We start from the raw sequence: 57,671 nt of genomic DNA, 5'->3' as shown, positions 1-57,671 counted from the left end.
TCAGGCCGCGGGGATCACCGAAGGCGCCGAGGTAGCGCGCACTGAGGCTCTCGACGGTGACCAGCACCACGTTGTGGCGCTGCTCCGGGCCCGGATTGTCGACTACCCGGCGGATATCCTCGGGGTCGTCGTTGACGAAGCGCGTGTTGCTTTCGGCCACTTCCTGGCGCAGCAGCGAGCCAACCTGCTCAGCGGGCAAGGTGGCGTAGAACTTCATATAGTCCAGCTCGTTGTTGCGAAACGCCGCGAAGAACTGGAACGGGCCATTGCTGGCCAGCTCGTTCTGGTAGGCATTACCGCCCAACCCGCGAGGGAAGTTCTGGTTGACCGCCAGAGTTCCCAGCAGTGCGCCGGCAAACAGCAGGCCCCAGGCGCCCAGGGCGGTCTTGTGCGGCATCAGCGGTGCACTCAGCGCTTTGCTGACCGGTTTCCTCAAGGCCACAGCCAGGAACACCGCGGCAAGCGCCAGTGCGGCGATCAGCGGATACACCGGGTACGACTCGAGGATGTTGTTGATCACCTCCTCCGAGTACACCAGGTAATCCACGGCGATGAAGTTGAAGCGCACGCCGAACTCGTCCCAGAACAACCATTCGGCGGTTGCGGTGAACAGCATCACGAACAGGCTGATGCCGAGCAGCAGGTGCAGAAACACGCGGTGGCCGCGGCGCTTCCACAACCGATGCGGGCAGATGAGCAGGTAGAGCGCCAGCGGCAGCGTGGCATACAGCAAAAAGGTCGCATCGTAGGCCAGCCCCACCGCGAAGATGCGCACGATCTCGACGCCGCTAGCGCCTGCATCACCCCAGTGAGCAATCAGCAGCGCGCCGCGGGTGAGCAGAAAGACGCTCGCCCAGGAGAGCAGGACAATCGACAAGTAACGTAGTTGGGCGTATCGAAGCTGTGGCATCGTATGATCCTGGCTGGATGAACGAGCTCAGTCTCGCGATGGCCCCGTGAGGGCTTCGTCATGGCCATGTGAAAAAAACGTCAATCCCCGTGAAGAGAGCGTTGCATGCGCATTCTGGTAATCGAAGACAACCGCGACATCCTGGCCAATATCCTCGATTACCTGCAGCTCAAGGGGTACACGGCCGATTGTGCCCAGGACGGCCTCAGCGGCCTGCACTTAGCAACGCAGGGGCACTACGACCTGATCGTGCTGGACATCATGTTGCCCGGCCTGGACGGCTACCAGCTATGCCGCCGCCTGCGCGAAGAGGCGCGCAGCAGCATCCCGATCCTCATGCTCACCGCACGCGATGCCCTGGAGGACCGCCTGCAGGGCCTGAGCGCCGGCGCCGACGACTACCTGGTCAAACCTTTCGCGCTGTCCGAGCTGGTTGCACGGATCGAAGCCATTTTGCGCCGTTCTCAGGGCAATCGCCGGCGTTTGCTGGAAGTCGCCGACTTGGCCTATGACCTCGACATGCTCAGCGTGACCCGCGCCGGCGTGCCGATCAGACTCAACCCGCTGGGCATGAAGCTGCTTATGATCCTGATGCAGCGCTCGCCCGCCGTGGTGCGCCGCGAGGCGCTGGAAGAAGCCCTGTGGGGTGACGACTGCCCGGACAGCGACAGCCTGCGCAGCCATATCCATCAGTTGCGTCAGGCCATCGACAAACCTTTCGCCACGGCGCTGCTGCACACTGTGCACGGCGTGGGCTACCGCCTGGCGGCCAACCCCGATGCAAAATAAGCAACCGTTTCGCCGACGCATCCTGATCGCCTTCGCGACCATGACCATCCTGGTCAGCGGGGTGTTTTCCCTGAGCATCGTGGCCATCGTGCACCTGATCGAGGAGCATCTGGTGTCCGAAGAACTCGCCCTCGAACTGGGCGTGGTGGTGCAACAGGATTTGAAGAGCGGCCAGGCGCCACGCCTGGATTCGCGCACGCGCTTCTTCGCCTCGAACTACCCGCAGTACGCCATTCCGCAGCGTTATGCCGACCTGCCGGAAGGCTTCAGCGAGCAGTTGGAGGGCGAACGGGCGTTCTACATCTTCACCGAAATCATCAACGGCGACCGCTACCTGCTGGTGCAGGAGCAGAGCGACTTCGAGAAACGCGAGCAGGTGCTGTTCAACGTCGTGCTGGCGGGCTTTCTGCTGTCGGTGCTCGGCGCCCTGGTGCTGGGCTGGCTGATGTCCGAGCGGGTGATGCGCCCGGTCAGCAAACTGGCCAATCAGGTGCGCCACCGCGACCAGCTGCTGCCCTTGGCGCCGGCCCTGGCACCGGAGTACCCGGACGATGAAGTGGGCCAGTTGGCCGCTGCGTTCGACAGCACCCTGGGCCGCCTGCGCCAGTCGCTGGAGCGCGAGCGACTGTTCACCAGTGACGTCAGCCACGAGCTGCGCACGCCGCTGATGGTCATCGCCAGCTCCTGCGAGCTGCTTTCCCAGGTTGATCTGGAACCAACGCAGCGCAAGCAGGTGCAGCGCATCGAACGTGCCAGCGCGGAAATGCAGGATCTGGTGCAGACCTTCCTGCAGTTGGCCCGCGTGAAAGGCAACGAAACCCTGTTCGCCGGCAGCGCCAGCCTGCAGCAGATCGCCGACGAGCAGGTGGAGACCTGGGCCCCGCTGATGCGCGAAAAGGGCCTGGACTTCCAGGTCGACGTACAGGCGCTGCATGAGGGTGTCTACAACCCGACCCTGCTGCGCACGGTGATGGCCAACCTGCTACGCAACGCCCTGCACTACACCGAAAGCGGTTTCGTGAAACTGACCCTGCAGCAGAACGGCTTTCGAGTCGAGGACAGCGGCGTGGGCATACCCGAGCAGCACCACGAGCATATTTTCGACCCCTTCGTGCGTGGCGAGCAGGCCCGTGGTGAGGGCCTGGGGCTGGGTCTGTCGCTGGTCAAGCGGATCTGCGCCCATCAGGGCTGGCAAATCAGCGTGCACAGCCTGCCGGTGGCGGGCAGTTGCTTTGAAGTGACCTTCCAGGCCGCCAGCTGACGTTTTTTTCACGTTTGTTTGACGGGTTCATCAGAACCCGCCTCCTAACATCGAGGCACTCTCCCAGAGGTGCCTCGTCATGTCCAAACCCCGCTCCATCGAACTGGCCTTCTCCGGCAAATACGACCGGCAACATGCCCAGAGTTACCTGCACAAGCACCAGGACGGCCTGGCCAGGCGCCTTTCGCACTGGCGCGACGTCCAGGTCGGGCGCAGTGCCCTGCGTCTCGCGGGGGACCCCAATCTGGTACTCGACCTGCCCTGCGGCGCGGGCCGCTTCTGGCCGATGCTCGCCGAACACCCGAATCGGGTGATCCTGGCCGCCGACAACTCCGCGGATATGCTCGCCACCGCCCTCGCCGCCCAGCCGCCCGAGGTCGTCAACCGAGTAAAAACCTTCAAGACCTCAGCCTTCGATATCGCCCTAGGCGATAACTCGGTGGACTGCATGTTCTGCATTCGCCTGCTGCATCACTTCCAATCGGCAGAGCACCGTCTGGCGGCGCTACGCGAATTCCACCGGGTTACCCGCGATACCGTGATCGTCTCGCTGTGGGTCGATGGCAACTACAAGGCCTGGCGTCGCAACCGCCTGGAGAAGCGCCGCGGCAGTGGTGAAAATCGCTTCGTGGTGCGCCGTGAGGAGATCGAGTCCGAGTTTCTCGATGCAGGTTTTCAGGTGCTCGGCCACCGCGACTTCTTACCCGGCTATGCCATGTGGCGCACCTATGTACTGCGCAAATGTGAGGTGCGGTGATGGCGACGGTGATCGGCTATCGATCGGCAGTGCAGGCCAGTCCCTTCGAGCGCTGGTGGCAATGCCGAGGCGCCTGGGTGGAACCGCTCAACAAGCGCCGCGATGGTGAAAGCGGCGTGCAACTGTTGCTGCCACGCAACCCTTCGCACCCGGCGCTGTACAGCAAACGCCAAACCGGCCACCTGTATCGCAGCCTGCGCCACCCCCTGGGCCGCCCGACCATCCTGCGCGAGCTACATGCCTATCAGGCATTCGCTAAATTGGGCGTCAGCGTGCCAAAGCTCGTTTATGGCTCGGCCAGAAAGCATGAAGGCCAGTGGCAGGCGCTGCTGATTACCCAGGCGCTGACGGGTTTTATCAGCCTGGAGCAGTGGTACGAAGCAGAGCGGAGCCCCGAACATTCAGCCTGCATGCTGAATGCGTTGGCCGGTGCCCTGGCACGCATGCACAAGGGCCGCTGGCAGCATGGCTGCTGCTATGCCAAGCATGTCTTCATCAGAATCAACGAAGTTGACGGCAGTTCACCCAGCGCCGAAATCACCCTGCTCGACCTGGAGAAAAGCCGCCGCCGCTGGCGCACCGCCGATGCCTCCCGGCATGACATGCGCCAGTTGAAACGTCATTGCGGGGCGATGCCTGAGGGGGATTGGCAGCTGCTGATGCAGGCCTACACGGCGGCGTTAGCCGCTTAGAACCTGTTCACGATCTTTCGACTCGACCTCAGCGCGTTGACTGCAAAGTGGCATAAGCGAACGCGGGCCCCTAACTGTGGGAGCGGGCCATGCCCGCGAAAAATCACGGGCATGGCCTAGGCGTCCCTGCCCGCTCCCATAGGTAAAGCACTAATGGCCGCTTCTGCCTTGTAGCAACCTCTTTCAATGTCGCCTAAAAAGATCGTGAACAGACTCTCAGGGCGAACACGAGCTCAGCCGAGCGCTTCACGGGCAAGCTCGCGCCTGCCCGGCTGTGCCTCGTGCAGATACCGGGTAAAGGTATCCTTCGGCCGTTCGAGCCCATGAATCGCTAACGTTCTCGATGCCATGCCACGGTGATTGCTGCCGTGGGTGAGCAGGTGCAGCAACACCTCTTCGACCGACAACTGGCCAAGGTCGCCATCGGTGAAGCGAAAGGCGATAACGCGCTGCAGTTCTTCGGCTGTGGCGCGTTCTGCGAAGGCGACGAGCCAGGCATCGTTGTGCGCGATGCGCGCCTTGAGCTCGTCGAATGAGGGAGTCTCACGGGTATTGTCGCCGCTGTAGTGCTCCGCCTCACCGGACAGGCGGCTGATAAACAGGCTGTCGACGACCGTGATGTGGTTGAGGATGCGCACGAAGAACTCCGCATCGTTCTGGGGAAGCAGATGCTGTTGGCGCTCGCCCAACGCGAGCAGCTCGGCATTCGCCCATAGTTTGTATTTGAAGGCATCGGCGAACAGCATCTTGCGACTCCTTGGCATCGGTATCGGTTGAAGAGGAAGCGGTCCAGCTTACGCCGCCGCGGATCTATAGCTGTTCTGCATATGTTCTGAGGGCCAAGGCCGCCTCAACCGGCGCAGCCTGAAGCAAGCAGTGCGGAGCAGCGACCGAGACAACGCGAATAGCGGGGAGCTCGCGTTGTATAAGAGCGCAAGAAGATGACGGAACGAGCCTGTCTTCCGTCGCTTGAAGATAGAGCACTGGTGTTGAAATGGATTTCAGTTTCGGCAGCACATTGACGGTATGGATGGCCCTCATCCTGGCGGAAAAAGCAGCGGGCGATAATTGGCTGACTGCCGATGCCAAGGCTGAACAGAGCGCCTTGCTTGAATAGCGACCAAGCAACAAGTAATCGAGAACTGCAATTGGCGCTCGTCTGGGTGACACGGTCTTGGCCAGCCGCCAAAGTGCGGTGATAGCCGGGCGCGGGCTTACGGCAAAGGTGCTGCAAAGAATCAAGCCAGTCAGGCCAGGTGGCTGCGCGGCCGCAATCGATATGGCGATAGGCCCGGAGAACGATTCCCCAAGAAGCATGAATGCCTCGCCCTTGGGCAACGATGAGATAACCAGGCGCTCCAACGCCTCGTAACCCAAGGCTTCGGTAGCGGGATAGCGAACCACTCGGATATCGAAAGTGAGGCCGAGTTGATCGATGAGCGGTAGGAACAGCGAACCGGTTCCATCCATACCGGGAAGCAGCACCAGTATCGGAGCACAACCGTTGCGCCTCACATCACCCAATCCTTGACCACCATATGGGTCTTCACCTTGAACACGCCCGGCAGGTTTTCGATTTCGCCGCGCACTTCGGCAAGGCGCTCCATGGACGCCGCCTCGATGTAGATCAGCATATCCGTCTCGCCGCTGATGCCCGAGCAGCGCCGTACTTCCGGGAAGGCGCGCATGCGCTCGACGTAGTGCTCGCAGCGCCCGCCTTTGTAGAACAGCTCCAGATAGGCCTTGACCACCACCGCATCAGGCTCAGCGATGCGGGCGTGGTAACCCTGGATGACGCCGCTGGCTTCCAACTGGCGGATGCGCTCGCTCACGGCCGAGCGTGACAGGTTGACCTGGCGGGCCACCTCGGTGACGGTCAGGCGCGCGTCGGCGCACAGCAGGGCGATGATGCGTTGATCGAACTTATCCACTGAAGCTCTCTGCAAACAGGATGACGGCCATTGCCGCCGTTTCGTCGGTGATCGGCGACGCTTCGCCAGCAGCCGCCAAAGCGAAGCGGCCTTACCATGGCGATACGGCCGGCAGGCGCTCTGCCAGGGGCCGCGTCAGGAGCGAGAGCATACAACATGAGCCGATTGAACAAGGAACTGGGGCTGCTGCAGGGTGTGGGTTTGCTGAGCACTTCGCTGCTCGGCACCGGGGTCTTCGTGATTCCCGCGCTGGCCGCTACGGCCGCTGGCGAGATTTCGCTATGGGCCTGGCTGCTGCTGATCGTGCTGATTCTGCCGATGGCCTTCACCTTCGCCCAGCTCGGCCGCCATTACCCCCATGCCGGCGGCGCGCCGCACCTGATCGGCCGTGCATTCGGCGCGCCCATGGAGCGCACCAGCGCCTGGCTGTTTCTGGCGGTGATTCCGGTGGGCCTGCCGGCGGCGTTGAATATCGCCAGCGGCTTCTGGCATGCGCTGTTCGCGCTGAGCGACCTGGCGATCCTCGCCATCCAGCTGGCAACCCTGGGCATCATTCTGCTACTCGGCCAGCGCCCCGCCCGCACCTCCGGCAGCGTGCAGATCGTCATCGCCCTGGCCATCGTCGCCACCATCGCGCTGATCTGGTTCAAGGGCGACCTGCCCCACGCCGAGCAACCGCTGCTGCCGCCGTTGGCCGGCAACTGGCAATTACTGCCCGTGGCCTTGGGGGTGATGTTCTGGTGCTTCGTCGGCATCGAGGCCTTCACCCACCTGGGCGAGGAATTCAAGAATCCGCAGCGCGACTTCCCTCTGGCGCTGGTGCTCGGTGTGCTGCTCGCCGGGCTGGTGTACTGGGCCTGTTCGGTGGCGGTGCTGAGCTTCCATGCCTACGGCGACGCGCGCACCGATGCCGCCTCGCTGCCGCTGATGCTCGACGTGCTGCTCGGCGATCAGGCCCGCTGGCTCAGTGCGAGCATCGGTTACCTGGCCTGTTTCGCCTCGATGAACGTGTACATCCAGGGCTTCTCGCGGCTGATCTGGAGCCTGGCCGATGAAGGCAAGCTGCCGCGCGCCCTGGCCGTTCGCAATGCCAATGGCGTACCGGCCAGGGCGTTGCTTCTGGTAGTGCTCAGCTGCGCCCTCAGCGCCACCCTGATCTGGGCCCTGGCCCTGCCGCTGGACCAGTTGATCCGCTACGCCAACGGCAACTTCATCGTCATCTACCTGCTCAGCATGGCAGCCGGCTGGCTGTTGCTGCAGGGCCTGTGGCGTTGGCTGGCAGGCCTCAGCACGCTGCTGTGCCTGGGCCTGCTGCTGACCCTGGGGCTCGATGCGCTGTACGCCATCGGTTTACTGGCCGGCCTGCTGCTCATTGATCGCCTGCAGCTGTCGCGCCGCGCTGGCCTGTCAGCGCTGCCACCAGCGCAGTAACTGCCAGCGCCAGCGCGCCGGCGGAAACTCACCGTGCCAGCCCAGGCGTACGCCGAGACGCTGGCGCAAGCGCCAGAACGGCAGATGTTTGGCACCGGCCATCTCCTCGGCCTGGCGCAGGCTCTCACGGGCCTGGGCCGGATCGCTGGTCGCAGCGGCCTGCGCCAGCTTGAACAGCGCCCGGTAATAGTCGCGCATGGAGGCGTCCTGCAGGCTCTCGATCAGGGCATTCAGCTCGGCCTGGTCGCCCGCCAGCGCGGCATCGACCGCCAGCCAGACGCGCCCATCGGTACCTGACGGATAACGCTCCAGCGACAGACGCGACACCTCGGCCGCCAGTGCATCCATGCCGCGCAAACGATAGGCCAGCGCCAGGTTGTCCAGGGCCCAGGCGGGCGTGTCCGGCCGGCGCCAGTCGTTCAGGGTGTCGAACATCAGGCGATAGCGCTTGCTCTCGATCAGCGCATAACTGGCAGCGCCCCATACATCGGCGCTTTCCGCCAACGCCTGGCGGCAGCGCTTGAGGGTGGAGCCCAGCAGGATGCGGTTGGCGTGCCGGTGACCGCCCAGCAAGCGGAACATGGCGCACTTGGCGGCATGTTTGGGATCGTTGCGCAGTGCCTTGTTGAAGGCGGCCGACAGGGTCAGGTTGCTGAGCATGTCGTGGGTACGCCAGCCCAGCCAGGTTTCCACGGCAGCGCTGTGCAGTTCGCCCGCCGCCACGCCGGCATCCAGCACTTGGCGCAGCACCGGTTCGCGCACGGCGAAGCCGGCGACATCCTGCTCCCAATTGGTCTCGCCCGCCGGGTCGCTGGCCAGTACTGTCAGCGCGCGCTGCAGCAGCGCCTTGTCGCCGTTGCCCCTGGCCAGGGGCAGCACACGCCGCCAGGCAGCGACCGTATCGCCCGTCTCGAGCAGGGCATCCAGGCGTTCCAGGGCAGTATCCGCACCCTGCAATTCGCGCAGCAGGTCGAAGGTATTGAACGCCGCAAAGCCGTAGCGCGCATCCAGTGCCCAGGCCTGCTCGAAGGCCGGCAGCGCGTCGGCCTTGTCGCCGTTGAGCAATAGCGCGTGGCCAAGGAAACCATGGGCCATGGCCAGCCGCGGCTCCAGGCGCACCATCTCGCGAGCCGCCGCGATGTAGGCCGGATACTGGCCATCCTCGTCGTGCCAGTCGGCCAGCTGCCGCCAGCCATCGTAGTAGTCCGGATGTTGTACCAGCAGCGCGCGCAGCGCCTCGATGGCCCCGGCATCCCCTTCGGCGCGCAAGGCTCGCGGGCCATACAGGGCCATTTCCACGGGTGGCTTGCCTTCCCAGCAGGGTGCGGCGAGCAGTTCGCGAACCTCGGCGAAGCGTTCGCCTTCCATCAGCAGTTGCAGCAGACGGTCGTTGATCGCGCGGCTGCGCGGGCTGTAAGCCAGCGCCGCACGCAGGGCGTTCTCCCGCGTCTCGCGGTCGGTCTCCAGATCGGCCAGGGCCAACCAGGCGTCGACATCGCCAGGACGGTTTTCCACCAGTTGCCTGGTCAGTTGCAGCGGCCGCTCTGCGGCCTGCAATTGCTCGGCGTAGTACTTGAGCTGATTCCACGCCCATTCGTGGCCGGGCTCGGCTCGCAGTACTCGTTCGGCCTGGTCGGCGGCCTCCGCGAACGCATCGCGCCGCCCCAGCACATAGGCCAGGTAGGCGCGCAGCTCGGTGTCCTCGGGCACTTGCGCGACCACCCGGCGCAACTGCTGCTCGGCCTCGTCGAGGCGCTCGCCCTGCTCCAGCAGGCAGTCGACGTGCAGGCTTACCGTGGGCGTCCACAGCGGGTTGATACGGAAGCTGTCCTGCAGAGCCTGGCAGCAGGCATCCAGGTCGCCCTGTTGCTTGTGCAGACGGGCCAGCTCCAGCGACAGCCGTGGCAGCAGCGGGAAGCGCTCGATGGCCCGGCCGAGGGTGTCGGCTGCCGCCGGGTACTGCTCCATGCGCGCCTGCTGACGGGCGACCACCACCCACAGGTGCCAAAGATCCTCGCGCTGGCCGAGGGCCTCGCGCAACTGATCGAGCAGCACCTGGGGCTCGAGCAGGCGCTGGGCCTGCTGTTCATAGGCCAGCCAGCCATCACCGAAGGTCACCTGGCGGGTCAGCTCGGCATGGATAGCCGCCAGCGTGTCGACGGCCTGCTGATGGCTTTCGCAAGTATCGAGCAGCATGTTGCTGGCGTATTCGTTGTCGACGAACAGGCCCAGGGCCCTCTGGAACGCGTCGCGGGCGGCCTCGCGCTGGCCGTCCTGCAGCAGCACGAAACCATGGGTAGAGTGGAAATAGGTGTTCTGCGCATCGACCAGCCCGGCCTGCCGGCAGACTTCCAGTGCCTCGTCGCGCCGCCCCTGGCGGGCCAGGCATCCAGCCAGCTCACGCAGCGTCCAGGCGTGTTCCGGGTGATTGTCCAGCAGGCGCCGCAGTGCCTGCTCGGTAGCCGGCAGAGAGCGCCGCTTGGCACGCTCGACCTGCAGCTCGGCGATGCCCAGATGATGCGGATACTCGGTCGCCAGTGCTTCGACATAGGCGTCGGCAGCCTCACTGCCCTCCCCCTGCTCCAGCAGCGTCACACACAAGCGGTGCGCCCCTACCGCCAGGGGCTCGAGCGTGGCGGCCTCGCGTGCCCAGGCAAGGGTCTGGCGCGGCTCGTCCATGCGCCGCATGCCAGCCTGCACCGCCGCACGCAACCACGCCGCTCGCCGGCACAATGGCTCGGCCTGGGTGAGCAGTGCCTGGCAGCCCTGGGCATCGCCGTTACGCCCGAGGTGCTCGGCCAGGCCGAGCAGCAACTCGCCATCTGCCGGACGCCAGGCCAGTGCCTGCTCCAGCAGCGCCTGTGCCTCGTAGGGGCGCTGCATTTCCTCCAGGGTTTCGCTGAGGGTCAGGCTCGGCGCTGCCGCCAAGCGGCCCAGCCGCGCCTGGCGCCGTTCGAGGAACTGCAGGCCCTCGGCGGTTCTGCCCAGCGCACGCAGGGCGCGGAAGTACTGCACGGCATAGCCCTCGTGGGAGGCGTGCAGGCAGGCCGCCAGGCGATACAGTTCGCAGGCTTCCTCGCGGCGATCTTCGCCCCAGCGCAGGCTGGCCAGGGTGTTCCAGGCCCGCGCCTGGGTGGGCGTCTGCAGCAGCACCCGCTGGATAATGCCGGCCACCTGGTCGTGGCAACGGCCGTCCTCGCTGAGCAGCTCGGCGTAACGCACGCTGATGGTCGGCTCGTTCCAGCGCGCCTGGCAGTGCCCACCCAGCCACTCGAGCTGCACGCCGCGTGGCTGCAGCTGGGCAAGAGATGTGGCCTTGGAGAGGATCAGGTTGGCATCGTCGGGAAACTGCACGAGCAGCGCCTCGGTGCCCCGCAGCACTTCGCGCTCCTGGCCGTCGTACCAGCCCAGCGAACGCTGCGCCTGCCAGGTCAGCCGATGCTCCGGGCTCAGGGCTTGCAAGGCCTGGTAGGCCGCCAGCGCCTCGTCACGTCGATGCACTTCCAGGGCGCTGGTGAAGCGGTAGTAGATATCCCACAGCTCACGGTCCGGCAGGCTAAGGCCGTCCAGACGCGCTGCCTGCTCGGCCGGCAACAGCAGCATGCCGCGCGGCCCGGAAGCGCGTTGCGACTCGAACAGCAGCTCGGCCAGGCTCTCGCCATGGTGAGGCTGCGCCGGGTCACGCACCAGCAGCGTACCGCGCGGCTCGTCGTAACCAACCAGTGCCTGCAGGTGCCCGCTGCCGGTGTATTGCAGGGTCAGGGTAAAGGGAATGCCGCGGTCGAGCAGCGCACGGCTGCTGGCCCAGTCCGCGGTGAACTCCACGGCCAGGTAGCCGTTGCGCTCGGCCCAGGCGCGCTCGGCCTGGTGCGTGGTGCCGTCGTAGCAGATATCCTCTGCGACCTCGAGATGCTCGACGCTCTTGCCCCAGTAATCGGAAATCGCCGTCAGGGTCGCCGGCACGCAGGTCATGTGGTGCTGGCGCACGAAGGGCACGGGCAGCAGCACGCGGCGCCCGGTGGGGCTGGCCAGGTGCGCCTGGATCTTCTCGTAGAAACCGCCGCCGGCCTTCTCGGCCAACTGCCGGCCGGCGGCATGATCGCCCTGCAGGCAGGCGATGTCGCAGCGGCGCGCGGCGATCCAGTCGCTGGAGCTGCGCTCCTCAATGCACTGCAGCGTCTGCATGTGGTCGAGCCAGGTGCTGGCCTCGTCGAGTTCTTCGCGCTCGATCAGCAGGTTGACCAGGTGCGCGCAGATCGCCGCGCTCTCCATTTCCCGGGCGCCGCGGCGCAGCAGCTGCAGCGCCGCTTCGGTCTGCCCCAGTTGCAGCTGCAGGCCGGCCGCCTGGGTCAGCGCCGAGCGAAAGTCCGGCTGCCGGGCCAACACCTGCTCGCACAGCGCCAGGGCCTCTTCGCGGCGATCTTCCAGCTCCAGACCATGACTGCGCTCGACCAGCAGCCACAGGTCATCGTCGCCATGCTGGCAGGCCTGTTCGTAGAGGGCCTGGGCGGTTTCGAAGTCGCGCAGCGAAGCGTACAGGTAGGCCTTGAACGACAGCCATTCGGCCCGTAGCGCCGTATCAGTCGGCAGCCAGTCGCCAAAGCCCTGCAGCAGGCGCCAGGCCCGGTAATGCCCGCGCCGGGCCATCTGCATGCGCAGGAAACGCAAACGCGCCGGAGCCGACTGCGGGTAGCGACGGTAAGCCAGCCAGGTCAGCACGTCGGCCAGCCGCGGCGCACCGATGTGCCCGGCCAGGCGCGCCATGCAGCCCATGGCCTCGGCGCCCTGCCAGTAACGCGGGTCGCCCTGCTCACTGGCCAGGGCATAGGCCTGCAGGTGCAGGCCGCGGTCGATCAGCGCCTCCACGCGCTCCAGCAGCGCTGGCGAAGGAAGCTGAGCATTGGGGTTGAAAACGGACATGGAGCGCCCTTCCCTGGTCATCGAGTGTCAGCCGGCACTCTATTGCGGCGCGTTACTCACGACAAGGCCGCCACGCTGCACCTGTGACGGCCTGCTCGGGTACAATTACCGGCCGCCGCCAACTCGCTGTTAAAGGACCTCCCATGCCGATCCGTCACTGCATCGTCCACCTGATCGACAAGAAGCCCGATGGCACGCCCGCCGTGCTGCACGCCCGCGACAGCGAACTGGCCGCCTCCCAGGCCATCGAGAACATGCTGGCCGACCTCAACGACAGCTACAACGCCAAGCAGGGCAAGGCCTGGGGCTTCTTCCACGAGGAATCCGGCGCCTACCCGTTCAGCGGCTGGCTGAAGACCTACCTGGAAGACGGCGAGGATTTCACCGCCTTCAGCCGCCAGGCCGTCGAGCATCTGCAGAAACTGATGGAAGAGTCCAACCTGTCTACCGGTGGCCACGTGCTGTTCGCCCACTACCAGCAGGGCATGACCGACTACCTGGCCATCGCCCTGTTGCACCACAGCGAAGGCGTGGCAGTCAACGACGCACTCGACGTGACGCCGGCCAAGCACCTGGACCTCGGCCAACTGCACCTGGCCGCGCGCATCAACATCAGCGAATGGCGCAACAACAAGCAGTCCAAGCAGTACATCTCGTTCATCAAGGGCAAGAACGGCAAGAAGGTCTCGGAGTACTTCCGCGACTTCATCGGCTGCCAGGAAGGCGTCGACTCGCCCAGCGAAACCCGCACCCTGCTCAAGGCTTTCAGCGACTTCGTCGAGAGCGAAGACCTGCCGGAAGAACAGGCTCGGGCGAAAACCGATACTCTGGTCGACTACGCCACCAGCCAGGCCAAGATGGGCGAGCCGATGACCCTGGAAGAGCTCTCCGGGCTGATCGACGAGGAGCGCCCCAAGGCCTTCTACGACCATATCCGCAACAAGGATTACGGCCTGTCGCCGGAAATCCCCGCGGATAAACGCACCCTGAGCCAGTTCCGCCGCTTCACCGGCCGCGCCGAAGGCCTGTCGATCAGCTTCGAGGCTCACCTGCTGGGTTCCAAGATCGAGTACGACGAAGCCTCCGACACCCTGACCATTCGCAACCTGCCCACCCAGCTGACCGACCAGTTGAAGCGCCGTAAAGACTGACTAACCTGAGTAGAGGACTGCAGCATGAAACGGATTTTGCTGATTCTCGCGGTACTAGCGACCTGGCAACAATGGGATCGCATCGAGCCGATGCTGTTCGGCAAGCCGCAGCAGGTGGCCGGCCAGGGTGAGGTAATTCTCTACTCCACCAGTTGGTGCGGCTACTGCGCCAAGACCCGCGAGTTTCTCGGCGAACGCGGCATTCCCTACACCGAAATGGACATCGAAAAGTCCCCCGAAGCGCGCCGTGCCTACGACGCCCTGGGCGGCCGCGGTGTGCCGGTGTTGAAGGTCAACGGCACGGTGATCCACGGCTACAACCCGCAGGGGATTCTGGCGGCGTATTGAGGCAGGCAGGTTGTTGCCCTCGAAAGGTCATCCAGCGCTGCGCTGCCCACCTGAACGGCACACCTTGCTCCGCAGTCATAACAAGCACCTCGGCCAACCCTCTCAAGGTGCGTGATGCGTTTGATACCCGGACTGAACAGCGATGCACAGGTGCTGATAGCCGGCGCCAGCCGAGGTATTGGCCTGGCGCTATGTACCGCCCTGCTCGAACGCGATGACGTGGCCCAGGTCTGGGCGGTGGCGCGACAAGCCAGCACTTCTGTAGAGCTGGAAAAGCTTGCCGAACGCCATGGCCATCGCTTGGAACGACTCGACTGCGACGCCCGCGATGAGCAATCCCTCGAAGCCCTGGCTCGCGAAATACACCAGGAATGCAATCACCTGCATCTGGTCATCAGCACCCTGGGCATCCTCCATCAGGACGGTGCCAAAGCCGAAAAGGCCCTCTCGCAACTGACCCTGACAGGCCTGCAGGCGACCTTCGCGACCAACGCCTTCGCACCGATTCTGCTGCTCAAGCACCTGCTCCCTTTATTGCGTAAACACCCCGCCACCTTCGCCGCCCTCTCGGCGCGCGTCGGCTCCATCGGCGATAACCGCCTGGGTGGCTGGTACAGCTACCGCGCCAGCAAAGCGGCGCTCAACCAGTTGCTGCACACGGCCAGCATCGAACTGAAACGCCTGAACCCCGCCTCCACCGTCCTGACCATCCACCCTGGCACCACCGACACAGAATTGTCCCAACCCTTCCAAGCGAATGTGCCAGAAGGCCAGTTGTTCGAACCGGCATTTTCAGCGGATCGCATTCTGGAAGTGGTAGGCGCACACGGGCCGGATGACAGCGGGAGCTTCTGGGCGTGGGATAACCGGCCGATTGTTTGGTAAATGGGTTTATTCAGAAATAACGATCAACGCCAATGCTTGTGCGTGGCGGCTACCGGACAAAAGCGAACAGCCTCACTCGCACTGAGCTGGTTTCCCTGAGGCGCGAAGCATCTACGAAACTCTGGACGTTTCAAAAACCATACTTAGGGCTCGCATATAAAACGACGTAGTACTGTGTTCAACACCGTGTTTTGGTTCGCCATTCTCTAGTGATGCAATAAGATGGCTACCAACAGCAAGACACACTATGTGGGCGCCTCTGTCGAAAAGGATATTTCGTGTTAAGGAAGATACTCACCCTTCTTTGTAGCGCTCTGCCAATAACAGGTAACGCCACCCAAGAAGCTCAGTTCTGGAATTGGTTTGTTGAGAACGAATCTGCACTTTTCAGCTTCACATCTCCTACCGACCCTTTGCTCAATGACCTGACCCGCCAATTGACTCAGGTTAACGCAGACCTGGCATTCGAATTCAGCCTAGTGGCTCAAGATGGCAGGCGCGAATTCGTTATCAGTGCGAATGGATTAAAGGAAGCATTCCCAGCCGTTGAAACGCTTTATGCGGCCGCGCCGACGCTAGAGCGCTGGGATATCATTAAGTACCGTCCTCGGCGAAATCCCGTTCATACGCTCTCAATTGGAGGTCGCGAGTTCGACCCTTCCAAGGTGAATTGTTTACTGGTTAAGGATGGGGCAAAGATTGGTATCGTGATCATGTACGACGATTACGAACAGGAAAACAAGCTATTCGTACAGGCATCCTATCTATTGCTTGATGAAGCTCTGGGAGAGTACGCCGTTGAGATGCAGGTTGGTTTTGTCGACATACGAAGTAGAGAGGATAGCTGGATCGCCCAATCCTTCCCCTTAACCGAGCTTGCATCGGAATTTGATGCCGCGAAGATGCGGCTCGCCGGCCAGATCGAGTAATACCCTGGACGCTGATTGGCTGGGAGGCGCGCTACCCAAAGCCTAAGGCAATCGGCCAAGAGCGGGCAGTAATCGAATCATTACGAGCACCCCATCGACTGCTCAAGGTCACGCACTCGCTGGCGGACTTTGAACAGTGGATGGGATCAGGCGCAAACAGCCAGCCGAAGGATTGCAAGATCGGCCGACAATGCTGCAGCCGGCGTCACTCCTTGGTCAGGTCAACCAGCGGCGTCTGTCGCACTTCAGTCTTGCGCCCATCCTGAATCTCGCTCACCTGCTTCAAGGCCTTGTCCACCGCTGGCTTATCCGCCAGCAGGCTGTAGCGGATCTGGAACTGCTTGTGTTCCTTCGGCGCGATGGTCGGCACCAGGTTCAGCGGGCGCTGATAACGACGGTTGTAGGAAAAACTGGTGCCGGGCTCCAGCCCGGTGACATAGCCCTGGCCCTGGGTATCGGTGTTTTTCCACAGCGAGAACACTGGCAGGGTCTGGGTATTGAAGCCGACTGAAACGCCCAGGCTGCCGGACTTGTTGTGCAGCACGGTCAGGGTGTCGCCCTTGGCGTCAGCGTAGGGCACCACGTTGTAGACCGTTTCGTCGTAGTCCTTGGTGGGCGCGCGATAGGTTTGCCAGTCGGCCAGCTCGCCCTTGGCCTTGTCGTTGAACGGCGATACCTGCTTCACGGGCGCAGCGAAACGCGCACCTTGCTCCAGGAACGGCGTGCTGAAGTTGCTGTGGTACAGCGCCTGGTATTCCTTCGGGTAGTCACCGTTGTTGGTCAGGGTGTCGTTGAGGGCAAAGGTCACGCTGCCGGGTTCAGTGACCAGCTCGGTGGCCACGGAGAAGTCGACTTTCTTGAATGCCTGCTCTTTCAGCTCGCCACGCAAGGTGATCGCGTAGGGCGGCTGTTCATCGATGTGCAGGGTGACCTTGCTGGCCGGAATGTTCGCGGCCCGGCCATGCAGGGTCAGTAGTTCGCCGTTATCCATGCCGGGATGGCCAACCCACTCGTAGCCGCAGCGGGTGACCAGCTCGTTGAAGCCTTCCAGCCAGCCAAGGCCACCGCGGCCATTGAGTTCGATGAAGGCCGGGTTTACCACTTCCTTGACCGGCGAGTCCCAGCCCATACGTACATCGCCGACCGAGGCCTGCAGAACGTTCATGCCTCGCGTGGGCACCACGGAAAGCTTCATGGTGCCGTTGTCGATATCGACGATGCTGACGCCCTCCTGCCGGCCGCCGTGCAAGGTACGCAGGGTAACGCTAAAGGGTTTGTCGGTTTTGACGCCGAGTTGCTGACTGGTGATCTGCCAGTTCTGAGCGGGCTTGTCGGTGTCGAGCAGAACGTAATCCCAGGCCATGGCGTGGGAAGCAGCGGAAAATGCGCCGAGCGCAACGAAGAATTTGATAGGGGTCATGACTGCAGCCTTTCTTGGAGTTTTGTGGTTTTTTTATAAACTTGATGAAACGTTTCAGCAAGCTGAAAAAACCAACCTGACTCCGACGCGCTTGGCAGCGAGTGCGGGCAAACTCGGTAATTGCGCTGATAACGGCAACTGCTGTCCACAACAGGTTCCTATCAACCAGAAGCAGACTGCCAATGTGTCCACCAAATCCGGGGCGATTCAGCGGGCAGTGACCCCAATAAATATGTTCCTTTTGCATGCGTGAAGGGTCGCGGTGTCCGCACGGCGCCAGCGCCCCACTACGTCAGGTCATGAAGGTCTTTGCTGGTGGCCGGGTTAATGGCAAATTCCGAGAAGCGGACAACAAGCCCGCTTCGTTCCGGGGTACAGGCCGTGGGGCCAACCTGGTAAGTATTGGCAACCGGGAACGGAGCCAACCGCAGCAGCGGCCAGAAGCTGCCGTCGCGGGACGCCTGGATACGCATCGCGCCATTGAAAAGCGTGACGCGGATATAGAAGTCCTCCAATTCCTTGAACGGCTGCGAGACCGACCAATCCGATTTCCCATCGGTGACGACGGTGCTTAGAAACGCCTGCCCATCGGTGAACTCCACCCCCGTCTTTACCCAACGTTTCTCGTCGATCCGCACCATCAGGCCTGCCTGGTCGTACAAGGAACGGAATTCGCCCTGAATGCGGATTGTCGCCGTGAATTCGTCGGCAGTGGCAATGCCCAGGAAATGCCCCGTATCGCGGGTAAATCCATAATGGGTCTCTCGCCAAAAATCCGTTTTTTGATCGGTTGTTATCGTCAGGTTGTGTTCCGAAACCTCTGAAGTGGCGGGACGATTCAGCCATTCGCCACGTCTAAAATCGATATTCATACGCAGGCTCCATGCGAGACGAGATAAGAAGCATTGATACCGACCGCTCGAAAAAGCGATCAGCAAAGCCATGCAACGTCGGCCGAACCCTGCACCTCAGGCAAGACTCGCTGCCGACATTGATCTGGTAGGGCTTCAGACTCGAGGGACGGGGACTTCGTTTCCCCGTTCTGGACGGGAAGCGGTTTAGATGCACCGCCTGGAACGGGTGCCATAGAGTGGCTGGCGTATTGGTTTTCTGGCTGATAGCTGCCAAAACCAATCCAGCTCTTTTACACGATGCCCATCGGAGGGCTACACAGCCAGTCACTCAGTGACGACGCCCACCTACCCCATCACTCTCATGTCGCCATTGCCGTGGGCTGACCCCGAACCAGCGGCGGAAGGCGCGGGAGAAGGCGCTGACTTCCGAGTAGCCGAGCAGCGGCGCCAGGTTGGAGATGGGCAATTGGTGCTGGCGCAGGTAGTGGGTGGCGAGTTCGCAGCGCACTTTGTCGACCATCGTGGAGAAAGTCAGGCCCAGGTCGCGCAAGCGGCGCTGCAACGACCAGCTACTCATGCCCAGTTGTTCGGCGGCCACTTCCAGTACCGGCTCGCCCATCAGCAATTGCTGGCGAATCTGCTCGCGCACGTCATCGGCCAGGTCACGCGCACCGCGCCCGCTGAGGTTGCTGAGTTGGCTGAGCGAGTCCTGCATCACCAGCAGCAGTATGGGGTCGCCCTGGGGCATGGCGCGGTCCAGGCCGCGTTTGGGGATGACCAGAGAATTGAACGGCTGCTCGAAGTACACCGGTGCATCGAAGACTTTGCAGTGCTCGTGCCAGTGCTCGGGGCGTGGGTGTTCAAAGTGCACCGCGCGCGGTGCCCACTGCGGGCCGAGCACATGGCGCACTAGATTGAGTGCCATGCCCAGGGTCAACTCGGCGTCCTGGCGGCGGCAGAGGATCGCTCCGTGGCGCACCTGATAGTCGAAGCGGTAGCACTCGCCCTCGTCCACCAGGCGGATCAGGCTGTTGCGCTGGTGCAACGGAAAGGCGCGGGCGAAGTTGATCAGTGCCTGCTCGACGGTTGCCGAACACAGGCCGATATAACCGAGCAGCCCCAAGGCTTGCGGTTTGAACTGCTGACCGTAGTACAGCCCGAAGTTGTCGCAGCCCGATTGGCGCGACGCCTCCTCCAGCACCTGGCAGTAATTGGGCAAGGCCAGGCTCAACGTAGGGTGGCGCAGGGATTCGGGATCGATGCCGGAAACGCCAAGAACACGATCCGGATCGCCGCCATGCTTTTCGATAAAGCCGCACAGGCCACTGGCTGCTGCAGCCAATACGCCATTGTTGCTTGGCCCGCCAGCTGTAAAAGACAAACCGGCAGAAAGGTCGGGCTGGACGAAAACGGAGCTCATGGCGCCTCCTTGGTGACAATTTATGTCTGAAAGCAAGAAATACGCCGGTTGTTGAACGACCCACCAGGAACCGCTGCCCGTGGGTATCTGCGCATCGCGTCTCGAAAACGCAAGATCGAGAAAGCCCCAAAACGAGTCATTTGGAAACACCCGCACCGAAACGACGCAGAGCATTTGACTCGCCGCGACATTGCCCGAGCGGCCCTGCAAATTTGACTTTGCAGAACAGCCAGCCTCGCCTAGGGTCAAGTCGGCCACATGAATTCGTCTCATAGTTCAATGCGAGCCCCGGTCGTGCTCGCGACCCGCCCCTGAAAACTACAAGAACTCGCAATGGGAGAACGTCAATGATCTATGCCAAACCCGGTACCGCAGGCGCCGTCGTCACCCTGAAATCGCGCTACGGCAACTACATCGGCGGCGAGTTCGTCGCGCCGGTCGGTGGTCAGTACTTCACCAATACCAGCCCGGTGGATGCCTCGACCATCGGTGAATTCCCGCGCTCGGACGCCAAGGACATCGACAAGGCCCTGGACGCCGCCCACGTTGCCGCCGATGCCTGGGGCAAGACCTCAGTGCAGGATCGCGCACTGGTCCTCTTGAAGATCGCCGACCGCATCGAAGCCAATCTCGAGCTGCTCGCCGTCGCCGAAACCTGGGACAACGGCAAGGCCGTGCGCGAGACCCTGAACGCCGACGTGCCGCTGGCCGCCGACCACTTCCGCTACTTCGCCGGCTGCATCCGCGCCCAGGAAGGCACTGCCGCCGAAATCAACGAGCACACCGCCTCCTACCACTTCCACGAGCCGCTGGGCGTGGTCGGGCAGATCATCCCCTGGAACTTCCCGCTGCTGATGGCCGCCTGGAAGCTGGCCCCGGCCCTGGCCGCCGGCAACTGCGTGGTATTGAAACCAGCCGAACAGACGCCGCTGTCGATCACCCTGCTGGCAGAGATCATCGGCGACCTGCTGCCGCCGGGCGTGCTCAACATCGTCCAGGGCTTCGGCCGTGAAGCCGGCGAGGCGCTGGCCACCAGCACACGCATCGCCAAGATCGCCTTTACCGGCTCCACCCCAGTCGGCTCGCACATCATGAAATGCGCCGCCGCCAACATCATTCCCAGCACCGTGGAGCTGGGCGGCAAGAGCCCGAACGTGTTCTTCGAAGACATCATGCAGGCCGAGCCGGCGTTCATCGAAAAGGCGGCCGAAGGCCTGGTGCTGGCCTTCTTCAACCAGGGCGAGGTGTGCACCTGCCCGTCGCGGGCGCTGGTGCAGGAGTCGATCTTCGAGCCGTTCATGAACGAGGTGATGAAGAAGATCAAAGCCATCAAGCGCGGCAACCCGCTGGACACCGACACTATGGTCGGCGCCCAGGCCTCGCAGCAGCAGTACGACAAGATCCTCAGCTACCTGGAGATCGCCCAGCAGGAAGGCGCCGAGCTGCTTACCGGCGGCGCGACCGAGAAGCTGGAGGGCGACCTGGCCAGCGGTTATTACATCCAGCCGACCCTGCTCAAGGGCACCAACAAGATGCGTGTGTTCCAGGAAGAAATCTTCGGCCCGGTGGTGGGCGTGACCACCTTCAAGGACGAAGCCGAAGCCCTGGCCATCGCCAACGACACCGAGTTCGGCCTGGGCGCCGGCGTGTGGACGCGCGACATCAACCGCGCCTACCGCATGGGCCGCGGCATCAAGGCCGGCCGCGTATGGACCAACTGCTACCACCTGTACCCGGCGCACGCTGCCTTTGGCGGCTATAAAAAGTCCGGGGTCGGGCGCGAAACCCACAAGATGATGCTCGACCACTATCAGCAGACCAAGAACCTGCTGATCAGCTACGACATCAACCCGCTGGGCTTCTTCTGAAACTGCCGAATGCCATCGAACGCAGCCAACTAACGCGACGCCCCGCCTTCTGACGGCGGGGCGTGCAGGAGTCCCCAAAATGTCCAAAGAGACAATCGCCACACCCTCGCAAGGCGGTGTGGAAACCGAAGCGGTCAGCGCCGACTACTTCGCCAACCGGCAACTGAAACAAGGCGCCGCCGGCTGGATCCTGTTGATCGGCCTGGGCGTGGCCTACGTGATTTCCGGCGACTACGCCGGCTGGAACTTCGGCCTGGCGCAAGGTGGCTGGGGCGGCATGTTCATCGCCACGCTGCTGATGGCGACCATGTACCTGTGCATGTGCTTCTCGCTGGCCGAACTGTCCTCAATGATTCCTACTGCCGGCGGCGGCTACGGCTTTACCCGTACGGCGTTCGGCCCCTGGGGCGGCTTCCTCACCGGTACGGCGATCCTCATCGAATACGCCATAGCACCGGCGGCCATCGCCTGCTTTATCGGCGCCTATTGCGAATCGCTGTTCGGCGTCGGCGGCTGGATCATCTATCTGGTGTTCTACGTGGTGTTCATCAGCATTCACATCCTCGGCGCTGGTGAGGCGCTGAAGCTGATGTTCGCTATCACCGCCGTAGCGGCCATCGCCCTGGGCGTGTACATCGTGGCCATGATGCCGCACTTTCAGGTCGCCAATCTGTTCGACATCCCGGCAACCGAAGCCACTGGCGCCAGCAGCTTCCTGCCATTCGGCTACCTCGGGATCTGGGCCGCCCTGCCCTACGGCATCTGGTTCTTTCTGGCGGTCGAAGGCGTGCCGCTGGCTGCCGAAGAAACCAAGGATCCCAAGCGTGACCTGCCCCGCGGCCTGATCGGCGCGGTGCTGGTGCTGCTGGTATTCGCCGGGCTGATTCTGCTGGTCGGCCCAGGCGCCGCCGGTGCCCAGTCGCTGGTGGCTTCGGGTAACCCGTTGGTCGAATCGCTGGTCAAGGTCTACGGCGGTTCCACCTGGATGAGTCAGTTTGTCAACCTGGTCGGCCTGGCCGGTCTGATCGCCAGTTTCTTCTCGATCATCTACGCCTACTCGCGGCAGATCTTCGCCCTGTCGCGCGCCGGCTACCTGCCACGCAGCCTGTCACTGACCAACCGCAACAAGGCGCCGGTCATGGCCCTGATCGTACCGGGCATCATCGGCTTCGGCCTGTCGCTGACCGGCCAGGGTGACCTGCTGATTCTGGTGGCGGTATTCGGCGCCACGCTGTCCTACGTACTGATGATGGCGGCGCACATCACCCTGCGCAGCCGTCGTCCCGACATGCCACGCCCCTATCGCACCCCCGGCGGCGTGCTGACCTCGTCGGTGGCGCTGGTGCTGGCTGCCGTGGCGCTGGTGGCCTGCTTCCTGGTCGACCTGCGGGTCGTGATCGGTGCGGCAGTCATCTACGCTCTGTTCATTGCCTACTTCGCGCTGTACAGCCGTCACCACCTGGTGTCCGGCACGCCGGAGGAAGAGTTCGCGGCGATTCAAGCTGCCGAGCAGTCACTGCGTTAACCCCTTGCAGCGGCCGCTGAAAAGCGGCCGCGACAGGAGACATGATTCATGGCTGGATTCACTCACACAATCGCCCACATGACCTGGCGCTTCGACAGCCTGCGCGAACTGATGGCCAAGGCCAGCCCGGCGCGCTCCGGCGATTACCTGGCCGAGGTCGCCGCGCAGAGCGATGCCGAGCGTGCTGCAGCGCAGATGGCCCTGGCCGAGGTGCCGCTCAGGCACTTCCTGCAGGAAGCGTTGATTCCCTATGAAAAGGACGAAGTCACCCGGCTGATCATCGACACCTTTGATGCCGATGCCTTCGCCCCGGTCAGCCACCTGACCGTGGGCGGCCTGCGCGACTGGCTGCTCAGCGATGCCGCCGACGAAACCAGCCTGACCTCCCTGGCACCGGGGCTGACCCCAGAAATGGCCGCGGCAGTGTCGAAGATCATGCGCGTGCAGGATCTGGTGTTGGTCGCCCAGAAGACTCGCGTGGTAACCAAATTCCGCAACACCATGGGCCTGCGCGGGCGGATGTCCACGCGCCTGCAGCCCAACCACCCGACCGACGACCCGGCAGGCATCGCCGCCAGCATTCTCGACGGCCTGCTGTACGGCAACGGCGATGCGATGATCGGCATCAACCCGGCCACCGACAGCGCCAGCTCGATTCGCGCGTTGGTGGACATGCTCGACGCGATCATTCAGCGCTACGAAATCCCCACCCAGTCCTGCGTGCTGACCCACGTCACCAGCTCCATCGCCGCCATCGAACGTGGCGCGCCGCTGGACCTGGTGTTCCAGTCGATCGCCGGCACCGAGGCGGCCAACGCCAGTTTCGGCGTGACCCTCAAGGTACTGCAGGAAGGCTACGAAGCCGGCCTGAGCCTCAAGCGCGGCACCTTGGGCAACAACCTCATGTACTTCGAGACCGGCCAGGGCAGCGCGCTGTCGGCCAACGCCAATCATGGCGTCGACCAGCAGACCTGCGAAACCCGCGCCTATGCCGTGGCCCGGCACTTCAACCCGTTTCTGGTCAACACCGTGGTCGGTTTCATCGGCCCGGAGTACCTGTACAACGGCAAGCAGATCATCCGCGCTGGCCTGGAAGATCACTTCTGCGGCAAGCTCCTAGGCGTACCGATGGGCTGCGATATCTGCTACACCAACCATGCCGAAGCCGACCAGGACGACATGGACACCCTGCTGACTCTGCTCGGCACCGCCGGCATCAATTTCATCATGGGCATTCCCGGTTCGGATGACGTGATGCTCAACTACCAGACCACCTCGTTTCACGACGCCCTGTACGCACGCAAGGTGCTCGGCCTGCACGCGGCGCCGGAGTTCGAAGCCTGGCTGGCGCGCATGGGTATCTTCCAGCAACAGGGTGGCCGCCTGAGCATGGGCAACGAGCTGCCGCCGGCGTTTCGCCAGGCCCTGGCACAACTGGCTTGAGAGGTCGCCATGTCCGATAAGTCCCCCGCCACCGAGAACCCCTGGCAACAGTTGCGCCAGCTGACCCCGGCGCGCATCGCCCTGGGGCGTGCAGGCACCAGCCTGCCCACCGCCGCACAACTGGATTTCCAGTTCGCCCATGCCCAGGCCCGCGATGCCGTGCACCTGCCCTTCGACCATCAAGGCCTGTGCGAAGAGCTGCAGGGCCGCGGCCTGGATACCCTGCTGCTGCACAGCGCGGCAGCCGACCGGCACACCTACCTGCAGCGCCCAGACCTGGGCCGACGCCTGGACGAAGAGTCCGCCAGCGCCCTGGATGATTACGCGAGGGAAAACGGTCGCGGTTACGACCTGGCCATCGTCATCGCCGATGGCCTGTCGTCCCTGGCCGTGCGCCGCCACAGCCTGCCGTTTCTGGAAAAGCTGCTGGAGCAGACTACCGAAGAAGGCTGGAAACTGGCGCCCATCACCCTGGTGCAGCAGGGCCGGGTCGCGGTTGCCGATGAAGTGGGCGAGCGCCTGGGCGCCAAGATGACCGTGATCCTGATCGGCGAACGCCCGGGCCTGAGCTCGCCGGACAGCCTGGGCCTGTACTTCACCTACGCACCGCGGGTCGGCCTCAACGACGCCTACCGCAACTGCATCTCCAACGTGCGGCTGGAGGGCCTGAGCTACGGCATGGCGGCCTTCCGTCTGCTGTACCTGATGCGCGAAGCCTGCCGCCGCCAGCTGTCGGGCGTGGATCTGAAAGACGAAGCCGAAGTGCCGACTCTGGAAGATGCCGGGCCGGGGAATTTCCTGCTGCCGGATCAGCGATGAAGCAATAGGTCGTAGCCGTAGGATGGGTCGGGCCGCGTAGGTGAAACCCATCGGCGATTGATGGGTTTCACCCATCCTAAGCGGCCCGCCCCATCCTACGGCCTGTCCCCCAAACCTCTCGCGGCTAAAGCCGTTCCCACGCCTGGTACCTTTGTGGGAGCGGCTTTAGCCGCGATCTTTATCGAGCTCAACGCGCTTCGATGCGGAACCCCAGGCGCGGAAAGTGCACATGCACGACGCCAGCGCGATCATCTTCACGGCGCAGGATCAGCTCCTCGGAGCCAGCAAACAGCAGTTCACCCTCGACCGCTTCTACCCCATAGTCGATAGCCGAAATCGCCACCCGCTGGCCGGCTGCGAAGCCATTCGGCTCACTGAACACCTCAGCGGGCAGCGGCGCAGGCGTGGCCGTGCGCGCCACATCGATCGCAGCTTCACCACTGATCTCCTCGGACTTGCCGTGCCCAAACGCCAGAACCCGGTCCAGCCAGGCCGCAACATCCGGGTAACCATCGACCAGCGGCGAGGTCACCGGCGTTGCGCGCAGGAACCACAGTGGATGCGCCATGGCGATATCGGCCAGGCTTGGCTCGCCGAACAGGTACTGGCCGCCGCTGGCCTGTAGCTGAGCCTGCAGCCGCGCCATGAACACGGGCCACTGGTGTTTGGCTTGCTCGGCCGGCAGCCGGCTGGCCTGGCCACCCGAGAACAGCTTGCTGCGGTCGGCGATAAAGGTCTGCACGAACTCCGGCCGCGCCTTGGCGAAACGCAGGGCCATGGACTCGGGCTGGAACACCAGGCTCACCGCATGCTGGAACACCACCGAATCGGCCCACTGGGCGAAGGTGGCAATGGCGAATGCCTGGGCGCCCGGCAACAAGGCCGGCTGCGGCTGATAGGCCTCCAGGCGGCAGGCGATCAGGGCGCTGTCGCAATAGATGTCCGCGCCGATCTGCAGCACCGGCGTCTTGCGGTAGCCACCAGTCAGCGCGGTGAGGTCCGGCTTGGGCATCACCGGCGGAATCTGCACCGAACGCCAGGCCAGGTGCTTGAAGCCCAGCAGCAGGCGGGCCTTTTCGGCGAAAGGCGAGGTGGGATAGTGGTGCAGGATCAACTCAGACATGGGAGACCTCCGTGGACGGATTGGTCTCGCAGCTTACCCCAGCCTGCGCTCGCTCAGCGTGATGGCAACTCATCAAGCACATGCATCAGGCTGCCGGTGGCCACCAGGGCCTCCTTGGCGCCCTTGCCGAGCCGTTTGATCGCCCGTTCACGGCGCAAGGCATCGCCCTTGCTACTACAGCTTTCGCTGTACACAAGCGCCACTGCCGGGCTGGAGAAGAAGAATCGGGCGCCTTTGCCGCATTGGTGCTGGGCAAACCGCCGCTGCGGATCATCGCTGATGCCGCAGTAGAGCGCGCCATTGGCGGCGCGCACGAGGTAGACGAACCAGGTTTTGTCGGCGCTGACGCTCATCGCGCGATCAGGCGAACCACTCACGGGCCGAGCGCCACACGCACATACCCACGAAGTACGCCGAGGACAGGCCCCACAGCACCAGCAGCCAAACAGGCTGCGCCGGGAACTGCAGGATCAGGCCGGCACAGGCGAACATCCACACCATGGTCACGGCGATGTTCAGCGGCATGAACTGCTTGACCCGGAACGGGTGCAGGAACTTCATGCGGGTCAGGGTCAGGCCGGCCAGCACCATGATCACCGCGAAGGTAACCCAGGGTTCGAAGTCCAGCAGGTAGAGGTACACCACCACCACGTTCCACGCCGCCGGGAAGCCGACGAAGTAGTTGTCCTTGCTCTTCATGTTGACGTTGCAGAAGCAGAACAGCGACGACAGCAGGATGATGCCCACCGACAGCAGCAGCGTGTACTCGGGCAGCGGAATGAAGCGATAGACGAAGATCGCCGGGATAAACACGTAGGTGAGGTAATCGATCACCAGGTCGAGGGTGGAGCCGTCGAAATGCGGCAGCACCACTTTCACGTCGTATTTGCGCGCCAGGGTACCGTCCAGGCCATCGACCAGCAGCGCCAGGCCCAGCCACATCAGGCAGCTTTCCGCCCGCCCCTCGATCAATGCAAGCAACGCCAGCATACCGAGGATGACTCCGCTCGCGGTTACCGCGTGCACACTCCAGGCCTTGGCTTTACGGGGGGATAGGGACATAACACTCATGATCGAAATACTCTGGCGGACGGGCTTTCAGTCGATGAACCAGGCCTTTACATGCACTCGGCCATTCATCGATGAACTTCTGACCGGAGAGCGTACCACTCCGTTCAGCCGCGCGCTTCTCCGCCGTGCTGCTCGTCTGACGCACGGGCGGCCTGAAACTGCCGCAGACCGCCTCGCGCCTGCTTGCGCACCGTGTTCTTGAGCAGCGGTGTCCAGCCGATCAGCATGCCCTGGAAGCCCAGTGCCTGAGCGGCCCAGCGCCACATGTCGAAGTGGTCGCGGTGCTCGACAATCAGCCCGTCACGAATCACGAACGAGGCGTGGATGCGGTTGACCACCGTGCGCCCGGTCTGCGGGAACAGGTAAGTGGCTACCCAGTTGGCGCTACCGCCGCTGGCATCGGCCTGCACATCGCTGAAGGTCAGGGAAAACTTCTTGGCGCGGGAGGTGAGCATGCGCCACATGTCGCGAGCATCATCGCCATTCAACTCGCCGAAGGCCGGGTCGCTGAAACGCACGTCCGGCGCGTAGCAGCGCGCCATCTCCTCGGCGTCGAGGCACTGGAATGCCTCGTAGAAACGGGTGATCAATTGGGCATTTTCTGTGGACATGGCATGGCCTCCTGGCAGTGGGCCGCAGTATCGCCCGGGCCGCGCGTGACCGCCATGGGCAAATGAGTCACACAATCACCATATCCGCGGTATCACCGAGCAAAAACGCACGATTGCGTTCGGCGCAGGCACGCAGGTAATCGGCCACCAGGGTGATGCGCTTGAGCTTGCGCAGGTCTTCGCGGTAGTAGAGCCAGAACTGCCGGGTGACCTTTACCTGATCAGGCAGTACCTCGATTAGCCGGGCATCCGGGCCGGCCAGAAAGCACGGCAGGATCGCCAGCGCCCTACCCTGCAAGGTCGCCAGGTACTGGGCCACCACGCTGGTGCTACGCAGCGCGCTGCTGGCATTGGGCACGATGCTTTCTAGATAGAGGAGCTCCGGGCTGAATGCCAGGTCATCGACGTAAGTGATGAACGAGTGCCGGCTCAGGTCGTCCACGCCGTGGATCGGCGGGTGCTTCTGCAGGTACTCGGGCGTCGCATAGAGCTTCAGGGCGTAGTCGCACAGTCTGGAACAGACATAAGGCCCGCGCTCCGGGCGTTCCAGGGTGATGGCGATGTCCGCCTCGCGCCGCGACAGGCTGATGAAGTGCGGCACCGGCAGCAGGTCGATGGCGATGTTCGGGTAGATGTCCTGGAAGCCGCCAAGCTGGGGCGCCACGAAATAGCTGCCAAAGCCCTCGGTCGAGCCGATGCGCACGTGGCCCGAAAGCGCCAGGCTGGCGCCCGACACCTGTTCGCAAGCCGTCTGCAGGGTGCTTTCCAGCGCCTCGGCGTAGCCCAGCAGATGCTGTCCCTCCGTGGTCAGCACGAAGCCGCTGGCCCGCGAGCGCTCGAACAACAAAGTGCCCAGCGCCTTCTCCAGCGCCCCGATACGCCGTGACACGGTGCTGTAGTCCACGCCCAGACGCCGGGCCGCGCTGCTGGCGGTTCGGGTACGGGCGACTTCGAGGAAGAACTTCAGGTCGTCCCAATTCATCTGGCCGGCCGACATCATGCTTTTTTGCATAATGAACCTGTCTTTTTAGGCGATCCATCGGAAAGTTTGCATACCTATACTCCAGCGAGGCAGTTCATTCCAGCTGCCGACAGTTCCAAGTTCCTACGACAAAAACAACAGCAGGCAACTCATGAACGACTCACACGCGCAAGGGCCGGCTGCCGGCCGCAAGCACTATCGTATCGCTGGCCTGGCCAGCATGGCGGGCACCACCATCGAGTGGTACGACTTCTTCCTCTACGGCACCGCCGCCGCGCTGGTCTTCAACAAGCTGTTCTTCCCCACCCTCGACCCGATCACCGGCGTGCTGGCGGCGTTCGCTACCTACGCGGTGGGTTTTATCGGCCGGCCACTGGGCGGCATCATCTTCGGCCACTTCGGTGATCGCATCGGCCGCAAGTCGATGTTAATGCTCACGCTGTTGATGATGGGCATCCCGACCATCGCCATCGGCCTGCTACCCACCTACGAGCAGATCGGCTACTGGGCTGCGGCGCTGCTGGTGGTCATGCGCTTTCTGCAGGGCATGGCCGTGGGCGGTGAATGGGGCGGCGCGGTATTGATGGCCGTCGAGCACGCCCCCGAAGGCAAGAAGGGCTTCTATGGCAGCCTGCCGCAGACCGGCGTCGGCGCAGGCCTGGTGCTCTCCACCCTGGCCATGGGCGCGGTCGCCACGCTGCCCGAGGAGCAGATGCTCAGCTGGGGCTGGCGCCTGCCGTTCCTGGCCAGCGTGGTGCTGCTGGCGGTGGGTTGGCTGATCCGCGTGAAGGTCGCCGAGTCACCGGACTTCGAGAAGCTCAAGCAGCAGAACCGTCGCGTCAACCTGCCGCTGATGGAAGTGGTGCGTAAACACCCGCGCGCCACCCTGACCATCATCGGCGCGCGCACGGCCGAAAACGCCTGGTTCTACATGGCGGTCACCTTCGCCCTCGCCTACGCCGCCAACCAGCTGCAGATTCCCCGGGCCGACGTGCTGCACGCCATCACGGCCGGTGCTGCGCTGTCGCTGGCGACCATGCCGTTCTGCGGCTGGCTGTCCGATCGCGTCGGCCAGAAGCGCCTGTACTTCACCGGGCTGCTGTTGCTGTGCGCCTTCGTCTACCCGTTCTTCGCCATGCTCGGCACCCGCGAACCGGTGCTGGTGTGGTGGGCCATGGTGCTGGCGGTGGGCGTGGTGTTCCCAATTCTGTATGCCCCCGAACCGCTGTTGTTCGCCCGCCAGTTCCCGGCCGAGATTCGCTACAGCGGCATCTCGCTGTCGGTGCAACTGGCCGGCGTACTCGGTGGCGGCTTCGCACCGATGATCGCCACCAGCCTGTTGGCTGCCGCCGACGGCAGCCCGCGCTACGTGATCGCCTACCTGATCGGCATGGGCATCGTCGCGCTGTTCTGTACCGCGCTGATGCGCAGCGACCCGCCCCGTGTGCAGGTTGAGCGCAGCGCAGCGAATGACCCACGCCCAGCTCCATTGCGCGCCCGCTGATTTCCAGACAAAGGATCGAAACATGACCACTACCGTGAAACTGCTGATCAACGGCGAATTCGTCGAGTCGCGCACCGAGCAATGGCGCGATGTCGTCAACCCGGCAACCCAGGAGGTGCTGGCTCGGGTGCCATTCGCCACCGGCGAGGAAATCGACGCCGCCGTGGCCAGCGCCAGCCAGGCGTTCAAGACCTGGCGCAAGATCCCAATCGGCGCCCGTGCGCGGATCTTCCTCAAGTACCAGCAACTGATCCGCGAAAACATGAAGGAGCTGGCGGCCATTCTTACCGCCGAACAGGGCAAGACCCTCGCCGACGCCGAGGGCGATGTGTTCCGTGGCCTGGAAGTGGTGGAACACGCCGCCGGCATCGGCAATCTGCAACTGGGTGAGCTGGCCAACAACGTGGCCGGCGGCGTGGACACCTACACCCTGCTGCAGCCGCTGGGCGTGTGTGCCGGCATCACCCCCTTCAATTTCCCGGCAATGATCCCGTTGTGGATGTTCCCGATGGCCATCGCCACCGGCAACACCTTCGTGCTGAAACCTTCGGAACAGGACCCGATGGTCACCATGCGCCTGTGTGAACTGGCGCTGGAGGCCGGCGTACCGCCTGGCGTGCTCAATGTGGTGCACGGCGGCGAAGCGGCGGTGAACGCGATCTGCGATCACCCGGACATCAAAGCGGTGTCTTTCGTCGGCTCGACGCGGATCGGCACCCACGTCTACAACCGCGCCAGCCAGGCCGGCAAACGCGTGCAATGCATGATGGGCGCGAAGAACCACGCCATCGTGCTGCCCGATGCGCACAAGGAGCAGACCCTGAACAACCTGGCCGGCGCCGCGTTCGGCGCTGCCGGGCAGCGCTGCATGGCCCTGTCGGTGGTGATTCTGGTCGGTGAAGCGCAAGGCTGGCTACCGGACCTGGTAGCCAAGGCCGAAACGCTCAAGGTCGGCGGCGGCATGGAGAGCGGCACCGATGTCGGCCCGCTGATCTCCTGCGCGGCGCTGGACCGGGTCAGCAGCCTGATCGAGCGCGGCAAGAGCGAAGGTGCCCGCCTGGTGCTCGATGGCCGCAACCCGGCGGTGGCCGGCTACGAGCGCGGCAACTTCGTCGGGCCGACCATCTTCGATGGGGTGACGCCGCAGATGAGCATCTACCGCGAGGAGATCTTCGGCCCGGTGCTGTGCGTGGTACACGCCGCCACCCTGGATGAGGCCATCGCGCTGATCAACGCCAACCCCAATGGCAACGGCACGGCGATTTTCACCCGTTCCGGCGCTGCAGCCCGGCATTTCCAGGAGGAAATCGACGTTGGCCAGGTGGGCATCAACGTACCGATTCCGGTCCCGGTGCCGATGTTCTCGTTCACCGGATCGCGGGCCTCGAAGCTCGGCGACCTCGGCCCGTACGGCAAGCAGGTGGTGCAGTTCTATACCCAGACCAAGACCGTGACCCAACGCTGGTTCGACGAAGGTGACGTCGGCGGCGCGGTGAACACCACCATCACCCTGAAGTGAGGCGACGACCATGAATATCGGATTCATCGGCCTGGGCAACATGGGTGCGCCCATGGCCCACAACCTGCTCAAGGCAGGCCACACGCTGCGCGTATTCGACCTCTCCACCGGCGCGGTCGCAGCCCTGGTGGACGCCGGCGCCACCAGTGCCGAGACCGCCTGCGGCGTGCTGCAGGACGCGGAGATGGTGATCACCATGCTGCCCGCCTCGGCCCATGTGAAAGCGGTCTATCTCGGCGATGACGGCCTGCTGGCCAAGGTAACGCCGGGTGTGCTGCTGATCGACTGCTCGACCATCGACCCGCTGGCCGCCCGGGAAGTCGCCAAGGCGGCCATTGCCCACGGCAACCCGATGCTCGATGCACCGGTGTCTGGCGGCACCGGCGGTGCGGCGGCGGCCACCCTGACCTTCATGGTCGGCGGCGCCGAGGCGGACTTTGCCAAGGCGCAGCCGATCCTGGCAGCCATGGGCCGCAACATCGTGCACTGCGGCGGCAGCGGTAACGGCCAGGTGGCGAAGGTGGCCAACAACATGCTGCTGGGCATCTCGATGATCGGCGTTGCCGAGGCCATGGCGCTGGGGGTATCGCTGGGCATCGATGCCAAGGTGCTGGCGAACATCATCAACACCTCCAGCGGGCGCTGCTGGAGCTCGGACACCAACAACCCCTACCCCGGCGTGCTCGACAACGTGCCGGCATCGCGCGGTTACAGCGGCGGCTTCGGCACCGACCTGATGCTCAAGGATTTAGGCCTGGCCACCGACGCGGCGCGGCAGATCAAACAACCAGTGATTCTCGGCGCCCTCGCCCAACAGCTCTACCAGCGCTTCAGCTGCGACGGGCACGGTGGGCTGGATTTCTCGGCGATCATCAACGCCTATCTGGGGCCGCAGGACAAGTCGTAAGGCTCAGGGGCCAATAGGCCGAATCTGCTTCTCACCCGAAAAGGTTCTTCGAATTTTCGCGAGGAGAATGCGCTCGGCACCGAGGTGGGTATGGCGCATTGGCTTACGACTATCCAACATTGCGCCTCCTGCACCTTTGTGTCGCGCTCCTTACGGGCGCAACACTTCTGATGGGAACAAGGCGCGAGCTTGCACGATTTCCAAAAGCTCAGCTCGAAAACGCCTGCGTTTGCTCTTGGGCTGCGGTCGCACAGGCGACGACCAAGTCCCCTTCAGGAGGCCGAGTGTAATCGCTGTGTAAGGGGTTGAGCGGCATGGATGCCGCGAGAGCTGCGATGGGCCAGGGATGGCCCATCGCAGCGTGCCCCTGAAACAGTGATGGAGCGAGGGAACCCCGGCGCAGCCGGGGCCGAATGATGGGGTGCCCTTCTCTTTGGTTACTTTCTCTTGGGCAAGCAAGAGAAAGTGACTCGCCCGTAAGCGGCGAAACCCATCAGGCAAGGCGATGTGTTAATGGAGAGTGCCAGGTCATCGACAGCGAACAATTTTTCCAGTCTGGCGTTAACCCGCCCGCTCACCAAAAGAAGAACAAAAAAACGCCGGGGCATGAGCCCCGGCGTTTTTTATCGGCGTTTCCGGCAAAGCGCAGACCAATGTCTGCGCTTTGCCCAACCATTCTCAGTGCAGAATCTGCCCCAGGAACAGCTTGGTACGCTCGTTCTGCGGATTGTCGAAGAAGGCGTTCGGCTCGGCCTGCTCGACGATCTCGCCCTTGTCCATGAAGATCACGCGGTCGGCTACGGTACGGGCGAAGCCCATCTCGTGGGTCACGCAGAGCATGGTCATGCCGTCCTGAGCCAGACCGATCATGGTATCGAGTACTTCCTTGACCATTTCCGGGTCGAGTGCCGAGGTTGGCTCATCGAACAGCATGATTTTCGGCTTCATGCACAGGGCGCGGGCAATCGCCACACGCTGCTGCTGACCACCGGACAGTTGCCCCGGGAACTTGTGAGCCTGTTCCGGGATGCGTACGCGCTCGAGGAAGTGCATGGCGATTTCTTCGGCCTTGCGCTTGGGCATCTTGCGAACCCACATCGGCGCCAGCGTGCAGTTCTGCAGTACGGTGAGGTGCGGGAACAGGTTGAAGTGCTGGAACACCATGCCCACTTCGCGGCGCACGGTTTCGATGTCCTTGAGGTCACGGGTCAGCTCTGTGCCATCGACCACGATGCGGCCGGCCTGGTGTTCTTCCAGGCGGTTGATGCAACGAATGGTGGTCGACTTGCCCGAACCCGACGGGCCGCACAGCACGATACGCTCGCCCTGGCGCACGTCCAGGTTGATGTCCTTGAGTACGTGGAACTGGCCGTACCACTTGTTCACGCCCTGCAGCTGAATGATCGGCTCAGCGCTGGGTTGCTTGTTTGCTTCGCTCATCTAAGTGACTCCTAACGCTTGTGGCCAGTGTCCAGCTTCCGCTCCAGATGGAGGGAATAACGGGACATACCGAAACAGAAAATCCAGAAAATCAGGGCGGCGAACACATAGCCCTCGGTCGCCATACCCAGCCACGCTGGGTCGGCAGCTGCCTGCTTGACGCTGTTGAGCAAGTCGAACAGACCGATGATGATCACCAGGCTGGTGTCCTTGAACAGGGCGATGAAGGTGTTGACGATGCCCGGAATCACCAGCTTGAGCGCTTGCGGCAGGATCACCAGCCCCATCATCCGCCAGTAACCCAGGCCCATGGCGCCGGCTGCTTCGTATTGCCCCTTGGGAATCGCCTGCAGACCACCACGCACCACTTCGGCAATGTACGCCGACTGGAACAGGATCACCCCGATCAGTGCACGCATCAGCTTGTCGAAGCTCATGCCCTCGGGCAGGAACAGCGGCAGCATCACCGAGGACATGAACAGTACGGTAATCAGCGGCACACCACGCCAGAACTCGATGAAGGTCACGCAGACCACCTTCACCGCCGGCATGTTGGAACGCCGCCCCAGTGCCAGCAGGATGCCCAGCGGCAACGCACCGGCGATACCGACGGCAGCGATCACCAGGGTCAGCATCAGGCCGCCCCAACGGCTGGTCGCCACGGTGTCCAGACCAAACACGCCACCGTGTAGCAGGCACCAGGCGACGATCGGGTAGATCACCAGAAAGCCGATGCCGTAAACAGCCTTGCGCGGGAACTTGGAAATGAACAGCGGCGCTGCACCAACGATTGCCAGCACGGCGGTCAGGTCCACGCGCCAGCGCAGTTCGCTGGGGTAGAAGCCGTACATGAACTGACTGAAGCGCGACTGGATGAACACCCAGCAGGCGCCCTCCTTGGTGCAGTCAGCCCGGGTGGTACCCACCCAGTTGGCGTCGAAGAGCGCCCACTTGAGCAGCGGCGGCACCATCAGCCAGATGAGGTAGATGGCGAAAAGAGTCAGCAGCGTATTGAGCCAGCTGGAGAACAGGTTGCTGCGCATCCAGGCGACCACACCAACGCTGGAGCTGGGTGGGTTTGAAAGTATGTGTGCTCATTGCGCTAGGTCCTCACCGCTCGATCAGCGCGATGCGCTTGTTGTACCAGTTCATCAGCAGGGAAATGCTGATACTGATCGCCAGGTAGACGCTCATGGTGATCGCAATCACCTCGATGGCCTGGCCTGTCTGGTTGAGTACCGTACCGGCAAACAGCGACACCATGTCCGGGTAACCGATGCCGGCAGCCAGGGACGAGTTTTTCGCCAGGTTCAGGTATTGGCTGGTCAGCGGCGGAATGATCACGCGCATGGCTTGCGGGATGATCACCTTGCGCAGCGTCGGGCCGGGGCGCAGACCCAGGGAGCGGGCAGCTTCGGTCTGGCCGTGGCTGACCGAGTTGATCCCGGAACGCACGTTTTCGGCGATAAACGCCGCGGTGTAGACGGTCAGCGCGATGGTCAGTGCCAGCAGCTCGGGAATCATGACCCAGCCGCCAACGAAGTTGAAGCCTTTGAGCTCTGGTACGGACCAGTGCAGCGGGCTACCGAAGACCAGGGCGAACAAGGTCGGGATGACAATGGCCAGACCCAGGCCGACCCAGAACTTGTGGAACGGCTGCCCAGTGGCCTCGAAGCGCTTATTGGCCCAGCGGGTCATCATCACGATGGCCACGAGGGTCACGAACAGGCCGACCACGAACGGCCAGAATCCACCGGTCGCCTCGGCCGCCGGCATGTTCAGGCCACGGTTGCTGAGGAAGAAGCTGTCGCCGACGCTGATGCTGGCACGCGGCCCTGGCAACGGCAGCAACACGGCGAAGTACCAGAAGAGAATCTGCAGCAACGGCGGGATGTTACGGAAGATCTCGATGTATACGGTCGCCAGCTTGCTGATCATCCAGTTCGGCGACAGACGCGCGACACCGATGACGAAGCCGAGGAAGGTAGCCAGCACGATGCCGATGAACGACACCAGCAGGGTATTGAGCAGGCCGATCACGAAGACGCGGGCATAGCTGTCCGCTTCGGTGTAGCTGATCAGGTGCTGAGCGATGCCAAAGCCGGCACTGCGCTCGAGAAAGTCGAAGCCCGAGGTGATACCCCGGTGTTGCAGGTTGGTCTGCGTATTGCTGAACAGGAACCAGCCCATTGCGACCACGGCCACAACGGTAATGATCTGGAATAGCCAAGCGCGCACACGTGGATCGCTAAGGGAGAACCCCTGCGGTGCGCCAATGTTTTTCTGCATGGGAATGCCCCAGGTATAACGGAACGAAAATCGCCCGGCAGTGCACTGCCGGGCGACAGGTCAATCAACGCACTGGTGGTGCGTAGTGCAGACCGCCTTTGTTCCACAGAGCGTTGAGGCCACGCTCGATTTTCAGCTCGCTGCCCTTGCCGATGTTGCGCTCGAACACTTCGCCGTAGTTACCGACCTGCTTGACGATCTGGACAACCCAGTCTTTCGGCAGTTTCAGGTCTTTACCGTACTCACCGTCAGCACCCAGCATACGGGCTACGTCAGGGTTCTTGGTTTCCTTGGCCATGGCTTCGACGTTCTTGGAGTCGACGCCCAGCTCTTCAGCGTTGAGCATGGCGAACAGGGTCCACTTGACGATAGCCATCCAATCTTCGTCGCCACGACGAACCAGCGGGCCCAGCGGCTCCTTGGAGATCACTTCTGGCAGTACAACCCAGTCAGTCGGCGCGCCCAGTTTGATGCGCTGTGCGTACAGCTGCGACTGGTCGGAGGTCAGCACGTCGCAACGGCCAGCCTCCAGCGACTTGGCGCTTTCGTCGGAGGTGTCGAAAGTGATCGGGGTGTATTTAAGGCCGTTCGAGCGGAAGTAGTCAGAGACGTTCAGCTCGGTGGTGGTGCCTGCCTGGATACAGATGGTCGCGCCATCCAGTTCCTTGGCGCTGGCAACGCCCAGCTTCTTGTTAACCAGGAAGCCGATACCGTCGTAATAAGTAACGCCGGTGAATACCAGGCCCATGCCGCCGTCGCGCGAGCTGGTCCAAGTGGTGTTGCGCGACAGAACGTCGACTTCACCAGACTGAATGGCGGTGAAGCGCTCTTTGGCGGTCAGCGGGCTGTATTTGACTTTGCTGGCGTCGCCCAGAACTGCTGCGGCAACACCGCGGCAGATGTCGACGTCGATGCCCTGGTAGTTACCCTTCGCATCCGGCACCGAGAAACCCGGCAGGCCGTCACTGACGCCACACTGTACAAAGCCCTTCTTCTTCACTGCGTCCAGGGTAGCACCGGCGTGAGCCATGCCTGCTGCGCCAAGAACGGCGGCGGCGGTCAACATCGCCAGGGTGGTTTTAACCATCTTCATTGAACATTCTCCGGTTGCTTTTGTTGTGTTGGAGTCTCAGCCCGATCGCCGTACCCTTTTGGGGCATGTCGTCACTGTAGGCAGCAACAGTGTAGACCGGTGACCTGACCTCGGTGCGACTACCGTGACCTATTCGAAAGTGGGTCTTCGATATTTGCACCAGCCCGTTGGTGAACAGGCCCGAGACGGATCGCGAATTTGCACATCGACGGGCATGCAGCGCCCGGCGAACCTTTTGGAAACCCCATCAAATCGGCTTTCCCGTCTGCTCCGCGGTTCAGGGCGGTGTTACCGCACTGGCCCGACGACATCAGTCAGGTGTTTTATAGCAAAGGCCATACCAGACGCCTTCTTTAACCGCGAGATAGGCGGGTCAAGGGGGGAAAGTTGTAATCTTGCGACATCTAGTTCACGGATCAATACAGTGACGGAAAACAGTCGCGCACCAAAACAATGCGAAAGCCCCAAAACGGAGCAACACATGGATACCACATTGATACTGCAGCCCACACTTGCCCCAGATGCGTGCGTAATCTGGCTGCACGGTCTGGGTGCAGACCGCTTCGACTTTCAGCCTGTCGCCCAAGCGCTGCAACAGTCGCTGCGCAGTACGCGCTTCGTGCTGCCCCAGGCGCCGACGCGCCCGGTGACCATCAATGGTGGCTGGGAGATGCCCAGCTGGTACGACATTCTGGCCATGAGCCCGGCCCGCGCGATCGATCGCGAGCAGCTCGAGCAGTCGGCTCAGCAGGTGATCGACCTGATCGAAGCGCAACGCGCTGACGGTATCGACCCGTCGCGCATCTTCCTGGCCGGTTTTTCCCAGGGCGGCGCCGTGGTGCTGCATACCGCGTTCCTGCGCTGGCCAGGGCCGCTTGGCGGCGTGTTGGCGCTGTCCACTTACGCACCGAGCTTCGCGGACGACAGCCAGCTGAGCGAACTGCAACGGGCGATACCCGTGATGTGCCTTCACGGCAGTCAGGATGGCGTGGTGCTACCGAGCATGGGGCGTGCCGCCCATGACTGGCTGCACGACAAAGGGGTCGCCGTGACATGGCAAGAATATCCGATGGCCCACGAAGTGTTACCGCAGGAGATCCAGGACGTGGCGGCCTGGCTCGCAGCGCGTCTGTAACGAGGGTTTTGCCGGCGCGGCTGTGACGGCCTTCACAGTCCCCACGCCGCCGGTCGTCAGCGCGTCGCAAGACGATTGTCAGCCCGGATGCCGAGAGATACTGTCAGGGCAATGAGACCTGTTGCGTTCATCATGAATGTGGTCATCGACCCAGGGAGCGTTGGCGATGCTTATCGTTAAGCGTTTCAAGCAAGGATGCTGATGCCATGAAGGCAGCCCAGTGGCAAACCGATCTGCAGCAGATTCGCCAGCTGCGCCTGTTCGACAACGTTGCGCTCGGCGGCCTCAACCGGCTGCTCGATGCCTTTCGTTGCTGCGAACTGGAATCGGGCGAAGTGCTGCTCTCGCCCTTCGATCGCAACCAGTACCTTTATATAGTCGTCACCGGCAGCCTCAAGGTATACCTGGGCTCGCTGGACAACCAGCCGGTTACCGCACTGGGGCCCGGCGACTGCGCTGGCGAGATCAGCTTCATCGATAATGAACACCCCAGCGCCTACGTGGTGGCCACCGAGCCCAGCAGTGTGCTGCGCCTGCACCGTGATGACCTCAACTCGCTGTTCCAGCAATCACCACAGATGATGCACAACCTGCTCAAGGTGCTTTGCGAGCGCGTGCGCCAGGGCAACCAGAAACTGATCAACAGCGAGCAGAACGCCAACGTCGACAAACTGACCGGCGCCTTCAACCGTCGCTGGCTGGAGCACGTGTTCGAGCGCGAGCGCGCCCGCTGCCTGATCGACAAACAACCGCTGTGCCTGCTGATGCTCGACGTCGACCACTTCAAGGATTACAACGACCAGCACGGCCATTTGGCCGGTGACTACGCACTGTGCCTGGTTGCCCACACGCTGCGCCGCCAGCTACGAACGCGCGACAGCCTGGTGCGTTTCGGCGGGGAAGAGTTCGTGGTGCTGCTGCCCGAGCTGTTGCTGCAGCAGGCCATCGATGTGGCCGAGCGCCTGCGCGAGAGCCTGGAGCGCATCGGCTCCTTCTATTCTCCGCTCGGCGCTCAGCCGGGCGTGACCATCTCCCTAGGCCTGACCCAGATGACCAAGCGCGACAGCCTGGCCAGCCTGATTGCCCGGGCTGATCAGGCCTTGTACCGGGCCAAGAACAGCGGCCGCAATCGGCTCTGTCACTGAACTGCCGTCAGCGCGTGACAAACTGACGACCTCCGCCTATCTGGAAAACCTTCATGCGCAAGCGCCTGCTCATCATCCCGATTGTTCTGGGTCTTGCCGCCGCGGTGTTCTTCACGTTACCAAGCGTGCTCGACCGACGCATGAACAGCGTCGAATCGCCAGCGCCCTACCCGGCCGGCCATAGCGCCACGCGCCTACACAACACCCTGTTTATCGCCGACCTGCACGATGACGCCCTACTCTGGGAGCGTGATCTGCTAAAACGCTACAGCTACGGCCACTCGGACCTGCCGCGGATGCTCGACGGGCGCGTTGGTCTGCAGGTGTTTTCCACGGTCACCAAATCGCCTCGCGGCTTGAACTACGAAAGCAACGGCGCCGACAGCGACACCATCACCCTGCTCGCCATGGCCCAGCGCTGGCCACGGGCAACCTGGAGCAGCTTGTTGCAGCGCGCCCTGTACCAAGCCGAGAAACTGCACGAAGCGGCCTCCGGCAGCGAGGGTCGGCTGGTACAGATCAAAACACGCAAGGATCTGCTCGATTTTCTGCAGGCTTGGAATAAAGACCCGCAGCGAGTCGCCACCCTCTTGGCCACCGAAGGCCTGCATCCGCTGGAAGGCCGGCTGGAGAATCTCGATCGTCTCTATGACGCAGGTTTTCGCATGGCCGGGCTGACTCACTTCTTTGATAACGAGGTCGGTGGCTCGGCCCATGGCCTGAACAAAGGTGGGCTGACGCCATTCGGGCGGCAGGTCATCACGCGGCTAGAAGAAAAATCCATGCTGATCGACCTGGCTCACGCCTCGCGCCCACTGATGGACGATGTGCTGGCCATGGCCACGCGCCCACTGCTGGTGTCCCATGGCGGTGTCGAAGGCACCTGCCCAGGCACCCGCAACCTCAGCGACCGACATATCCGCGCCATTGCCGCGACCGGTGGGGTGATCGGCATCGGCTACTGGGACACCGCCGTCTGCGCCACTTCAGTGGCCGCCATCGTCAAGGCGATTCGTTACAGCGCAGACCTGGTGGGCATCGAACACGTGGCCCTTGGCTCCGACTTCAACGGCACCATTCACGCGCCCTTCGACGTCACAGGCCTGGCGCAACTGACCGAAGGTCTGCTCGGCGCCGGCTTCAGCCGCGACGACATCGCCGCAATCATGGGCGGCAACGTCCAGCGCCTGCTGCTCGCCAGCCTGCCGACACACTGATCGCCAGCCGCCATAGGCGCCGGTGGCAGGGTACTCCCTGCCCGCCGCGTCTTGCTTTACACTGGCCGGCGTTCATTCCTTAATCAATCGACGAGATGACCGTGCTCAAAGCACTCAAAAAAATATTCGGCAAAGCCGAAAATGAGCCACACAGCTCAATCTCCCCGACCCTCGAAGCCGCTTCCCCTCCCGCCGCAGCTCCCCATGAGGAGCGCCAGCCGCGCCCGCCCAAAGAAGCCGCCAGCGCCGAGCAGAAGCCGCCGAGCAAACCCGCCAAGCCGCGCCGCGAGCGCGCGCCCAAGCCAGTCGATACCTGGAAGCTTGAGGATTTCAAGGTCGAGCCTGCACCTGGCAAGACTCGCTTCCACGACTTCAAGCTGTCGCCGCAACTGATGCACGCCATCCATGATTTGGGCTTCCCCTACTGCACACCGATCCAGGCCGGCGTACTGGGTTACACCCTCAAGGGCCGAGACGCCATCGGGCGGGCGCAGACCGGTACCGGCAAAACCGCCGCGTTCCTGATCTCGATCATCACCCAGTTGCAGCAGACGCCGCCGCCCAAAGACCGCTACATGGGCGAACCACGCGCGCTGATCATCGCGCCAACCCGCGAGCTGGTGGTGCAGATCGCCAAGGACGCGCAAGAGCTGACCAAGTACAGCGACCTGAACGTGATGAGCTTCGTTGGGGGTATGGACTTCGACAAGCAGCTCAAGAGTCTGGAATCGCGCTTCTGCGACATCCTGGTCGCCACGCCTGGCCGCCTGCTGGACTTCAACCAGCGCGGCGAAGTGCACCTGGACATGGTCGAGGTGATGGTGCTCGACGAAGCCGACCGCATGCTCGACATGGGCTTCATCCCCCAGGTTCGCCAGATCATCCGCCAGACGCCGATGAAGGGCGAGCGCCAGACCCTGCTGTTCTCGGCCACCTTCACCGAAGACGTGATGAACCTGGCCAAGCAATGGACCACCGACCCGGCCATCGTCGAAATCGAGCCGGAAAACGTCGCCAGCGACACGGTCGAGCAGCACGTCTACGCCGTCGCCTCGGCAGACAAGTACAAGCTGCTCTACAACCTGATCACCCAGAACGACTGGACTCGGGTGATGGTCTTCGCCAACCGCAAGGACGAAGTGCGGCGCATCGAAGAACGCCTGACCCGCGACGGAATCAGCGCCGTGCAGATGTCCGGTGACATTCCCCAGCACAAGCGCATCCGCGCCCTGGAAGGCTTTCGCGAAGGCAAGATCCGCGTCATGGTCGCCACCGATGTGGCCGGCCGCGGTATCCACGTCGACGGCATCAGCCACGTGATCAACTTCACCCTGCCGGAAGACCCGGACGACTACGTGCACCGCATCGGCCGTACCGGCCGCGCGGGCGCCAGCGGCACCTCGATCAGCTTTGCCGGTGAAGACGATGCCTACGCTCTGCCGCCAATCGAGGAACTGATTGGCCGTAAGATCCAGTGCGAAATGCCGTCGGACGAGCTGCTCCAAGCCGTACCGCGCAAGAACTGACAACCACGTTAGCACGCCAGGGCGCCCACTCGCCCTGGCCGAACAGCCTCACCAGCGCCCTGCCCCAGACGGGCCGACAGGACGTCACGCCAGCGGGGACGCACCCATGACTCTGAAAATCGACAGCAGTGACCTGAGCCGCGCCGTGCAAGCCGGCGTTCTACAGCCTGGACAGGATCAGGCGCTGCTGGAGTTTCTGCGCCAGGCGCCCAGCGAGCGCCCCAGCTTCCAGCTCTCCCACATCGCCTATTACTTCGGCGCGCTGCTGATCATGGGTGCCATGGGCTGGCTGATGACCGAAGCCTGGATGAGCATCGGCGACGGGGCGCTGCTGGTGATCAGTTCGGCCTACCTGCTGCTGTTCCTGCTCGGCGGACGCAGCCTGTGGTGCCGCGGCCAGCCGATTCCCGGCGGCCTGCTGGGCGCCGTGGCAGTGAGCCTCACGCCACTGGTGGTGTTCGCCGGGCAACGGCTGTTCGGCACCTGGCCCATGGACGACGCCCAGTCGGACTACGTCGACTACTACCGCTACGTACAGGGCGGCTGGCTGGTGATGGAAGTGGCGACCGTGCTGGTCGGCCTGCTGGTACTGCGCCTGCTGCCCTTCCCGTTCATCGTCATGCCGATCGCCGTGGCGCTGTGGTTCATGTCGATGGACCTGAGCGAACTGCTGCATGGCGAATATTTCAGCTGGGAGCAGCGACGCGACGTATCGCTGTGGTTCGGCCTGGTGATCCTGCTAGCCAGCTTGCTGGTGGACGGGCGCAGCAAACAGGATTTCGCCTTCTGGGGTTATCTGGCAGGGCTGAGCGCCTTCTGGGGCGGCCTGAGTCTGATGGACAGCGGCAGCGAGTTCGGCAAGCTGCTGTACTGCCTGATCAACCTGGGCCTGATCGGCCTCGCCGTACTACTGCGACGCCCACTGTTCATGGTCTTCGGCGCCCTGGGCGTGGCCGGTTATCTCGGCTACCTGGCCCACGACGTGTTCGAGGACTCGCTGCTGTTCCCGGTGGTGGTCAGCCTGATCGGTCTTGGCGTGATGGGCCTCGGGCTGCTCTATCAGAAACGCCGGGAGGCGATGAGCAACGCGCTGCGTCGCCAGCTACCCGCCGGCCTGCTGGCGCTGCTGCCGGCACTGCGCCGCTGAGCGATCAGAGCCTGTTCACGATTTCGCGAGCTAGAGCGTTACAAGGCCTAGGCGGCCCCACAAAAACAAGCGAGGAAGCGGACTGGGCTCGCACGCGAGTTTACGAGCTGTAAATGAGCATTACTCGCTCCGCTCGCCCCTTCGGGGCCGCACTAAAGTGCGTTAGCCGCAAGCGGCTTTCCGACTGGGCTGGCAATCCAGCTTGTTTTTAACGCAGGAGCGCCGACGCGCAGCAGATCGTGAACAGGCTCTTAGCTCGGGCGGTAGCGCTCCCAAAGCATCTCGAACTCGCGGCGGTACTCGGCGACCAGATGAGGATCGTCGGTCACCAGCAGGTTTTCCTCGTTGCTGGTGCTGGCGCTGCGCGTCCAGTTGAAGCTGCCGTTGAGCAGCAGGCGACCGTCGAACAGGGCGAACTTGTGGTGCATGTGAAACGGGCTGTTGTCGATGCGCAGCGGCACGCCCGAATCGATCAGCTGCTGGACATCACTGCCGGCGTCGAAGCGTTTCTCGTTGTCACTGATGATGCGCACGGCAAGGCCACGGCGGTGCACAGCGATCAGCTCGTCGCTGAGCTGGTCATCGGAAATGGTGTACACGCACACGTCCACCGATTCCTTGGCCTGGCGGCACAGGTCACGGATGCGCTGGCGGCAGCTTTCGCCGGGGCTGAAATGCGCACTGCTCTGGCCGCGCAGCGGTGAACAGCGCACTTCCAGGGTCTTGATCACCTGCTCCAGCCATTTCAGGGCCGACATGGCATTGCCCGGGTCGGTGATCAGCTCGCGCACCAGATCAAAGGCGCGGTTGCGCATGTAACGCACCTGATCGGGTGTCAGATCATTGCCCAGCTCGCGCAGCTCGTCGCGCTCCTCGTTGCTGAGTTTGAGGTCTACGAGGCTGTCACGCAGGTGCTGGTCGAGGCGATTGAAATCCATTTTTAACCCTGTCGAGTCCGTTTTCGGGTGCGACGTTTCTGGCCGCCGCGTTGCCATGAGGCATACAGACCGCCGCACAGCGCGCCGGTCAGGTGATATTCGAACGACACACCCTGCTGGGGCAGCAACCCGTAGAAGAAGCCGCCGTAGAGCACCAGCGCCAGGGCGGCCAATAGCAGGTCGGCAAGGCTGCGGCGAAACCAGGCGCGGCCCAGCAGCAGGCCCCACAAACCGAACAACCAGCCGCTGGAGCCGACATGGATGCCCGGACGGCCGAACAGCCAGACCAACACCCCACTGGCAACGATGATGAACAGGCTGGCGCGGATGAACTCTCCGCGCGACTCCAGCAGCGCCAGGGCGCCCAGTACCATGAAGCCGCTGAGGTTACCGAACAGGTGCAGCCAGCTGCCGTGCAACCAGGGCGCCAGCAGGATGCCTGGCAGTGCCTGGAGCTCCCGGGGGATCAGCCCGAAGCGATTGAGGCTGTAACCGTCCAGGCTATTGATCAGTTGCAGCACGACCATCACCGCGGCGATGCCGAACAGCAGCTTCAGGCGCGGCAACAGCCAGAGCGTCACGGCGCCTCGCCGCCCTGCCCCATCATCCGGGCGATCTCACGCAGCTGCTGGGCCATGTCGCCCATGCGCTTGTGGGTACCCAGGTCGATGTCGATCTTCTTGTCCATGGCGTTGATCAGCGGCACCACGCCGTCCTGCAGGCCATCGGCAAGCCGTTCGAGCAGCGCCTGCACGCCAGGTTGCGGTTGCGCCTGCACGGCCACCTCCACCTTCGGCTGCACTTCGCGCAGGCGCTCCAGGCCAGCCAGCAGCTCTTGCCAGGGCACGGCTGCAGGTGCTGCAGGCTCACTGCGAGCCAGGCCGCGCACGCCCTCGACCAGGTCATTGAGCTGGGCCACCACGCGGGCGCCGATGTCCGAGTCGCTGCCGCCCATGGCCTTGTTGCGCATGAAGTCGCGCTTGATCTGCGTCCAGCGCTCGAGCTGCTCGGGCGTCTGGTTGCCACGCAGCTCGGCGAGCTTGAGCAGGTTTTCCTCGGCGCCGGTGGTGAGTAGCTGCGATTCGCCCTGGTAGTGGTCGGCGATCAGTTGCAGCAGCTCGGCGTCGTTCATTACCGAGCTGATCTTCTCGGCCATCTTGTTCATGTTGCGGTAGCTGCCCTGCAGCTTGAACGGTGGCTCGGTGCGGTAGCTGTCGGCCTGGGCGGCACTGACGATGTATTGCTGGTTGACCCGGCCGACTACGTCGCGCACCTGCATCAGGCGCTGCAGGGTGGCGACGATCTCGTTGATCTCGGCGCCGCTGTAGCTGTGCGACAGCTCGTTGGCGGAGAACGGCTTGCCCTCGGCCTTGGCAACGAAACGGTAAACGTCGGCCATCTCGCGGGTGGCCAGCGGCGCCAGCACCGGGTTGGAGGTCAGGCTGTTCTCGATGTAGGACAGCGCAAAGGCTTCCTGCATGCCGCCCAGGGTATCGCCCAGGTTGTAGATGTCGGCACGGTTGGCGAGCATGTCGGGGATCTTGAACACATCGCCGGACTCGGTGTACGGGTTGCCGCTCATCACCACGCAGAACTTCTTGCCACGCATGTCGTAGGTCTTGGTGTGGCCCTTCCACACGCCCTCGATGCGCCGCGTGCCGTCGCACAGCGAGATGAACTTCTGCAGGAACTCCGGGTGGGTATGCTGGATGTCATCGACATAGAGCATCACGTTGTTGCCCATTTCCAGCGCCAGGTTGAGCTTTTCCAGCTCCTGGCGCGAGGTGGCATCCGGCGCCTGGGCCGGGTCGATGGAGCGCACCACGTGGCCGAGGGCCGGGCCGTTGATCTTCATGAAGATCAGGCCGAGGCGATGGGCCACGTACTCCATCAGCGTGGTCTTGCCGTAGCCGGGCGGCGAGATGAGCATCAGCAGGCCCATCAGGTCGGTGCGTTTGTTCTCCCCGGCGGTGCCCATTTGCTTGGCCAGGTTGTCGCCGATAAAGCCCAGGTAAACATCGTTGATCAGCTTGTTGCGCACGAACGACGACAGCGGCCGTGGCTTGAACTCGCTCAGGCGCAGCGCCGTACGCTCGCGGTTGACCACCTCCTGGCGCAGGCTCTGGTAGCGCTGCAGCTCGGGCAGGAAGGTTTCGCGGTGGTGGCGCAGGCGCTGGAAGAAATCGTGCAGGGCAAAATTCAGGGTACCGTCCTGAATGCGCGGGTGATCGCCGAGCAGCCCCTCGACGCGCACCTGCAGGTCCGCCTCGGTAACCCGCAGCGGCACGTCGCTGTCGATCAGCCCAAGGGCCACAGCCTCGGCAACGTACGCCTGCAGATGTTCCCGGTCCTGCTGCGCGCAATAGGCCTGCAGCCAGTTCTCGGCCAACGCCCAGCGCTGGTCCGGGCGCCCGCGCAGGCGCTCCTGGGCCTGCAGGTAGCCCTCCCACATATGGGCGGCCTCCAGGTGCTGACGCAGGCCATCGAACAGCTCGCGGGCATATTTGCTGACCACGAACTCGATGCGCGGGGCGGCCAGTTCTTCCACCAGGTACTCGGCCGCCTCACGCTGCAGGGCAGCGTCGAACGGCATCGGGTGGCGGACGAGAAAACCGTGCAGCGCCTTGAGCACGTCCTCGCGCAGCTGGCGGATACCCTCGTCACGGCCGAACAGCTGGCGGATGTTGGCACAGGTACGGGCACGCTCCGGCCAGTGGGCAGCCTCCGCGTCTTCGCGCCAGCGGTTCCAGAAGAACAGCGCCAGGCCGCGGGCCCGTGGCGAATAGATCAACAGACCAGCCGCCTCGCGCAGCGTCAGCAGGCGCAGCAGAATGGCCATGGCGTCCTGATCATGGATGCCCTTCTGGTAACCCTCCTTGTAACGCGGCGCGGCAAATTCGCGGATGCGCTTGATCAACTCGTCGGGCTGGCTCATGTGCGCCTTGAGCTGATCCAGGCTCAGGCCGTCGCTATTGCGTAGCGCAGCGTCGAGCACCAGGCCGGCCAGGTATTCGCCGCGATACAGCGCCGCCGATTCGGACTCCAGGCTGACCTGCCAGTAATCGCGCAGGCCCTCGAGCCCGGCATCGTGCAGCGGCTCGAGGAAATCGGTACCGGTCAGGTGCAGGAACAAGCCGTCGCCACGCGGCAACAGGGTCAGGTCGAGTTCCTGGGTGTTAACCGCGAAACGGTGGCGCGGCCCCAGCTTGATGACGTCACCACCGGCCTCGAACAGTTCGCTCTTGTCGCGCAGCGCACGCACTGCCTGGTCGCGAGCGGCCTTGAGGCGCGCCTCGACGTCATCGGCCTTGACGCTGTCCTTGAGCTCGCGCAGGCGCTCGGCCAGTTCGCGCAGCTTGAGAATCAGCGGGTCGGCGGCGAAGAAGGCGTTGAGCTCCTGAGCCTCGGTAAGCTTGGCGGTGCGTCGACCAAGGCTGTCGAGAATCCGCCGCGCGGCGTCGAGCAGGCCCTGGGCCTTGCGCTGGCGTTCGTCGAGCAGGCTCTGCTTGTGCGCCTCGAAGGTTTCCAGCAACTCCTCGCGCTTGGCCAGGATGTCGCCGAGAAACTGCTCGTGATCGCCGAACTGGCTCTCCAGCTCCTCGAGCTGTACCAACAACCGCGACAACTGCTCGTCGCAGCGCTCGGGATCCTGGGCCAACGCCAGGGCATTGGTGATGCTCTGGCTGAACAGCTTGAACTGGGCGCCGAACTGCGCCACGGTTTCCGCCGACCCCAGGCCCTTGCGGCGCTGCTCGGCGCGCGCCTTGGCCTGGTTGAGCTTGGCATACACCTCGGAAATGGCGTCGACGATGCGCGTGCGCTCGGTGGCATCGTCGATCTGCAGCGAGGCCATCAGGCCGGACAGCATGTCCAGATTGCCAGCCATCTCGTGGAGGCTGGCCAGCGGCTCGGCCAGTTGCGCGACGCTCTCGGCCTTCTGCGCCTGCTCGTCGAGCAGTTGCAGGTTGTGGTGATAGGGCTGCAGCGCGGCGTCGCCGGCGAGAAAGCGCGAGGTGGCCGCGGCGGTCTGGTCGCGGGCCTCGAGCAGCGCGGTTTCCATGGTGTCGATGCGCGCCACGTCGATGTAGCGATAGTCGCGGATGGTCAGCAGCTGGCCACGCTGGGCGGTGATCGCATTGAGCGCTTCGACGTATTGCTCGACCTTGTCCCAGGTATCCGAACGCACGCTTTCGAGCAGCGCCTTCTGCCGGTTTTCGGCCTCGGCCATGGCCGCGGCGGACTGCTGGCGAATGCTCTCGACCTTCTCGAACTCGTCGAGCACCAGCTCGCCGGTGGCAGCGATCTCGCGCAGCAGCGGCGCCAGCTCGGCGCATTGCGGGTCGCTCAGCCAGTGGTAGATATCGAACAGCCGGCGAGTGTTCTGGCACAGCAGGCTGTAGCGCGCCACCGACACTTCACGGCTGTCGATCTCGCGGCTGAGGTTGAACAGGTCGGACACCCCGCGCACCAGCTCGGCATTGCCGATGCGCCCGAAGAAGCCGCTACGCGCCGGTTGGCGGGCGGCGTATTCCTCGCTCTCGAACGGTGTCTGCCAGACCTGCATGGGGTGGATGCGCGTCGGCTCGTCGCCCTCGGCGGAGAAGATCACCATGCGGCCGTCTTCGAGGCGCGCATAGCCGTGGCCGAAGATCGGGTTCTGCAGCTGGCGGGTGACCATGTTATAGGTCAGCAGCACCGCCCGGCCTTCGCCCGGGTGGTAGAAGATGTACTGCACGTCCTCGCCGTTGGGCGACCGCACCGAGCGCTTGAAGCGCATGCCGGCCATCGATTGCTCGAAGGTCTTGTGCTCGCCGTTCTGCAGGTAGTAACCGCCGGGGAAGATGATGCCGTGGTCTTCGGGCAACTGTACACAGGCCAGGCCGATGGCATCGATGCGCTCGACCTTGCGGGTCAGGCGGTTGAACACCAGGTAGCGCCATTGCTCTTCACGGTACGGCAGCACCTTGAGCAGGATCAGGCTGCCCAGGGCGGCATATTCGATCTGCGCATCGTCCAGCGACTGGGTCTTGTCCATCACCTCTTCGCGGTAGATGCCCTGGCCGCTTTCGGTGTTGTTCTCGACCTTGATGGTCAGGTCGCCGCCAACCGTCTCGACGAACACCGTGTCGAGGATGTTCAGGTGCGGATGGCGGCCATTGACCGTCATCTCGCGGGTGGTTTTCTGCCACTCGAAATCGAAGGGTGCGGGCAGCGCGATATCGCGCTCGCCACGGTTGTCGATGTAGTGCACCTGTTTGCCGTCGAGCGACAGCGACCAGCGGAACACGCGGATGTCGGTGATCCGTTCGCCGATCTGGAAGCTGGCCAGCAGCTTGCCGTCGCGGATCGCCAGCTGCAGCAGGCGGGTGTTCTTGTAGTAGGTGTACAGCTCGTTGAAGTCGTTGACGAAGCCGCTCTGGCTCAGGAAGGTGCCATCCAGGGCGATCGACTCGGCCTCAAAGCCCTCACTGCCTTCGACCAGGCGATAGAGCGAGAACACGTCGGCGACCGCGGTTTCCTTCTTCAGGCCCAGGAACACGTTGTAGCCAAACAGCAACCAGTCACCGACCTGCACGATGTCGCGGGCGATGCAGTTGTTCTCGGTACGGATGCGCACCCGGCCAATGACTTCCATCTGGCTGCTGCCGAACTCCTGCAAGCGCTGCTCGTTGAGCGCTTCGGTGCTGCGCCGCAGGCGCAAACCCTGCTCCTGCAGACGCTTGTGCAGCACCTCGTAGGCGCCGCCTTCGGCAACGGCCTTGTCGAGAATGTCCTGTTGGGTGTTTTCGGCCTGGGCGTCCGACATCATGGTCTTCCTGAATCTGCGCGGTCTGCAAGCAAGGCCCCGTCATGCACGGGGCCGACACTGATGAGGCGGTGCTCAGGCACCGATCTTGCGGGCGATTTCGGCGAGTTTCTCGCGCATCGCGGGGTCGAGCTCATCGGGCTTGATGCGGGCGATGATGCGCGTCAGTACGCGGATCTCGTCGTCATCGATCACGCCATCGCGCTCGGCGATGTCCAGCAGCGAGCCCAGCTCGGCGGCGTCCAGGCGGCCGTCATCGGCAAAGCACTGGATGCTGCGAAAGGTCATTTCCAGGTGATCTCTAGATTGCGACATGCCACTTTCCTTGTAGTTGGGGCAGGCCTGATGGCCTGAAAGCGCGGGCGCAGCCCGCACCGAATCGCGAAACAGGCGCCAGCCGGAGCGGCTGGCGCCTGGCACCGTCGCTTACACCGCGTCGCTGTCGCTCACCGCAGCCGGCTTGGCTTCGGCGGCGCGGCCCTGCAGCAGACGCGCGAGCACGTCCTGCACCACCGGGCTCTTGCCGACCACGCCCTCGATGGCCTTGCCCACGGAAAGGGACTTGGCGAACGAGTTGAAGAAGTCGCCTTCCCCGCCGACGATCTCGATCTTCGCCTTGGCCAGCGCGGTGGCCAGCACCTCGGCCTGATCCTTGGCAATTTCCTTGTTGGCGGCGATGGCGGCCATGGCCTCCTCGAAGCTCTTCTCCAGCTGCATGCGGAATTCTTCGTGCTGGCGGGCGTTGTCGCTGAGCGCGTCCAGCGCGCCGAACTTCTTGCCCAGGCCTTCGGCCTCGGCGTTCAGACGCTCCAGCAGCACCTGTGCCTCGGCCATACCCAGATCCTGGGTCGCCTTGGCCTTGGCCGCGCCGAGTTGCTCTTCGCCGCGCGCCTGGGCGCCGAGCTTCTCTTCCAGCACCTTGGCATCGGCCAGGCCGTCCTTCTCCTTGGCGGCGGCCTGCGCTTCGGTGACACGCGCCTGGGCCAGGCCCTTCTCCTGCTCGCCCTTGGCTTCGGCGATCAGACGCTCAGCCTGCACGCGCGCCTCGGCGAGGCCTTCCTTCTCCTTGGCCGCGGCGGTGACTTCACGTACCCGCGCGTCGGCCAGGCCGGGCGCAGCGCGCTCGGCTTCGATACCTTCGGCCAGCTTCTTCTTGGCCTCGGCGCTCTTGGCCGCGGCCTCCAGTTCGGCCTGGGCGAGGTTGTTGATTTCCACCGCCTTGTGCTTGGAACGGGTTTCGTCGGCTTCGGCCTGTTTGACCTGGCGCACCAGCTCCTGCTCGGCCTCGGCCTGGGCATTGAGCACGGTGACCTGCTTCATGCGCTCGGCTTCGGATATCTCACGGACTTCCTTGATGCGCTCTTCTTCCTGGGCCACGGTCTTCTCCACCGCGACGCGCTCGCGCACCACGCTGGCGATGTTCTTGCGCTCTTCTTCCAGCGCCTTTTCCTTCTCGATGCGCTGCAGCTCGACTTCGCGCTCGCGGGCCACCACTTCCAGATCCTTGGCACGGGTGACTTTCTCCACCTCGATGACCACGGCACGCTGGCGGTTCTGCTGGGCCACTTCCACTTCGCGCTGGTGGTTCTCGGCGCGAATATCCAGCTCCTGTTGAGTCTGGATGCGGGCCTGCTCGGCCTTCAGGCGTTCTTCTTCCTTGACCTTGAGGGTCTCGGCCTGCTCACGCGCCTGGATGGTCTCGATCTCGCGCTTCTGGCGCGCTTCGGCATCGGCTTGCTGACGCTCGAGGGCCAGTGTCGCCTCGCGGGTCTCGACGTTCTTTTTCTTGATCGCCAGCTCTTCGTTGCGCTCCAGGTCATTGGTGATGACGTTCTGCGCGGCAGTCAGCTGGGTGATCTTGCGGATACCCTCGGCATCGAGAATGTTGCTTGGGTCCAGCGATGCCTTGGAGGTCTGCTCCAGGTAGTCGATGGCCACGTCTTCAAGCACGTAGCCGTTGAGGTCGTTGCCGATCACCTCGACGATGCGGTCGCGGAACTCCTGGCGGTTCTCGAACAGCTGGACGAAGTCGAATTGCTTGCCGACGGTCTTCAGGGCTTCGGAGAACTTGGCGTTGAACAGCTCGTTCACCGCCGCACGATCGGAGGCACGCTCGACGCCGATGGCCTTGGCCACCTTGAGCACGTCTTCCTGGGTCTCGTTGACGCGCAGGTAGAACGCCACGGTGATGTCGGCGCGCATGTTGTCGCGGCAGATCAGCCCGTCCTTGGCCCGGCGGTCGACTTCCAGGGTGATCAGGGAGATCTTCATGAACTCCTTGAGGTGGATGACCGGGTACACCAGCGCGCCGGTGAAATGCACCTTGGGCGTAGACGACATGTCGTTGACGATCAGAGCGGTGCCTTGCGGAACCTTGATGTAGAAGGCCTTGAACAAGGCCAGCAGGCCGACGATCAGCAGGACGACCAGGCCGACCCCGACCAGCACGGGTATCAGCGACGGTGGAAGGTTATACATTGCGCTCAATCTCCTTTGATGCGAATGGAACCGGCTCAGAACCTGAGTCCAAGTCTCGTCCGTGAAAACCCTGCGCGGTGCAGCGGCTCACCACACTGACAGCCAGAGGCCGCCGGGGAGGCGCGCACCCGCGTGCGGAACAGGCGAGGAGGCGCAGTTTACAATCTGTAACAGCGCTTTCCGAGCCCGTTGTGCACGCTACAGCGAGGGTAGGCAGCAGACTTTGACCGGGTTCTCAGATACCCCGGAACTCTTCTTCGGTTATCACCCGGTAGGCGTGCTGCGCCTCCAGGTATTCCAGTAAAACGACACGGTCGCCGCGTTTGAAACCTTGCTGCTCCTCAGCCCTGACCCGCAGGATCAGCCCCGCACCACCATCTTCGAGCAGCGCTTCGCCATGGCTGGCCGTCACCCGACCACTGCGCACCACGGCGGTTTGCCCGAGCACGCTCTTACTGCTGGTCACTTCCAACTTGAGAAACAACGGGCGCAGCGGTGCGCACAGCAGCCGCGTCGGCGCCACGGCCAATATCAGAGCCAGAACGGCGATTACCACGCCCAACGGATAACGCAGCCACTCAAGCGGCAGCAAGCTGAGCAACCAGAGGTCGACGAAGTAGCTGATGAACCAGGCGAAAAAGAACAGCAGGGTCAGTACCAGGGTAAGCGGTACGTCACGCAGCTTGAGTTTGGACAGGAGCGCTGCCGCCGGACCTTCCAGTGCGGAGTCGGCTTCGACGTCGAGCACGTCGACCTCAATCAGGCCAAACGCGACGATGACCCAGTACACCACCGCCAGGCAAAGCAGGAAGCTGAAGATGACCGTGGGAAACGCCAGCGAGACCTGCAGGAAGATTTCCATGATTTCCTATCCCTGAAAAACATGGCGGAGCCTGTCGGCCCCACCCTATGACGCATCAAGGCCGCCCGTGAATCAGGGCTTGGCCTTGCCCTTGAGGCGTGCCAGCACGCTGTCGGCGCTGCTCTGGTCAGCGACGATACCGGCGGCGCGCAGCTTGGCATCCAGCGACTCGTCGGGATTGGAGGCCTGAGCCAGCTCGGCCGCCGCTTCCATCTTCGCCGCACGCTCGGCCTGCTGCTGCTTGATACGCTCCAGCGACTCGACGGCGGTATGCAGCTTGGCTTGCGAACCACCATAGCGCTGGGCGACGGCCATCTGCGCCTTCTGCACGCTTTCGGTGGCCTTCACGGTATCCACCTGCTGCTTCAGCCGCTTGATATTGGCCTCAGCCTGGCTGACTGCAGTACGCAACTGGGCGACGCTGGCCGCATAGTTGTCCGCTTGCTCGCGCTCGCTGTTCAGCTCGATTTCCAGATTGGCGATTTTGCCGGCCACTTCGCCAGCCAGGTCTTCCTTGCCGGTTTCCAGCGCCTTGACCGCGTACTCTTCGTACTCGGCGATCTTGGCGGCCGACTTGCTGGCGCGCTCGGAGGCCAGCTTCTGCTTGGCCATGATTTCAGCCAGCGCCTCCTTGGATTTACGCAGCTCGATATCGGCGTCGCGAATTTCCTGATCGAGGATGCGCAAGGCCTGACCATCGACCAGCGCCTCACCCATTTCATTGGCACCGCCGCGCAGCGCCGTCAGCAATTTGCTCCAGACGTTCATGGGCATGTCTCCTTATGCACTGGCCTTGAGGAAATCTTCGTAGGCTTCGGTAGCCTTGATCACGTTATCCGCCAGCGTTTCGATCTCGAGCACCACATTGGGCAGGATCGACGAGGCGCTGAGCGCACCGAACATGGTGTAGCAAGCCTGCCCGTCCGGCAGGGTTTCCAGCCCTACGCAAGACAGCGGGAACAGCTTGTGGCTGCGCAGCACTTCTTCGTTGAAGGCGGCCGTGTCGCGCACGTCGCTGGCAGGCCAGAGCAGCGCTTCGACCACGATCTGATCACCGAACACGGCGATGAACAGCGGCAGATCACCATATTCCTTCATGGTCACGTGCAAACTGGCGTCGGCACCCTGGATCAGCTCGATAGCCGCGCGGCCATCGACAAACGGCTCTGTCGCCGACAGCGCGTCGAACAACGTTTGTGCAGTCCAAACCTGAGGCATGCTCACCCCCTCCTCCATTGAAGCCAGCTCCGGCTGGGGCTGGCGCAGTTTCCTTTCGAGTGCCGAGAGCCTTTGGGCATGCTCGGGCAGAATCCAGACTTCCTTCTTCACCAACCCCTGCTCGCGCAGACGCTGACGGAAAAGACGCTGGTAGTGCGCAGATGATTTGTTTTCCATGTGGCGCAGCCTAGAACATCACATGTGAGAACTCAATACATCACATGTAATTTCTTAGAGAGCTGTGATCGGGGTCTTGCAGGCCAGGCACCGATGGCCTGAAAAGAGGGAGTCAGCTGCAGAACTTTAGCCGAGAAAACGGGACAAATTCGCCGACTGCGTCGCAGAGCATAGAGATTGAATCCTAGATAGACGCCATCAATGGGCCAGCCTTGGCAAACCGCAGCGAGCCGGTATCATGCGCCACTTTTTAGGAATGCCGCATGCCGTTTCGCAGCCTTCTCGCACTGCTGTGCCTCACCCTTTGCACGTCGTTAGCCGCCGCACCGCCCCAGAGCTTCAGCCAGGCCAAGAAGATTGGCTGGAGCCTATACGAACGCCAGTCAGTGGAGTTTTATTGTGGCTGCAGCTTCAAGGGCAACCGCGTAGACCTGAAAAGCTGCGGCTATACACCGCGCAAGAACGCCAACCGCGCCGCGCGCATAGAATGGGAACATATCGTTCCGGCCTGGCAGATCGGCCATCAACGCCAATGCTGGCAGCACGGCGGGCGCAAGAACTGCAGCAAGAACGACAGCGTTTACCGCCGCGCCGAAGCCGACCTGCACAACCTGGTGCCGGCGATTGGCGAGGTCAATGGCGATCGCAGCAATTACGACTTCGGCTGGTTGCCGCAACAGCCCAATCAATACGGCGCCTGCCCGACGGTGGTCGATTTCAAAGCCCGTAAGGTCATGCCTCGCCAGCAGATTCGCGGCATGATCGCCCGCACCTACCTGTACATGAGCGACCGCTATCAGCTGCGCCTGTCGAAGCAGAACCGCCAGCTGTTCACCGCCTGGAACAAGACCTACCCCGCCGAAAAATGGGAGCGCCAGCGCAACCAGCTGGTCGGCTGCGTGATGGGTTGGGGCAACCCTTATGTTGGCCAGCTGGACAAGCGGCTTTGCCAGCAAGCGCCGATGGCGGCGGTCAATCGACGGTAGAGCCTTTAGGCGAAAGCGCTGTGATGGATTGGCGAGCTAAAGCCCACCTTGTGCCCTCACCAGATGAAGGTAATTAAGGAAGCGCGCCATCGGCGCGAATCGCGGGTATGGCCCGCTCCCACAGGAGCCAGCTGATAACCCCCTTAAAACAAGAAAGGCCGGCACCTCACGGTGACCGGCCTTTCGAGCTGCAGCGCTACCGCTTACAGCGGCTTGCCGCGGTTACCGTGAGCGGCAACGAATTGCTGCACGGCCGCCAGGTCATTGGCCAGCACGGTGCAACGCTCGTCACGCTCGAACAGGTCGGCTAGGTGCGGCGGCAGCGCTGGCGACAGGTTCACAGCTGACTTCTCGATGGCCTCCGGGAACTTGACCGGGTGAGCGGTACCCAGCACCACCATCGGCACGGCCAGGCTGCGACGACACTCGCGCGCGGCACGCACGCCAATGGCGGTATGCGGGTCGAGCAGCTCGCCAGTGGCGGCGTACACCTCGGCGATGGTCTGGCAGGTCTGCTCATCGCTCACCGCGAGGGAGTCGAACAGCTTGCGCGCTTCGTTCCAGCGGTCATCTTCGACGGTGAAACCGCCGGTCTGGCGGAATTCGGTCATCAGCGCGGCGATCGACGGGCCGTTGCGGCCGTGCAGGTCGAACAGCAGGCGCTCGAAGTTCGACGACACCATGATGTCCATCGACGGCGACAGGGTCGGGTACAGATCGCCCTTGGCGTACCCATTGCCGCTCATGAAACGATGCAGGATGTCGTTGCGGTTGGTGGCGACGATCAACTGGCTGATCGGCAGGCCCATATTACGCGCCAAGTAACCGGCGAAGATATCGCCGAAGTTGCCGGTCGGCACCGAGAAGGCTACCGAACGCGCCGGCCCGCCAAGCTGCAGGGCGGCGTGGAAGTAGTAAACGATCTGGGCCATGATCCGCGCCCAGTTAATCGAGTTGACCGCTACCAGGCGGGTGCCCTTGAGGAAACCCTGATCGGCGAAGCTGGCCTTGACCATCTCCTGACAGTCATCGAAGTTACCCTCGATGGCGATGTTGTGGATGTTATCGCCCAGGATGGTGGTCATCTGCCGACGCTGCACTTCGGACACTCGATTGTGCGGGTGCATGATGAAGATGTCGACGT

48 protein-coding genes and 1 pseudogene (2 of these 49 only partly in view) are annotated in these 57,671 nt (G+C 63.2%); 23 read left to right on the top strand and 26 right to left on the bottom strand.

All coding sequences use genetic code 11. The features are described 5' to 3' along the window. Positions 1–910 carry the start of an LTA synthase family protein gene (locus tag BUC40_RS16200; RefSeq protein WP_073267204.1) on the bottom strand. It extends 1,046 nt beyond the left edge of the window, so only the first 910 of its 1,956 coding nucleotides appear in the window; it begins with the start codon at positions 908–910; the stop codon falls past the left edge of the window. A 105-nt stretch (positions 911–1,015) separates the two neighbouring features. Here BUC40_RS16200 and BUC40_RS16195 point away from each other — a divergent pair, with 105 nt between their 5' ends. From BUC40_RS16195 to BUC40_RS16180, 4 genes are all read left to right on the top strand, one after another. Then, on the top strand, positions 1,016–1,699 hold the full coding sequence (locus BUC40_RS16195) for a response regulator transcription factor (protein WP_073267203.1): 684 nt from the start codon (positions 1,016–1,018) through the stop codon (positions 1,697–1,699). Then, positions 1,689–2,960 carry a sensor histidine kinase gene (locus tag BUC40_RS16190; RefSeq protein WP_073267202.1) on the top strand — a complete coding sequence of 424 codons (1,272 nt, stop codon included), beginning with the start codon at positions 1,689–1,691 and terminating at the stop codon, positions 2,958–2,960. Before BUC40_RS16195 ends, BUC40_RS16190 begins: the two co-directional genes overlap by 11 nt. A gap of 79 nt (positions 2,961–3,039) precedes the next feature. Next, the gene (locus BUC40_RS16185) at positions 3,040–3,717 is read left to right on the top strand and encodes a class I SAM-dependent methyltransferase (protein ID WP_073267201.1); all 678 of its coding nucleotides are present in this window, start codon (positions 3,040–3,042) and stop codon (positions 3,715–3,717) included. Beyond that, complete coding sequence (locus BUC40_RS16180; RefSeq protein ID WP_073267200.1) at positions 3,717–4,409, top strand: lipopolysaccharide kinase InaA family protein; 693 nt, start codon at positions 3,717–3,719, stop codon at positions 4,407–4,409. Before BUC40_RS16185 ends, BUC40_RS16180 begins: the two co-directional genes overlap by 1 nt. Positions 4,410–4,642: 233 nt before the next feature. Here BUC40_RS16180 and BUC40_RS16175 read toward each other — a convergent pair whose 3' ends face one another. The 3 genes from BUC40_RS16175 to BUC40_RS16165 form a co-directional block, all read right to left on the bottom strand. Next, positions 4,643–5,155 carry a DinB family protein gene (locus BUC40_RS16175; RefSeq protein WP_073267199.1) on the bottom strand — a complete coding sequence of 171 codons (513 nt, stop codon included), beginning with the start codon at positions 5,153–5,155 and terminating at the stop codon, positions 4,643–4,645. Between the two features lie 64 nt (positions 5,156–5,219). Further along, a complete protein-coding gene (locus tag BUC40_RS16170; RefSeq protein ID WP_244160662.1) occupies positions 5,220–5,924 on the bottom strand; it encodes an alpha/beta fold hydrolase in 705 nt (234 codons plus the stop codon). Beyond that, positions 5,921–6,340, bottom strand: coding sequence for an Lrp/AsnC family transcriptional regulator (locus BUC40_RS16165; protein WP_073267198.1), 420 nt, complete (start codon positions 6,338–6,340; stop codon positions 5,921–5,923). The genes BUC40_RS16170 and BUC40_RS16165 overlap by 4 nt, the downstream gene beginning before the upstream one ends. 156 nt (positions 6,341–6,496) lie before the next feature. Here BUC40_RS16165 and yjeH point away from each other — a divergent pair, with 156 nt between their 5' ends. Beyond that, positions 6,497–7,771, top strand: a complete 1,275-nt coding sequence (gene yjeH / locus BUC40_RS16160) for an L-methionine/branched-chain amino acid transporter (RefSeq protein WP_073267197.1) — start codon at positions 6,497–6,499, stop codon at positions 7,769–7,771. On the opposite strand, the gene BUC40_RS16155 is transcribed toward yjeH, so the two are convergent. Next, entirely contained in the window at positions 7,748–12,691 is a 4,944-nt protein-coding gene (locus BUC40_RS16155; protein WP_073267196.1) for a tetratricopeptide repeat protein, read from the bottom strand. The genes yjeH and BUC40_RS16155 overlap by 24 nt on opposite strands. A 143-nt stretch (positions 12,692–12,834) precedes the next feature. Between BUC40_RS16155 and yejK the strand changes: the two genes are divergently transcribed. The 4 genes from yejK to BUC40_RS16135 all read left to right on the top strand — a co-directional run bounded on the left by yejK (position 12,835) and on the right by BUC40_RS16135 (position 16,004). Then, entirely contained in the window at positions 12,835–13,842 is a 1,008-nt protein-coding gene (gene yejK, locus BUC40_RS16150) for a nucleoid-associated protein YejK (RefSeq protein ID WP_073267195.1), read from the top strand. A 24-nt stretch (positions 13,843–13,866) separates the two neighbouring features. Further along, positions 13,867–14,190 carry a glutaredoxin family protein gene (locus BUC40_RS16145; RefSeq protein WP_073267194.1) on the top strand — a complete coding sequence of 108 codons (324 nt, stop codon included), beginning with the start codon at positions 13,867–13,869 and terminating at the stop codon, positions 14,188–14,190. A gap of 114 nt (positions 14,191–14,304) precedes the next feature. Beyond that, the gene (locus BUC40_RS16140; RefSeq protein ID WP_073267193.1) at positions 14,305–15,075 is read left to right on the top strand and encodes an SDR family NAD(P)-dependent oxidoreductase; all 771 of its coding nucleotides are present in this window, start codon (positions 14,305–14,307) and stop codon (positions 15,073–15,075) included. Positions 15,076–15,353: 278 nt separating this feature from the next. After that, entirely contained in the window at positions 15,354–16,004 is a 651-nt protein-coding gene (locus tag BUC40_RS16135) for a hypothetical protein (protein ID WP_073267192.1), read from the top strand. Between the two features lie 205 nt (positions 16,005–16,209). Here BUC40_RS16135 and BUC40_RS16130 read toward each other — a convergent pair whose 3' ends face one another. Continuing rightward, a complete protein-coding gene (locus BUC40_RS16130; RefSeq protein ID WP_073267191.1) occupies positions 16,210–17,424 on the bottom strand; it encodes an aldose 1-epimerase family protein in 1,215 nt (404 codons plus the stop codon). Here BUC40_RS16130 and BUC40_RS22765 point away from each other — a divergent pair. After that, on the top strand, positions 17,423–17,677 hold the full coding sequence (locus BUC40_RS22765) for a hypothetical protein (RefSeq protein ID WP_139272196.1): 255 nt from the start codon (positions 17,423–17,425) through the stop codon (positions 17,675–17,677). The two genes, BUC40_RS16130 and BUC40_RS22765, sit on opposite strands and share 2 nt — an antisense overlap. 34 nt (positions 17,678–17,711) lie before the next feature. Here BUC40_RS22765 and BUC40_RS16125 read toward each other — a convergent pair whose 3' ends face one another. Next, on the bottom strand, positions 17,712–18,296 hold the full coding sequence (locus BUC40_RS16125; RefSeq protein ID WP_073267190.1) for a DUF1349 domain-containing protein: 585 nt from the start codon (positions 18,294–18,296) through the stop codon (positions 17,712–17,714). A gap of 310 nt (positions 18,297–18,606) precedes the next feature. Then, entirely contained in the window at positions 18,607–19,698 is a 1,092-nt protein-coding gene (qhpR, locus tag BUC40_RS16120; protein ID WP_073267189.1) for an AraC-like transcriptional regulator QhpR, read from the bottom strand. Between the two features lie 347 nt (positions 19,699–20,045). On the opposite strand from qhpR, the gene exaC reads away from it, so the two are divergent. The 4 genes from exaC (at position 20,046) to eutC (ending at position 25,353) form a co-directional block, all read left to right on the top strand. Continuing rightward, positions 20,046–21,566, top strand: coding sequence for an acetaldehyde dehydrogenase ExaC (exaC, locus tag BUC40_RS16115; protein WP_073267188.1), 1,521 nt, complete (start codon positions 20,046–20,048; stop codon positions 21,564–21,566). A 79-nt stretch (positions 21,567–21,645) separates the two neighbouring features. Then, positions 21,646–23,091 carry an ethanolamine permease gene (eat, locus tag BUC40_RS16110; protein WP_073267187.1) on the top strand — a complete coding sequence of 482 codons (1,446 nt, stop codon included), beginning with the start codon at positions 21,646–21,648 and terminating at the stop codon, positions 23,089–23,091. 48 nt (positions 23,092–23,139) lie between these two features. Continuing rightward, positions 23,140–24,534, top strand: a complete 1,395-nt coding sequence (locus BUC40_RS16105; RefSeq protein WP_073267186.1) for an ethanolamine ammonia-lyase subunit EutB — start codon at positions 23,140–23,142, stop codon at positions 24,532–24,534. 9 nt (positions 24,535–24,543) lie between these two features. Next, positions 24,544–25,353 carry an ethanolamine ammonia-lyase subunit EutC gene (eutC, locus tag BUC40_RS16100; protein WP_073267185.1) on the top strand — a complete coding sequence of 270 codons (810 nt, stop codon included), beginning with the start codon at positions 24,544–24,546 and terminating at the stop codon, positions 25,351–25,353. A gap of 187 nt (positions 25,354–25,540) precedes the next feature. Here eutC and BUC40_RS16095 read toward each other — a convergent pair whose 3' ends face one another. From BUC40_RS16095 to BUC40_RS16075, 5 genes are all read right to left on the bottom strand, one after another. Next, positions 25,541–26,476 (bottom strand): glutathione S-transferase family protein, encoded by a 936-nt coding sequence (locus tag BUC40_RS16095; protein WP_073267184.1) that lies wholly within the window; start codon positions 26,474–26,476, stop codon positions 25,541–25,543. Between the two features lie 53 nt (positions 26,477–26,529). After that, on the bottom strand, positions 26,530–26,829 hold the full coding sequence (locus tag BUC40_RS16090) for a GIY-YIG nuclease family protein (protein WP_073267183.1): 300 nt from the start codon (positions 26,827–26,829) through the stop codon (positions 26,530–26,532). Between the two features lie 7 nt (positions 26,830–26,836). Then, positions 26,837–27,547 (bottom strand): phosphatidylcholine synthase, encoded by a 711-nt coding sequence (gene pcsA / locus BUC40_RS16085; protein WP_073267182.1) that lies wholly within the window; start codon positions 27,545–27,547, stop codon positions 26,837–26,839. A gap of 104 nt (positions 27,548–27,651) precedes the next feature. Then, positions 27,652–28,158, bottom strand: a complete 507-nt coding sequence (locus tag BUC40_RS16080) for a nuclear transport factor 2 family protein (RefSeq protein WP_073267181.1) — start codon at positions 28,156–28,158, stop codon at positions 27,652–27,654. 67 nt (positions 28,159–28,225) lie between these two features. Continuing rightward, positions 28,226–29,170: a LysR family transcriptional regulator gene (locus BUC40_RS16075; RefSeq protein WP_073267180.1), complete on the bottom strand. Its 945-nt coding sequence runs from the start codon at positions 29,168–29,170 to the stop codon at positions 28,226–28,228. Positions 29,171–29,291: 121 nt separating this feature from the next. Between BUC40_RS16075 and BUC40_RS16070 the strand changes: the two genes are divergently transcribed. The 3 genes from BUC40_RS16070 to mmsB are packed head-to-tail and all read left to right on the top strand — an operon-like array spanning position 29,292 to position 33,070. Then, positions 29,292–30,644, top strand: a complete 1,353-nt coding sequence (locus BUC40_RS16070) for an MFS transporter (protein ID WP_073267179.1) — start codon at positions 29,292–29,294, stop codon at positions 30,642–30,644. A 22-nt stretch (positions 30,645–30,666) separates the two neighbouring features. Beyond that, on the top strand, positions 30,667–32,163 hold the full coding sequence (locus BUC40_RS16065; RefSeq protein ID WP_073267178.1) for a CoA-acylating methylmalonate-semialdehyde dehydrogenase: 1,497 nt from the start codon (positions 30,667–30,669) through the stop codon (positions 32,161–32,163). Positions 32,164–32,173: 10 nt separating this feature from the next. Then, complete coding sequence (gene mmsB, locus BUC40_RS16060) at positions 32,174–33,070, top strand: 3-hydroxyisobutyrate dehydrogenase (RefSeq protein ID WP_073267177.1); 897 nt, start codon at positions 32,174–32,176, stop codon at positions 33,068–33,070. 678 nt (positions 33,071–33,748) lie between these two features. On the opposite strand, the gene BUC40_RS16055 is transcribed toward mmsB, so the two are convergent. The 4 genes and pseudogenes from BUC40_RS16055 to BUC40_RS16040 form a co-directional block, all read right to left on the bottom strand. After that, complete coding sequence (locus BUC40_RS16055) at positions 33,749–34,510, bottom strand: amino acid ABC transporter ATP-binding protein (protein ID WP_042555443.1); 762 nt, start codon at positions 34,508–34,510, stop codon at positions 33,749–33,751. Positions 34,511–34,521: 11 nt separating this feature from the next. Next, positions 34,522–35,608 (bottom strand): annotated as a pseudogene (locus BUC40_RS16050) (amino acid ABC transporter permease). Positions 35,609–35,620: 12 nt separating this feature from the next. Beyond that, the gene (locus BUC40_RS16045; protein WP_073267176.1) at positions 35,621–36,799 is read right to left on the bottom strand and encodes an amino acid ABC transporter permease; all 1,179 of its coding nucleotides are present in this window, start codon (positions 36,797–36,799) and stop codon (positions 35,621–35,623) included. Positions 36,800–36,863: 64 nt separating this feature from the next. Continuing rightward, positions 36,864–37,892: an amino acid ABC transporter substrate-binding protein gene (locus tag BUC40_RS16040; protein WP_073267175.1), complete on the bottom strand. Its 1,029-nt coding sequence runs from the start codon at positions 37,890–37,892 to the stop codon at positions 36,864–36,866. Between the two features lie 481 nt (positions 37,893–38,373). Here BUC40_RS16040 and BUC40_RS16035 point away from each other — a divergent pair, with 481 nt between their 5' ends. The 5 genes from BUC40_RS16035 (at position 38,374) to BUC40_RS16015 (ending at position 44,062) form a co-directional block, all read left to right on the top strand. After that, positions 38,374–39,027, top strand: a complete 654-nt coding sequence (locus tag BUC40_RS16035; protein WP_073267174.1) for an alpha/beta hydrolase — start codon at positions 38,374–38,376, stop codon at positions 39,025–39,027. A 206-nt stretch (positions 39,028–39,233) separates the two neighbouring features. Next, the gene (locus tag BUC40_RS16030; RefSeq protein ID WP_073267173.1) at positions 39,234–40,172 is read left to right on the top strand and encodes a GGDEF domain-containing protein; all 939 of its coding nucleotides are present in this window, start codon (positions 39,234–39,236) and stop codon (positions 40,170–40,172) included. A 53-nt stretch (positions 40,173–40,225) separates the two neighbouring features. After that, entirely contained in the window at positions 40,226–41,389 is a 1,164-nt protein-coding gene (locus tag BUC40_RS16025; protein WP_073267172.1) for a dipeptidase, read from the top strand. Between the two features lie 101 nt (positions 41,390–41,490). After that, on the top strand, positions 41,491–42,915 hold the full coding sequence (rhlB, locus tag BUC40_RS16020) for an ATP-dependent RNA helicase RhlB (protein WP_073267239.1): 1,425 nt from the start codon (positions 41,491–41,493) through the stop codon (positions 42,913–42,915). Between the two features lie 106 nt (positions 42,916–43,021). Then, on the top strand, positions 43,022–44,062 hold the full coding sequence (locus BUC40_RS16015) for a DUF2157 domain-containing protein (RefSeq protein ID WP_073267171.1): 1,041 nt from the start codon (positions 43,022–43,024) through the stop codon (positions 44,060–44,062). Between the two features lie 251 nt (positions 44,063–44,313). Here the strand turns inward: BUC40_RS16015 and BUC40_RS16010 are convergent, their stop codons facing one another. From BUC40_RS16010 to bacA, 8 genes are all read right to left on the bottom strand, one after another. Next, positions 44,314–45,000, bottom strand: a complete 687-nt coding sequence (locus BUC40_RS16010; protein ID WP_073267170.1) for a phospholipase D-like domain-containing protein — start codon at positions 44,998–45,000, stop codon at positions 44,314–44,316. 2 nt (positions 45,001–45,002) lie between these two features. After that, the gene (locus BUC40_RS16005; protein WP_244160661.1) at positions 45,003–45,581 is read right to left on the bottom strand and encodes a rhomboid family intramembrane serine protease; all 579 of its coding nucleotides are present in this window, start codon (positions 45,579–45,581) and stop codon (positions 45,003–45,005) included. Further along, a complete protein-coding gene (locus BUC40_RS16000; RefSeq protein ID WP_073267169.1) occupies positions 45,578–50,806 on the bottom strand; it encodes a DNA repair ATPase in 5,229 nt (1,742 codons plus the stop codon). The genes BUC40_RS16005 and BUC40_RS16000 overlap by 4 nt, the downstream gene beginning before the upstream one ends. A gap of 75 nt (positions 50,807–50,881) precedes the next feature. Further along, positions 50,882–51,121, bottom strand: coding sequence for a hypothetical protein (locus tag BUC40_RS15995; protein WP_073267168.1), 240 nt, complete (start codon positions 51,119–51,121; stop codon positions 50,882–50,884). Between the two features lie 111 nt (positions 51,122–51,232). After that, positions 51,233–53,284 carry a flotillin family protein gene (locus BUC40_RS15990; RefSeq protein ID WP_073267167.1) on the bottom strand — a complete coding sequence of 684 codons (2,052 nt, stop codon included), beginning with the start codon at positions 53,282–53,284 and terminating at the stop codon, positions 51,233–51,235. A gap of 235 nt (positions 53,285–53,519) precedes the next feature. After that, complete coding sequence (locus tag BUC40_RS15985) at positions 53,520–54,146, bottom strand: OB-fold-containig protein (protein ID WP_073267166.1); 627 nt, start codon at positions 54,144–54,146, stop codon at positions 53,520–53,522. 72 nt (positions 54,147–54,218) lie between these two features. Then, positions 54,219–54,914, bottom strand: coding sequence for a PspA/IM30 family protein (locus BUC40_RS15980; protein ID WP_073267165.1), 696 nt, complete (start codon positions 54,912–54,914; stop codon positions 54,219–54,221). A gap of 12 nt (positions 54,915–54,926) precedes the next feature. Next, the gene (gene bacA, locus BUC40_RS15975; protein ID WP_073267164.1) at positions 54,927–55,541 is read right to left on the bottom strand and encodes a biofilm formation regulator BacA; all 615 of its coding nucleotides are present in this window, start codon (positions 55,539–55,541) and stop codon (positions 54,927–54,929) included. A 263-nt stretch (positions 55,542–55,804) separates the two neighbouring features. Between bacA and BUC40_RS15970 the strand changes: the two genes are divergently transcribed. After that, positions 55,805–56,527: an endonuclease gene (locus BUC40_RS15970; RefSeq protein ID WP_073267163.1), complete on the top strand. Its 723-nt coding sequence runs from the start codon at positions 55,805–55,807 to the stop codon at positions 56,525–56,527. 203 nt (positions 56,528–56,730) lie between these two features. Here the strand turns inward: BUC40_RS15970 and thrC are convergent, their stop codons facing one another. Next, positions 56,731–57,671 carry the 3' portion of a threonine synthase gene (thrC, locus tag BUC40_RS15965; RefSeq protein ID WP_073267162.1) on the bottom strand. Its footprint extends 469 nt past the window's final position, so the window shows 941 of its 1,410 coding nt (coding positions 470–1,410); the start codon falls outside the window, past its right edge; the stop codon is at positions 56,731–56,733.

Source organism: Phytopseudomonas punonensis (genome assembly GCF_900142655.1).
In the GTDB taxonomy this organism is placed as follows: domain Bacteria; phylum Pseudomonadota; class Gammaproteobacteria; order Pseudomonadales; family Pseudomonadaceae; genus Aquipseudomonas; species Aquipseudomonas punonensis.
Note: the sequence above shows the minus strand (reverse complement) of the source record. Positions and strands in the feature narration are given on the sequence as shown.

Bases quoted from the DNA above. Each gene is read 5' to 3' on its own strand.
- BUC40_RS15970 (WP_073267163.1), top strand. From the start codon at position 55,805: ATGCCGTTTCGCAGCCTTCTCGCACTGCTGTGCCTCACCCTTTGCACG.
- BUC40_RS16145 (WP_073267194.1), top strand. From the start codon at position 13,867: ATGAAACGGATTTTGCTGATTCTCGCGGTACTAGCGACCTGGCAACAA.
- qhpR (WP_073267189.1), bottom strand. From the start codon at position 19,698: ATGAGCTCCGTTTTCGTCCAGCCCGACCTTTCTGCCGGTTTGTCTTTT.
- mmsB (WP_073267177.1), top strand. From the start codon at position 32,174: ATGAATATCGGATTCATCGGCCTGGGCAACATGGGTGCGCCCATGGCC.
- BUC40_RS16040 (WP_073267175.1), bottom strand. From the start codon at position 37,892: ATGAAGATGGTTAAAACCACCCTGGCGATGTTGACCGCCGCCGCCGTT.
- eat (WP_073267187.1), top strand. From the start codon at position 21,646: ATGTCCAAAGAGACAATCGCCACACCCTCGCAAGGCGGTGTGGAAACC.
- BUC40_RS16030 (WP_073267173.1), top strand. From the start codon at position 39,234: ATGAAGGCAGCCCAGTGGCAAACCGATCTGCAGCAGATTCGCCAGCTG.
- BUC40_RS15990 (WP_073267167.1), bottom strand. From the start codon at position 53,284: ATGTATAACCTTCCACCGTCGCTGATACCCGTGCTGGTCGGGGTCGGC.
- BUC40_RS16010 (WP_073267170.1), bottom strand. From the start codon at position 45,000: ATGGATTTCAATCGCCTCGACCAGCACCTGCGTGACAGCCTCGTAGAC.
- BUC40_RS16055 (WP_042555443.1), bottom strand. From the start codon at position 34,510: ATGAGCGAAGCAAACAAGCAACCCAGCGCTGAGCCGATCATTCAGCTG.
- BUC40_RS16070 (WP_073267179.1), top strand. From the start codon at position 29,292: ATGAACGACTCACACGCGCAAGGGCCGGCTGCCGGCCGCAAGCACTAT.
- yejK (WP_073267195.1), top strand. From the start codon at position 12,835: ATGCCGATCCGTCACTGCATCGTCCACCTGATCGACAAGAAGCCCGAT.
- BUC40_RS16080 (WP_073267181.1), bottom strand. From the start codon at position 28,158: ATGTCCACAGAAAATGCCCAATTGATCACCCGTTTCTACGAGGCATTC.
- BUC40_RS16190 (WP_073267202.1), top strand. From the start codon at position 1,689: ATGCAAAATAAGCAACCGTTTCGCCGACGCATCCTGATCGCCTTCGCG.
- BUC40_RS16105 (WP_073267186.1), top strand. From the start codon at position 23,140: ATGGCTGGATTCACTCACACAATCGCCCACATGACCTGGCGCTTCGAC.
- BUC40_RS16000 (WP_073267169.1), bottom strand. From the start codon at position 50,806: ATGTCGGACGCCCAGGCCGAAAACACCCAACAGGACATTCTCGACAAG.
- pcsA (WP_073267182.1), bottom strand. From the start codon at position 27,547: ATGAGTGTTATGTCCCTATCCCCCCGTAAAGCCAAGGCCTGGAGTGTG.
- BUC40_RS16155 (WP_073267196.1), bottom strand. From the start codon at position 12,691: ATGTCCGTTTTCAACCCCAATGCTCAGCTTCCTTCGCCAGCGCTGCTG.
- BUC40_RS16125 (WP_073267190.1), bottom strand. From the start codon at position 18,296: ATGAATATCGATTTTAGACGTGGCGAATGGCTGAATCGTCCCGCCACT.
- eutC (WP_073267185.1), top strand. From the start codon at position 24,544: ATGTCCGATAAGTCCCCCGCCACCGAGAACCCCTGGCAACAGTTGCGC.
- BUC40_RS16095 (WP_073267184.1), bottom strand. From the start codon at position 26,476: ATGTCTGAGTTGATCCTGCACCACTATCCCACCTCGCCTTTCGCCGAA.
- BUC40_RS16065 (WP_073267178.1), top strand. From the start codon at position 30,667: ATGACCACTACCGTGAAACTGCTGATCAACGGCGAATTCGTCGAGTCG.
- BUC40_RS16045 (WP_073267176.1), bottom strand. From the start codon at position 36,799: ATGCAGAAAAACATTGGCGCACCGCAGGGGTTCTCCCTTAGCGATCCA.
- bacA (WP_073267164.1), bottom strand. From the start codon at position 55,541: ATGGAAAACAAATCATCTGCGCACTACCAGCGTCTTTTCCGTCAGCGT.
- BUC40_RS15995 (WP_073267168.1), bottom strand. From the start codon at position 51,121: ATGTCGCAATCTAGAGATCACCTGGAAATGACCTTTCGCAGCATCCAG.
- BUC40_RS16175 (WP_073267199.1), bottom strand. From the start codon at position 5,155: ATGCTGTTCGCCGATGCCTTCAAATACAAACTATGGGCGAATGCCGAG.
- BUC40_RS16130 (WP_073267191.1), bottom strand. From the start codon at position 17,424: ATGACCCCTATCAAATTCTTCGTTGCGCTCGGCGCATTTTCCGCTGCT.
- BUC40_RS16140 (WP_073267193.1), top strand. From the start codon at position 14,305: ATGCGTTTGATACCCGGACTGAACAGCGATGCACAGGTGCTGATAGCC.
- BUC40_RS16195 (WP_073267203.1), top strand. From the start codon at position 1,016: ATGCGCATTCTGGTAATCGAAGACAACCGCGACATCCTGGCCAATATC.
- BUC40_RS16025 (WP_073267172.1), top strand. From the start codon at position 40,226: ATGCGCAAGCGCCTGCTCATCATCCCGATTGTTCTGGGTCTTGCCGCC.
- BUC40_RS15980 (WP_073267165.1), bottom strand. From the start codon at position 54,914: ATGAACGTCTGGAGCAAATTGCTGACGGCGCTGCGCGGCGGTGCCAAT.
- BUC40_RS16180 (WP_073267200.1), top strand. From the start codon at position 3,717: ATGGCGACGGTGATCGGCTATCGATCGGCAGTGCAGGCCAGTCCCTTC.
- BUC40_RS16075 (WP_073267180.1), bottom strand. From the start codon at position 29,170: ATGCAAAAAAGCATGATGTCGGCCGGCCAGATGAATTGGGACGACCTG.
- BUC40_RS16090 (WP_073267183.1), bottom strand. From the start codon at position 26,829: ATGAGCGTCAGCGCCGACAAAACCTGGTTCGTCTACCTCGTGCGCGCC.
- yjeH (WP_073267197.1), top strand. From the start codon at position 6,497: ATGAGCCGATTGAACAAGGAACTGGGGCTGCTGCAGGGTGTGGGTTTG.
- exaC (WP_073267188.1), top strand. From the start codon at position 20,046: ATGATCTATGCCAAACCCGGTACCGCAGGCGCCGTCGTCACCCTGAAA.
- BUC40_RS15985 (WP_073267166.1), bottom strand. From the start codon at position 54,146: ATGGAAATCTTCCTGCAGGTCTCGCTGGCGTTTCCCACGGTCATCTTC.
- BUC40_RS22765 (WP_139272196.1), top strand. From the start codon at position 17,423: ATGACTGCAGCCTTTCTTGGAGTTTTGTGGTTTTTTTATAAACTTGAT.
- BUC40_RS16185 (WP_073267201.1), top strand. From the start codon at position 3,040: ATGTCCAAACCCCGCTCCATCGAACTGGCCTTCTCCGGCAAATACGAC.
- BUC40_RS16015 (WP_073267171.1), top strand. From the start codon at position 43,022: ATGACTCTGAAAATCGACAGCAGTGACCTGAGCCGCGCCGTGCAAGCC.
- BUC40_RS16035 (WP_073267174.1), top strand. From the start codon at position 38,374: ATGGATACCACATTGATACTGCAGCCCACACTTGCCCCAGATGCGTGC.